At 66.2% G+C, this 56,048-nt stretch carries 52 protein-coding genes (2 of these 52 cut by a window edge); 27 read left to right on the top strand and 25 right to left on the bottom strand.

The annotated features are described in order from the left end of the window. From LWE61_RS04870 to LWE61_RS04895, 6 genes are all read right to left on the bottom strand, one after another. Positions 1-166, bottom strand: partial view of a class I SAM-dependent methyltransferase gene (locus LWE61_RS04870; protein WP_234148904.1) — the 5' portion only. It extends 629 nt beyond the left edge of the window; only the first 166 of its 795 coding nucleotides appear in the window; it begins with the start codon at positions 164-166; the stop codon falls past the left edge of the window. Positions 167-638: 472 nt separating this feature from the next. Next, positions 639-893, bottom strand: coding sequence for an ATP synthase F1 subunit epsilon (locus LWE61_RS04875; RefSeq protein WP_234148905.1), 255 nt, complete (start codon positions 891-893; stop codon positions 639-641). Positions 894-944: 51 nt separating this feature from the next. After that, positions 945-2,390, bottom strand: coding sequence for a F0F1 ATP synthase subunit beta (atpD, locus tag LWE61_RS04880; protein ID WP_234148906.1), 1,446 nt, complete (start codon positions 2,388-2,390; stop codon positions 945-947). Between the two features lie 24 nt (positions 2,391-2,414). Then, complete coding sequence (locus LWE61_RS04885; protein WP_234148907.1) at positions 2,415-3,284, bottom strand: F0F1 ATP synthase subunit gamma; 870 nt, start codon at positions 3,282-3,284, stop codon at positions 2,415-2,417. Between the two features lie 100 nt (positions 3,285-3,384). Then, positions 3,385-4,914 carry a F0F1 ATP synthase subunit alpha gene (gene atpA / locus LWE61_RS04890; protein ID WP_234148908.1) on the bottom strand — a complete coding sequence of 510 codons (1,530 nt, stop codon included), beginning with the start codon at positions 4,912-4,914 and terminating at the stop codon, positions 3,385-3,387. A gap of 32 nt (positions 4,915-4,946) precedes the next feature. Continuing rightward, positions 4,947-5,501 (bottom strand): F0F1 ATP synthase subunit delta, encoded by a 555-nt coding sequence (locus tag LWE61_RS04895; protein ID WP_234148909.1) that lies wholly within the window; start codon positions 5,499-5,501, stop codon positions 4,947-4,949. A gap of 345 nt (positions 5,502-5,846) precedes the next feature. Here LWE61_RS04895 and LWE61_RS20580 point away from each other — a divergent pair, with 345 nt between their 5' ends. After that, positions 5,847-7,559, top strand: coding sequence for a methyl-accepting chemotaxis protein (locus LWE61_RS20580; RefSeq protein WP_267961584.1), 1,713 nt, complete (start codon positions 5,847-5,849; stop codon positions 7,557-7,559). Between the two features lie 56 nt (positions 7,560-7,615). On the opposite strand, the gene LWE61_RS04905 is transcribed toward LWE61_RS20580, so the two are convergent. Further along, on the bottom strand, positions 7,616-7,894 hold the full coding sequence (locus tag LWE61_RS04905) for a hypothetical protein (protein WP_234148910.1): 279 nt from the start codon (positions 7,892-7,894) through the stop codon (positions 7,616-7,618). A gap of 121 nt (positions 7,895-8,015) precedes the next feature. After that, a complete protein-coding gene (locus LWE61_RS04910; RefSeq protein WP_234148911.1) occupies positions 8,016-8,321 on the bottom strand; it encodes a hypothetical protein in 306 nt (101 codons plus the stop codon). A gap of 198 nt (positions 8,322-8,519) precedes the next feature. Here LWE61_RS04910 and LWE61_RS04915 point away from each other — a divergent pair, with 198 nt between their 5' ends. Beyond that, on the top strand, positions 8,520-9,302 hold the full coding sequence (locus LWE61_RS04915; protein ID WP_234148912.1) for a sulfite exporter TauE/SafE family protein: 783 nt from the start codon (positions 8,520-8,522) through the stop codon (positions 9,300-9,302). A gap of 20 nt (positions 9,303-9,322) precedes the next feature. Next, positions 9,323-9,727, top strand: coding sequence for a PH domain-containing protein (locus LWE61_RS04920; RefSeq protein ID WP_407696189.1), 405 nt, complete (start codon positions 9,323-9,325; stop codon positions 9,725-9,727). A gap of 238 nt (positions 9,728-9,965) precedes the next feature. Here LWE61_RS04920 and LWE61_RS04925 read toward each other — a convergent pair whose 3' ends face one another. Further along, positions 9,966-11,129, bottom strand: coding sequence for a penicillin-binding protein activator (locus tag LWE61_RS04925; RefSeq protein ID WP_407696193.1), 1,164 nt, complete (start codon positions 11,127-11,129; stop codon positions 9,966-9,968). A 62-nt stretch (positions 11,130-11,191) separates the two neighbouring features. On the opposite strand from LWE61_RS04925, the gene rsmI reads away from it, so the two are divergent. The 4 genes from rsmI (at position 11,192) to LWE61_RS04945 (ending at position 14,098) form a co-directional block, all read left to right on the top strand. Then, a complete protein-coding gene (gene rsmI / locus LWE61_RS04930; RefSeq protein ID WP_234148915.1) occupies positions 11,192-12,055 on the top strand; it encodes a 16S rRNA (cytidine(1402)-2'-O)-methyltransferase in 864 nt (287 codons plus the stop codon). Further along, positions 12,052-12,420, top strand: a complete 369-nt coding sequence (locus LWE61_RS04935; RefSeq protein ID WP_234148916.1) for a YraN family protein — start codon at positions 12,052-12,054, stop codon at positions 12,418-12,420. Before rsmI ends, LWE61_RS04935 begins: the two co-directional genes overlap by 4 nt. Before the next feature lie 93 nt (positions 12,421-12,513). After that, on the top strand, positions 12,514-13,488 hold the full coding sequence (gene gshB / locus LWE61_RS04940) for a glutathione synthase (RefSeq protein WP_234148917.1): 975 nt from the start codon (positions 12,514-12,516) through the stop codon (positions 13,486-13,488). Positions 13,489-13,492: 4 nt separating this feature from the next. After that, the gene (locus tag LWE61_RS04945; RefSeq protein WP_234148918.1) at positions 13,493-14,098 is read left to right on the top strand and encodes a DedA family protein; all 606 of its coding nucleotides are present in this window, start codon (positions 13,493-13,495) and stop codon (positions 14,096-14,098) included. A gap of 100 nt (positions 14,099-14,198) precedes the next feature. On the opposite strand, the gene LWE61_RS04950 is transcribed toward LWE61_RS04945, so the two are convergent. Next, complete coding sequence (locus LWE61_RS04950; RefSeq protein WP_234148919.1) at positions 14,199-15,092, bottom strand: tyrosine recombinase XerC; 894 nt, start codon at positions 15,090-15,092, stop codon at positions 14,199-14,201. 265 nt (positions 15,093-15,357) lie between these two features. Here LWE61_RS04950 and LWE61_RS04955 point away from each other — a divergent pair, with 265 nt between their 5' ends. Together LWE61_RS04955 and LWE61_RS04960 are read left to right on the top strand one after the other, a co-directional pair. Next, positions 15,358-15,519 carry a hypothetical protein gene (locus LWE61_RS04955; RefSeq protein WP_234148920.1) on the top strand — a complete coding sequence of 54 codons (162 nt, stop codon included), beginning with the start codon at positions 15,358-15,360 and terminating at the stop codon, positions 15,517-15,519. A gap of 87 nt (positions 15,520-15,606) precedes the next feature. Beyond that, positions 15,607-15,897 (top strand): glycine zipper 2TM domain-containing protein, encoded by a 291-nt coding sequence (locus LWE61_RS04960; protein ID WP_234148921.1) that lies wholly within the window; start codon positions 15,607-15,609, stop codon positions 15,895-15,897. A 9-nt stretch (positions 15,898-15,906) separates the two neighbouring features. On the opposite strand, the gene LWE61_RS04965 is transcribed toward LWE61_RS04960, so the two are convergent. Next, a complete protein-coding gene (locus tag LWE61_RS04965) occupies positions 15,907-16,179 on the bottom strand; it encodes a DUF1294 domain-containing protein (protein WP_234148922.1) in 273 nt (90 codons plus the stop codon). A 231-nt stretch (positions 16,180-16,410) separates the two neighbouring features. Here LWE61_RS04965 and LWE61_RS04970 point away from each other — a divergent pair, with 231 nt between their 5' ends. The 5 genes from LWE61_RS04970 to trmB all read left to right on the top strand — a co-directional run bounded on the left by LWE61_RS04970 (position 16,411) and on the right by trmB (position 20,845). After that, positions 16,411-17,610, top strand: coding sequence for an aspartate aminotransferase family protein (locus LWE61_RS04970; RefSeq protein ID WP_234148923.1), 1,200 nt, complete (start codon positions 16,411-16,413; stop codon positions 17,608-17,610). Further along, positions 17,607-18,554: an ornithine carbamoyltransferase gene (argF, locus tag LWE61_RS04975; RefSeq protein WP_326490602.1), complete on the top strand. Its 948-nt coding sequence runs from the start codon at positions 17,607-17,609 to the stop codon at positions 18,552-18,554. The genes LWE61_RS04970 and argF overlap by 4 nt, the downstream gene beginning before the upstream one ends. Beyond that, positions 18,551-19,486: an Hsp33 family molecular chaperone HslO gene (hslO, locus tag LWE61_RS04980; RefSeq protein ID WP_234148924.1), complete on the top strand. Its 936-nt coding sequence runs from the start codon at positions 18,551-18,553 to the stop codon at positions 19,484-19,486. Before argF ends, hslO begins: the two co-directional genes overlap by 4 nt. 154 nt (positions 19,487-19,640) lie before the next feature. Next, on the top strand, positions 19,641-20,069 hold the full coding sequence (locus tag LWE61_RS04985; RefSeq protein ID WP_234148925.1) for a DUF3617 domain-containing protein: 429 nt from the start codon (positions 19,641-19,643) through the stop codon (positions 20,067-20,069). 77 nt (positions 20,070-20,146) lie between these two features. After that, positions 20,147-20,845 carry a tRNA (guanine(46)-N(7))-methyltransferase TrmB gene (gene trmB / locus LWE61_RS04990; protein ID WP_234148926.1) on the top strand — a complete coding sequence of 233 codons (699 nt, stop codon included), beginning with the start codon at positions 20,147-20,149 and terminating at the stop codon, positions 20,843-20,845. 249 nt (positions 20,846-21,094) lie between these two features. Here the strand turns inward: trmB and uvrB are convergent, their stop codons facing one another. After that, entirely contained in the window at positions 21,095-23,290 is a 2,196-nt protein-coding gene (gene uvrB / locus LWE61_RS04995) for an excinuclease ABC subunit UvrB (RefSeq protein ID WP_234149074.1), read from the bottom strand. A gap of 172 nt (positions 23,291-23,462) precedes the next feature. Between uvrB and LWE61_RS05000 the strand changes: the two genes are divergently transcribed. The 3 genes from LWE61_RS05000 to LWE61_RS05010 all read left to right on the top strand — a co-directional run bounded on the left by LWE61_RS05000 (position 23,463) and on the right by LWE61_RS05010 (position 25,416). Then, positions 23,463-24,035: a DUF3617 domain-containing protein gene (locus LWE61_RS05000; RefSeq protein ID WP_234148927.1), complete on the top strand. Its 573-nt coding sequence runs from the start codon at positions 23,463-23,465 to the stop codon at positions 24,033-24,035. Positions 24,036-24,038: 3 nt separating this feature from the next. Next, a complete protein-coding gene (locus LWE61_RS05005) occupies positions 24,039-24,914 on the top strand; it encodes an arylamine N-acetyltransferase family protein (protein WP_234148928.1) in 876 nt (291 codons plus the stop codon). A gap of 151 nt (positions 24,915-25,065) precedes the next feature. After that, positions 25,066-25,416, top strand: coding sequence for an HNH endonuclease (locus tag LWE61_RS05010; protein ID WP_234148929.1), 351 nt, complete (start codon positions 25,066-25,068; stop codon positions 25,414-25,416). Positions 25,417-25,422: 6 nt separating this feature from the next. Here the strand turns inward: LWE61_RS05010 and LWE61_RS05015 are convergent, their stop codons facing one another. Further along, complete coding sequence (locus LWE61_RS05015; protein ID WP_234148930.1) at positions 25,423-26,334, bottom strand: prephenate dehydratase; 912 nt, start codon at positions 26,332-26,334, stop codon at positions 25,423-25,425. A gap of 249 nt (positions 26,335-26,583) precedes the next feature. On the opposite strand from LWE61_RS05015, the gene LWE61_RS05020 reads away from it, so the two are divergent. Together LWE61_RS05020 and LWE61_RS05025 are read left to right on the top strand one after the other, a co-directional pair. Next, on the top strand, positions 26,584-27,237 hold the full coding sequence (locus LWE61_RS05020; protein WP_234148931.1) for a c-type cytochrome: 654 nt from the start codon (positions 26,584-26,586) through the stop codon (positions 27,235-27,237). A 395-nt stretch (positions 27,238-27,632) separates the two neighbouring features. Further along, entirely contained in the window at positions 27,633-29,222 is a 1,590-nt protein-coding gene (locus LWE61_RS05025) for an ABC-F family ATP-binding cassette domain-containing protein (protein WP_234148932.1), read from the top strand. Positions 29,223-29,240: 18 nt separating this feature from the next. Here the strand turns inward: LWE61_RS05025 and LWE61_RS05030 are convergent, their stop codons facing one another. Together LWE61_RS05030 and mutS are read right to left on the bottom strand one after the other, a co-directional pair. Next, positions 29,241-32,003 (bottom strand): [protein-PII] uridylyltransferase, encoded by a 2,763-nt coding sequence (locus LWE61_RS05030; RefSeq protein ID WP_234148933.1) that lies wholly within the window; start codon positions 32,001-32,003, stop codon positions 29,241-29,243. 4 nt (positions 32,004-32,007) lie between these two features. Continuing rightward, positions 32,008-34,680, bottom strand: a complete 2,673-nt coding sequence (mutS, locus tag LWE61_RS05035; RefSeq protein WP_234148934.1) for a DNA mismatch repair protein MutS — start codon at positions 34,678-34,680, stop codon at positions 32,008-32,010. A 202-nt stretch (positions 34,681-34,882) separates the two neighbouring features. Between mutS and LWE61_RS05040 the strand changes: the two genes are divergently transcribed. Beyond that, positions 34,883-37,147 carry an NADP-dependent malic enzyme gene (locus LWE61_RS05040; RefSeq protein ID WP_234148935.1) on the top strand — a complete coding sequence of 755 codons (2,265 nt, stop codon included), beginning with the start codon at positions 34,883-34,885 and terminating at the stop codon, positions 37,145-37,147. Positions 37,148-37,278: 131 nt separating this feature from the next. Here the strand turns inward: LWE61_RS05040 and LWE61_RS05045 are convergent, their stop codons facing one another. The 5 genes from LWE61_RS05045 to LWE61_RS05065 all read right to left on the bottom strand — a co-directional run bounded on the left by LWE61_RS05045 (position 37,279) and on the right by LWE61_RS05065 (position 41,025). Next, on the bottom strand, positions 37,279-37,671 hold the full coding sequence (locus LWE61_RS05045) for a hypothetical protein (RefSeq protein ID WP_234148936.1): 393 nt from the start codon (positions 37,669-37,671) through the stop codon (positions 37,279-37,281). A gap of 225 nt (positions 37,672-37,896) precedes the next feature. Beyond that, the gene (locus LWE61_RS05050; RefSeq protein ID WP_234148937.1) at positions 37,897-38,685 is read right to left on the bottom strand and encodes an SDR family NAD(P)-dependent oxidoreductase; all 789 of its coding nucleotides are present in this window, start codon (positions 38,683-38,685) and stop codon (positions 37,897-37,899) included. Positions 38,686-38,835: 150 nt separating this feature from the next. Continuing rightward, positions 38,836-39,339, bottom strand: coding sequence for a DUF4188 domain-containing protein (locus tag LWE61_RS05055; RefSeq protein ID WP_234148938.1), 504 nt, complete (start codon positions 39,337-39,339; stop codon positions 38,836-38,838). 47 nt (positions 39,340-39,386) lie between these two features. Next, on the bottom strand, positions 39,387-40,292 hold the full coding sequence (locus tag LWE61_RS05060; RefSeq protein WP_234148939.1) for an LOG family protein: 906 nt from the start codon (positions 40,290-40,292) through the stop codon (positions 39,387-39,389). 97 nt (positions 40,293-40,389) lie between these two features. Beyond that, positions 40,390-41,025 carry an extensin family protein gene (locus LWE61_RS05065; RefSeq protein ID WP_234148940.1) on the bottom strand — a complete coding sequence of 212 codons (636 nt, stop codon included), beginning with the start codon at positions 41,023-41,025 and terminating at the stop codon, positions 40,390-40,392. Positions 41,026-41,332: 307 nt separating this feature from the next. Between LWE61_RS05065 and LWE61_RS05070 the strand changes: the two genes are divergently transcribed. From LWE61_RS05070 to LWE61_RS05080, 3 genes are all read left to right on the top strand, one after another. Next, on the top strand, positions 41,333-42,466 hold the full coding sequence (locus tag LWE61_RS05070; RefSeq protein WP_234148941.1) for a phosphoserine transaminase: 1,134 nt from the start codon (positions 41,333-41,335) through the stop codon (positions 42,464-42,466). A 123-nt stretch (positions 42,467-42,589) separates the two neighbouring features. Beyond that, positions 42,590-44,170, top strand: coding sequence for a phosphoglycerate dehydrogenase (gene serA, locus LWE61_RS05075; RefSeq protein ID WP_234148942.1), 1,581 nt, complete (start codon positions 42,590-42,592; stop codon positions 44,168-44,170). A gap of 113 nt (positions 44,171-44,283) precedes the next feature. Then, a complete protein-coding gene (locus tag LWE61_RS05080) occupies positions 44,284-45,420 on the top strand; it encodes an ATP phosphoribosyltransferase regulatory subunit (RefSeq protein ID WP_234148943.1) in 1,137 nt (378 codons plus the stop codon). A gap of 61 nt (positions 45,421-45,481) precedes the next feature. Here LWE61_RS05080 and LWE61_RS05085 read toward each other — a convergent pair whose 3' ends face one another. The 3 genes from LWE61_RS05085 to LWE61_RS05095 form a co-directional block, all read right to left on the bottom strand. Continuing rightward, on the bottom strand, positions 45,482-46,810 hold the full coding sequence (locus LWE61_RS05085; protein WP_234148944.1) for a L,D-transpeptidase scaffold domain-containing protein: 1,329 nt from the start codon (positions 46,808-46,810) through the stop codon (positions 45,482-45,484). A 43-nt stretch (positions 46,811-46,853) separates the two neighbouring features. After that, complete coding sequence (locus LWE61_RS05090) at positions 46,854-47,111, bottom strand: hypothetical protein (protein WP_234148945.1); 258 nt, start codon at positions 47,109-47,111, stop codon at positions 46,854-46,856. A gap of 220 nt (positions 47,112-47,331) precedes the next feature. Continuing rightward, positions 47,332-48,183, bottom strand: a complete 852-nt coding sequence (locus tag LWE61_RS05095) for an isocitrate lyase/PEP mutase family protein (protein ID WP_234148946.1) — start codon at positions 48,181-48,183, stop codon at positions 47,332-47,334. A 131-nt stretch (positions 48,184-48,314) separates the two neighbouring features. Here LWE61_RS05095 and LWE61_RS05100 point away from each other — a divergent pair, with 131 nt between their 5' ends. Both LWE61_RS05100 and hemW read left to right on the top strand, forming a co-directional pair. Further along, positions 48,315-50,150 (top strand): ABCB family ABC transporter ATP-binding protein/permease, encoded by a 1,836-nt coding sequence (locus LWE61_RS05100; protein WP_234149075.1) that lies wholly within the window; start codon positions 48,315-48,317, stop codon positions 50,148-50,150. A gap of 112 nt (positions 50,151-50,262) precedes the next feature. Continuing rightward, a complete protein-coding gene (gene hemW, locus LWE61_RS05105; RefSeq protein ID WP_234148947.1) occupies positions 50,263-51,402 on the top strand; it encodes a radical SAM family heme chaperone HemW in 1,140 nt (379 codons plus the stop codon). A 40-nt stretch (positions 51,403-51,442) separates the two neighbouring features. Here the strand turns inward: hemW and LWE61_RS05110 are convergent, their stop codons facing one another. Both LWE61_RS05110 and LWE61_RS05115 read right to left on the bottom strand, forming a co-directional pair. Continuing rightward, the gene (locus LWE61_RS05110) at positions 51,443-52,513 is read right to left on the bottom strand and encodes a glycosyltransferase (protein ID WP_234148948.1); all 1,071 of its coding nucleotides are present in this window, start codon (positions 52,511-52,513) and stop codon (positions 51,443-51,445) included. A 124-nt stretch (positions 52,514-52,637) separates the two neighbouring features. Beyond that, the gene (locus LWE61_RS05115; protein WP_407696190.1) at positions 52,638-53,369 is read right to left on the bottom strand and encodes a Crp/Fnr family transcriptional regulator; all 732 of its coding nucleotides are present in this window, start codon (positions 53,367-53,369) and stop codon (positions 52,638-52,640) included. A gap of 221 nt (positions 53,370-53,590) precedes the next feature. Between LWE61_RS05115 and murA the strand changes: the two genes are divergently transcribed. Further along, entirely contained in the window at positions 53,591-54,874 is a 1,284-nt protein-coding gene (murA, locus tag LWE61_RS05120) for a UDP-N-acetylglucosamine 1-carboxyvinyltransferase (protein WP_234148949.1), read from the top strand. A gap of 521 nt (positions 54,875-55,395) precedes the next feature. Then, positions 55,396-56,048 carry the 5' portion of an alpha/beta hydrolase gene (locus LWE61_RS05125; RefSeq protein WP_234148950.1) on the top strand. The gene runs 334 nt beyond the window's last position, so 653 of the gene's 987 nt are visible here — the first part of the coding sequence; it begins with the start codon at positions 55,396-55,398; its stop codon lies off the right edge, out of view.

Genomic DNA, 56,048 nt, shown 5'->3' on the forward strand with positions numbered 1-56,048 from the left:
CGGGATGGCGATAGGCGTCGCGCGCGACATTGGCCGGGGTGCGGGTGGGCGCGGCGACGGCGGCGGCGATGGGCGCGGGGATAGGCTTCGGCGTGTCGCCATGGGCGCTGGCCGAGACGAAGAGCGCGACAGCGAGCAGGGGCAGGCGGGACAGGGGGAAGGGCACGGCGGAGGCTCCGTAGCTGCGTCGGGGAGAGGACGCGCATCGTGGCGCAGGCCGGCATGGGTTGCAAGGTGGATGGCGAGTGTATGGTGGGGCGCAAGGGGAGGGGGCGGCAGGCCGGGAGGTCGCAATTTCGTTCGGGTTGAGTTGGTCGAGAGGCTGAAGGGGAAGGGTGGTCTTGCGACAGGTTCAGGACGAACGGGGATGGAAAAGGGGACTGTTCGGCCGTCTTCTCATTGCCTCTCCTTCCGTCATTCCGGCGAGCAGGATGCCGAATCGCGCGCCGCCGGAGTAGAGGACGTCGGGTAGAGTGTCTGGGCCACGCCCCGGAGCAACGACGGTAATCTCCTCTCCCAGCCCGAATCCTATCGCGATGTAACCTCAGTATCGCCGCAAAAGAAAAAGGGCCACGTCGCCTGACGCAGCCCTGTGCTTCCGGGGATGGGACGGGGTGTCCGTCCGCTGTCCCGCTGACTTATTCAGCCTTTTCCGCGAGGACCGTCAGGCCCTTTTCGCTGACCTCGGCAAAGCCGCCCTCGACCAGGATGGTGCGCGGTTCGGCGTTGGCGGTCGCATAGACCTTGAGCGCGCCGTCCTTGACCGTCGACATGAAGGGCGCATGGCCTTCCAGCACGCCGAATTCGCCCTCGGTGCCGGGGACGACGACCATATGGACTTCCTCGGACAGGACGAGCTTTTCAGGGGTCACGAGTTCGAAATGCAGTGCCATTTTTATTTCCTATGCCTCTCCCCCCGCGAAGGAAGGGAGAGGGGAAGAGGATTATGCGGCTTCGGCAGCCAGCTTCTTGGCCTTCTCGACGGCTTCGTCGATGCCGCCGACCATGTAGAAGGCGTTCTCCGGCAGATGGTCATACTCGCCATCCACGACGGCCTTGAACGACTTCACCGTGTCTTCGATCTGCACGAACTTGCCGCTGATGCCGGTGAAGACCTCTGCGACGTGGAACGGCTGCGACAGGAACTTCTGGATCTTGCGCGCGCGGGCGACGGTCAGCTTATCCTCTTCGGACAGCTCGTCCATGCCCAGGATCGCGATGATGTCCTGCAGCGACTTGTACTTCTGGAGGGTTTCCTGAACGCGGCGGGCGGTGGAATAATGCTCCTCGCCCACGATGCGGGGTTCCAGAACGCGGCTGGTGGAGTCGAGCGGATCGACCGCCGGGTAGATGCCCAGCTCCGAAATCGCGCGGTTCAGCGTGGTCGTGGCGTCCAAGTGGGCGAACGACGCGGCAGGCGCCGGATCGGTCAAATCGTCCGCGGGAACATAGATCGCCTGCACCGAGGTGATCGAACCCTTGGTGGTGGAAGTGATGCGCTCCTGAAGGGCGCCCATGTCCGTCGCCAGCGTCGGCTGATAGCCCACGGCGGAAGGAATACGGCCGAGAAGTGCGGACACTTCCGAACCGGCCTGCGTGAAGCGGAAGATGTTGTCGACGAAGAAGAGCACGTCCTGGCCCTCCTGGTCGCGGAAATATTCCGCCATGGTCAGACCCGACAGGGCGACGCGAGCGCGGGCGCCCGGCGGCTCGTTCATCTGGCCAAACACCAGCGCGACCTTGGAGCCTTCCGAGGTCGGGTTGCCGTCGGCGTCCTTGGCGATGACGCCGGCGTCGAGGAATTCGTGATAGAGATCGTTGCCCTCGCGGGTGCGTTCACCCACGCCGGCGAACACGGACACGCCGCCATGGCCCTTGGCGATGTTGTTGATGAGTTCCTGGATGAGCACGGTCTTGCCCACGCCGGCGCCGCCGAACAGGCCGATCTTGCCACCGCGTGCATAGGGGGCGAGAAGGTCGATGACCTTGATACCCGTCACCAGGATCGCGGCGTCGGTCGACTGCTCGGTGAATTCCGGTGCCTTGGCGTGGATCGGGGCCGACAGCTTGGCGTTGACCGGGCCACGCTCATCGATCGGCTCGCCGATGACGTTCAGGATGCGACCGAGCGTCTCGGGACCGACGGGCACGGTGATCTGTGCGCCGGTGTCGACGACTTCCTGACCGCGCGTTAGGCCGTCGGTCGCGTCCATCGCGATGGTGCGGACGGTGTTTTCACCCAGATGCTGGGCGACTTCCAGAACCAGCTTGTTGCCGTTGTTGCTGGTGGTCAACGCGCTGAGAATGGAGGGGAGGCCGTCCTCGAAGATCACGTCGACGACGGCGCCGATGACCTGGGAGATCTTGCCCACATTGTTGGTGGTTGCCATGGTTCGTTTCCTTGCCTTCGGTCTTTAGAGCGCTTCGGCGCCAGCGATGATTTCGACGAGTTCAGTGGTGATCGCGGCCTGACGGCTGCGGTTATACTGGATCGTCAGGTTCTTGATGAGGTCGCCCGCGTTGCGCGTCGCATTGTCCATCGCGGTCATCGAGGCACCCTGCTCCGATGCCTGATTCTCAAGGAGGGCCTTGAAGATCTGGATGGTGATGTTGCGCGGCAGCAGGTCGGCGAGGATGCTTTCCTCGTCCGGTTCATAGTCCACCGTGGCGTCGGAGGTTGCGACGCCGCCTTCCGGAACCTTGACGGGGATGATCTGCTGCTCGGTCGGGATCTGCGCGAGGGCAGAGCGGAACGCCGAATAGAATAGATGCGCGACGTCGAACTGGCCAGCCTCATACAGGTCGGTCAGTTGCTTCGCGATGGCCTGCGCCTCGTCATAGCCGGGCGTGCGGACATGCGTCGTGTCATATTGCGCGACGATCAGGCCGGGGAAGGTGCGGCTGAGAACAGCCTTGCCCTTGCGGCCGATCAGGAAGAACTGCACCGTCTTGCCCTCCGCGATCAGGGCGTTCGCCTTGATGATCGCGGCCTTGACGATGTTGGAGTTGAACGCGCCAGCCAGACCCTTGTCGCCATTGGCGACGACGATCAGGTGGACCTGATCCTTGCCCGTGCCCGCCAGCAGCGGCGAACCGCCGACACCGACCTTGGACGCGAGGCTTGCGACCACGCCTTCCAGACGCTGCGAATAGGGGCGCGCGGCTTCGGCGGCGGCCTGCGCCTTGCGGAGCTTGGCGGCGGCGACCATCTGCTTGGCCTTGGTGATCTTCTGGGTCGATTTGACCGAGGTGATCCGCCCTTTGAGTTCCTTAAGAGATGCCATCTCGGTCCCTTTAACCCGTCATCCTGGCGAAGGTCGGGATCTCATGGGGCCATAGGGGCCACCAAAGATCCCAGCCCTCGCTGGGATGACGATCATCTGCTTATGCGAACGTCTTGCCGAAAGCCTTCAGCGCCTCGACCAGCTTACCCTTGGCCTCGTCGCCGAGATCCTTGGTGTCGCGGATCTTGGTCAGCACGTCGGCATGGTCGTGGCGCAGATAGGCCAGCATCGCAGCTTCATAGCGGGTCACGTCGCTGGTCGGGATACCGTCCAGATAGCCGTTGGTGCCCGCGAAGATCGACGCGGTCTGCTCCTCGAAGGGCAGCGGCGAGAACTGGGCCTGCTTGAGCAGTTCCGTCAGGCGCGCGCCGCGGTTCAGCAGCTTCTGCGTGGAGGCGTCGAGATCCGAACCGAACTGCGCGAAGGCAGCCATTTCGCGATACTGGGCCAGCTCCAGCTTGATCGAACCGGACACCTTCTTCATCGCCTTCGTCTGTGCGGCCGAGCCGACGCGCGACACGGACAGACCGACGTTGATGGCCGGGCGGACGCCCTGATAGAAGAGGTTGGTTTCGAGGAAGATCTGGCCGTCGGTGATCGAGATCACGTTGGTCGGGATGTACGCCGAAACGTCGCCGGCCTGCGTTTCGATGATCGGCAGGGCGGTCAGAGAGCCGCCGCCGTTAGCGTCGGACATCTTGGCCGCGCGCTCCAGGAGACGGCTGTGGAGATAGAAGACGTCGCCCGGATAGGCTTCGCGGCCCGGAGGACGACGCAGCAGCAGGGACATCTGGCGATAGGCGACGGCCTGCTTGGACAGATCGTCATAGACGATCAGGCCGTGCATGCCGTTGTCGCGGAAATATTCGCCCATCGCGGCGCCGGTGTAGGGCGCCAGGAACTGAAGCGGAGCAGGCTCGGAAGCCGTTGCCGCGACGACGATGGTGTACTCCATCGCGCCATTCTCTTCGAGCTGGCGGACGATCTGCGCGACGGTCGAGCGCTTCTGGCCGACGGCGACATAGATGCAGTAAAGCTTCTTGCTCTCGTCCGTGCCGGCGTTCGCAGCCTTCTGGTTGATGAAGGTGTCGATCGCGACGGCGGTTTTGCCGGTCTGGCGATCGCCGATGATCAGCTCGCGCTGGCCACGGCCGACAGGAACCAGCGTGTCGATGGCCTTCAGGCCGGTCTGCACAGGCTCGGAAACCGACTGGCGGGGAATGATGCCGGGGGCTTTGGCTTCGACGCGGGCGCGCAGGTCGGAAACGATCGGACCCTTGCCGTCGATGGGATTGCCCAGGCCGTCCACGACGCGGCCCAGCAGGCCCTTGCCGACGGGAACGTCGACGATCGTGCCGGTGCGCTTGACGACATCGCCTTCCTTGATCTCGGCATCCGAGCCGAAGATCACGACGCCGACGTTATCGGCTTCGAGGTTGAGCGCCATGCCCTGCACGCCATTGGCGAACTCGACCATTTCGCCCGCCTGGACGTTGTCGAGGCCATGGATGCGCGCGATGCCGTCACCGACGTTCAGCACGGTGCCGACTTCGCTGACCTGAGCCTCGGTGCCGAAGCTGGCGATCTGGTCCTTGATGACCTTCGAAATTTCTGCGGCGTTGATTTCCATGTTCAACCTTTCATCGGACCTTTTGAGGGCCTTTAGCCCTTCATCGCCTGGGCGAGCGTGTTGAGACGAGTGCGGATGGAGCTGTCGATCATCTGGCTGCCGATCTTGACGACCAGACCGCCCATGATCGCCGGATCGACGCGGGTTTCGAGCGAAACATCATTGCCCACGCGGGCTTTCAGCTTCGCACCCAATGCCTCGACCTGCTCGGCGGAGAGGGGATAGGCGCTCGTCACTTCCGCGCGGGTTTCACCCTTGTGCGCGGACACGAGCGTTTCATAGCAACGGATCATCCCCGACAATTTGTCGAGGCGCCGGTTGGAGGCGAGAACGCCCAGGAATTTGGTGGTCAGGGCATCGAGACCCAGCGATGCTGCCACGCCCGCCACAGCCTTTTCGGCATCGGCGCGCGCGATCAGCGGGCTGGACACGAGATTGCGGAAGTCGGCGACCTCCGCAAGCGCTGCCTTGACCGTCGAAAGGCTCTGGCCGACCGAATCGATCTGCCCATTGTCGCGTGCCAGCTCGAACAATGCGAGGGCGTAACGCCCTGCCAAGCTAGCCTGAATACCGCCGGAATTCTCCACGCGCCTGATGCCTCCGCGATCATCTTGATGTCATGACGGGACGGGGCAACGCTTAACAGCGCCCCCCGGAACGTGCGGGCCGGTTAGCAGGGGAGTCGCAATGACGCAAGGGAGGGTGGCCAGCGTTTGATGCGATCCGCTCGCATAAGTGGCCCGATAGCGAAACATGGTCCCGGCAATTATGACAGTTGTGTGACGCAATATATTGAAAAAACGGCAGAAATTTGCGGGTTTCGAGCGAAATTAACGGGGTGTTAGGCACGGTCCCCGCAATCGGCGTCCAAACCACAATCTGGGGAAATGATGATGTTTCGGCTCGGTCGGTCGATTCGGCATGATCTGTCGTTGCGCGCACTGTCTATGCACCTGTCCTCGTCGCTGGGCGCGCGGTTGCAGGCGGTGTTGCTGCTGGGTTTCCTGTTCGTCGCGGTGCAGGGGCTGCTGGCGATCGGCGCGCTGTGGACGTTCGACCGGGCGGCGGCGTCGCTGATCGACAGCCGTCTGGTCCCCATGTCGCGCATCCAGTCCATCGCGGATGAATATGGCGCGGGATTCGCCGTAGCTAACAAGGTGCGGGCGGGTACGATGACGCTGGCCAGCGGACGCAGCGAGCTATCCTCTCTGGAACGGGCGCTGGAGCAGGGGTGGCAGGGCATATTGGCCGATCCGCCGCAGGATTTCGACGCCGCGGTGGAGCGGCGCGTGCCCGCCGATGCGGCGCTGGCGGCGCTGGGCCGGGCGATCGCAACGGGCAATCGGGACAGCCTCGACTTCCTGCTGTCCGGCGGATTGTCGGGCGGAATCGACCCGTTGCTGATCGAGTTGCGGGCGCGGGCGGTGGCGCTGCGGGAGCAGGCGGAGGCGGATCGGCGGGGGCTGTGGATGGTCTTGTTGGGCGCGCAACTGGGCCTCGCCGCGCTGCTGCTGGTCGCCATGGCGGTCGGCCTGTGGCTAATGCGCCGGGTGCGCGGCTCGATCATCGAGCCGCTGGTGGCGATTGCGGGCCATGCGTCCGACCTGTCGGAGAATGGCCAGGCTGATGCCGTGCCCTATCAGAATTTCGAGGATGAGGTGGGCGGTATCGCCAGGGCGATAGCTGGTGCGCGGGCGCGGGCGCAGGACCATGCCCGGCTGCTGGAAGAACGGCAGGCGGCAGAGGAGGAGCGGCGGCGCGTCGAACATGCGGTCGCGGTGGCGGCGCGGCGGCGCGCGGCGACGTTGGACGGCTTTTTCGCGGAGTTCGGCGATGCGCTGGCCGCGATGGTGGAGGAACTGGCCTCCGCCGCGCAGCAGATGGGCGGCATGGCGGACGGCATGAACGCGGCGGCGGAACGGGCCGAGGCGCGGGCGGTGACGGTCGGGCATGGCTTTGAATCGACCGGCGCCAATATTTCGCGGATCGAGGAGGCGAGCGGCGTGATGCTGGACATCGGCGTCGCGGTCGGCGCGCGGACCGCCAGTTCGCTGGAGCATGGTGGCAAGGTGCATGACGAAAGCCGGCAGAATCGCGCCCATGCCCTGCAACTGCGGACGATGGTGGCGGAGATCAGCGGCACGCTGGACCTGATCAGCAGCGTGGCAAAGCAGACGAACCTGCTCGCGCTGAACGCCAGTATCGAGGCGAGCCGTGCAGGGGATGCGGGGCGCGGTTTCGCCGTGGTGGCGGCGGAAGTGAAATCCCTGTCGCATGACGCACAGCGCGCCGCGCACGAGATCGGGCGCAAGCTGGATTTCGTGCGCGGCACGGCGGACCGCGTACTGGCGAGCGCGACGGCGGTGGAGGTGCTGGCGCAGGAAATCGCGCACCAGTCCCGCGCGGCGGCGGAAGCGGTGAAGACGCACAAGGCGGCGAGTGGCCGGATCGTCGAGTCGCTGGAATGCGCGCGCGATCAGGTGGACGATGCGCTGCACGCGATGAAGGCGCTGCACGGCGACGCATCCGACGTGCGCCGGTCATCGCAGGAAGTGCAGGCCACATCCCGGTCCGTGGCGCAGCGCGCGGCCCATCTGCATGCGCGCTTCGAGGCGCTGTCGCGGGACGTGAAGGCGGCGGCCTGAATGGCCTGAATGAAGGACCGGGGAGCGCCGCCTGTGGTGGCCGCCTGCCAGACGATTCAGTCGCGGTCCTCGGTGGGGCCGAGGCCGTCCTCCTCGTCATCCATCTGCGGTTCGCCGGCGAAGGCGTCATTGTCGATGATGCCGCTGCGGACCATGGCGTTCATGCGCTCCACCAGATCGGGTTCGTCGGCGGGGGCGACCTGGGTGCGGTCGGCATTGCCGCCGCGCTCGCTGTCTTCGGACGGGTCGTTGTGGCGGTTGCGGGCGTCTTCGGCGACATCCTGCGCCTGATCGCCGTCGTCCTGCTCGCTGTTGTCGTCATATTCGCGTGCCATGATAGCCTCCTGATCGTCTGGGTCAGGAACGGGCGGGGCAGGGCACGGGTTCCGCCCCTGTCGCTGGCAGCGCCGCCACCGGGGGGCGACGGATCATCGCTCAGTTGGCGCCCGGTCGCGTTCAGTCGGCGTCGATCATGAACAGGGTCGAGTCGCGATATTTCACGTCCATGCGGTCGAACAGGGGGCTGATGACGAAACCATCGTCGCTGACCGTCACGTCGCTGAGGCCCGCGAGGTTGAAGCTGCCGACCTTCTCCTCCCGCGGGGGCACACCATCGCGCGATATGGTGATCGCGTCGATGAAGAAGCTGTCGTTGCGCCGGTACAGCACATGCGGGGCAATCGTGATCGGCGCCCTATTATAGGTGGCTTGCAGGCACTTGCGTAACGCAATCGCCTCGAAAATGGCCTTGTTGTCCAACATGGCCCTTCCCCTAAGCGTATCGGGGCCGGGGACGCAACGCCGTTTTTACGGGACAGAGGCGGAAAAGCGGCCCAATTGTGCTGCGCGCGCGGATTGACTAATGGGCCATTTCCCGGCGGCATGGCGCAATGGCCGACGGGCGCGCGTGCGGGACGCTGGCGACGGGCGCGGTTTGAGCATTGGGGACGGCGGGGCATCATGGACATTCTACACGCTGTTTCCGGCCTGCTGGTGGGCGCACTGGTCGGGCTGACCGGGGTCGGCGGCGGATCGTTGATGGCGCCGATCCTGATCCTGCTGATCGGCGTGGCGCCCGCGACGGCCGTCGGCACCGACCTGTGGTTCGCCGCGATCACCAAGCTGGTCGGCGGCACCGTGCACCACCGTTATGGCGACCCGGACTGGCAGGTGGTGCGGCGGCTGGCCTGTGGCAGCGTGCCCGCCGCCATCGTCACCCTGATCGTCCTGTCGCAGATGCACATGGGGCAGGTGAAGCAGGGTTTCATCATGAGCCTGCTGGGCGGGGCGCTGATCCTGACCGCGCTCGCCACCCTGTCCTGGGGCTGGATACGGCGCAAGGCGGCGGGCATCTCGCAACCGCGCGCGCTGGCCTATCGCCGGGTGCAGCCGGGGCTGACCGTGGCTGCGGGGGCGATATTGGGCGTGCTGGTGTCGATGACATCGGTGGGCGCTGGCGCGCTGGGCGCGACGATGCTGCTGGCGCTGTACCCGCGCCGCATGACGCCCGCGCGGCTGGTGGGAACGGACATCGTCCATGCCGTGCCGCTGACCATGGTCGCGGGGCTGGGCCATTTGTGGCTGGGCAATGTGAACTTCACGCTGCTGGGATCGTTGCTGGTGGGGTCCATACCGGGCATATTGATCGGGTCGTTGCTGGCCACGCGGGTTTCGGGCGGGATCATCCGGCCGTTCCTGGCGGTGGTGCTGGTGGCGAGCGGGTTGAAGATGCTGCTGAGCTGATAGTCACTTCTTGGGGGGAAATGCCCGTGGCGAAGACACCGTCCGATACGCGCTGGGTCTATGACGAGCATCCGGCGATGTTCGCCAACCATCCCTTCCTGTTCAGCCTGCTGGCGGTGACGATCATCGGTTTTGTGGTGATCGGCGTCTGGGCCATCGTGGTGCGGACGGAGCGGCTGGCGGTGGGCGAGCGGGACGTGCTGCTGGAGCGCGGCTTCATCGCCAAGCAACGGGTGCAGGTCAGCCGGGCCAGCGTGCGCGCGGTGCGGGTGACGCAGGGCGTGATGCAGCGGATGCTGGGCGTCGGCGACATAGAGATTTTCACCGGCGGCGATTTCCCGGAGATCGCGATTCGCGGACTGCCCCGTCCGAACGACGTGCGCGCACTGCTGGCCGATGCCGTGGCGGAGAATGAGGCGGTTTAGCTTGTATCGCGTGCGGTTTTTCGCGTGGGCAGGCTGTAGAGCCATTCTCACTGTCGTCCGTGCGTCCGTTACGGATGGGCACAGCCTCGACCGTCCGGTGCTGGTTCCTCCCAGTTGCTTTTGTCGGAACCCTGTGGGGTGAGGGAGGCCAAGCCTGGCCGAATATGGTCACAACAGAACAGATTGTGACGCGAAAAGAGCCTTCCGCGTCACGCCCTGATCCTATTTGCCCCTGACTCTATTTGCCGAAGCCGCGCGGGGCCGCATCGACGATACCGACCGCGCCTGTGCCCACTTCCGACACCTCCAGCGCCCGCTCCGCGACGCCGGTGTCGCCAAAGCGGAACGCGCCGTCGAGACCGGCAAAGCCCTCCCGGTCGTTCAGGCGGCTGGCGGGGAAGGGCGTGCCGACCTTCCAGTCCTGCGCGATGCGCACGGTCAGCAGCACCGCGTCATAACCCAGCGACGCCAGACGATAGGGCGCGGCTTGATAGCGGGCGCGATATTTGGTCGAGAATTGCCGATAAAGGCCGTCGCTGACGCTGGCGAACCAGGCGCCCTTCATCGCGGGGTTACCCAGGATGCTCTGGTCGGTGTTCCACAATTCGGTGCCCAGCAGGCGCGCCTTTGCCCCGCCGCCAGCCCGGACCAGCGGTGCGACCTGCACGGCGACCCGGCCAATGTCCGCGATCAGCAGCGCGTCATAGCTGGACGCGGCGGACAGGCGCTTGACCGCCGCAGCGACCGCGCCCGGCGAGCGGTCGAAGCTCTCCAGCGCGACCACCGTGCCGCCCTTGCCGCGCACGGCGTTGAGGAAGGCGTTGCCCGCCCGCTCGCCATAGACGCCCTTGGGCACCAGCGCCGCGAAATCGGTGACGCCGCGTTCGCGGGCATAGCCGACCACCCGCTCCACCGCCTGCGCCGGGATATAGCCCATCAGGTAGGTGCCGGGCGCGGAGACGCTGGCGTCGTTGGAGAAGCTGAGCATGGGCACGCCCGCCTGCCGGGTCAGCGGTGCGGCGGCGCGCACATCCTCGGCCGTCAGCGGGCCGAGGATCAGGCGGTTGCCCTCCGCCAGCGCCCGGCGGGTCGCGGCGGCGACGCCCCCGGCGGCGGCCGTGTCATAGGTGGTGATGCGCACCTGCTCCGTGCGCGTGTCGAACAGCGCCATGGTGGTCGCGTTGGCGATGGATCGGCCGACGCCCGCATTGGTGCCGCTGAGCGGTACGAGCAGGGCGACGCGGTGGCGCTGCGTATCGGTGGGCAGGGGCGCGATGACGTCCGGCCCGCTGGCCGTGGGCGGCGGCGGGGGCGGTGCGCGATCCGGCTTTGGCACGACGGCGCAGCCCGCGAGCGCCGCCACGGCGGTCAGGCCCGCCAATCGCATCATGGTCTGCCGCATCATGGTCCGCCGCCAAATGGCCGCTTGCGGCTTCCTACCCCTGTCTGTCATTGCTCGGTCCCATGTCCTCTGAAGCATCATCCGACGCATCGTCGCGGCTTGCGCCCGGCCTATACATTGTTGCGGGTCCGATCGGCAACTTATCCGACCTGACGCCGAGAGCCGCCGAAATCCTGCGGTTGGCGGACGTGGTGGCGGTAGAGGATACGCGGGTTTCCGCGAAGCTCCTGCGCCACGCCGGGTCCGATCGGCCCATGATTCCCTACCATGACCATAGCGACGAGCGGGTGCGAAGCCGTCTGGTGGACCGCATGGCGGGGGAAGCCGTGGCGCTGCTCTGCGACGCCGGAACCCCGCTGATTTCCGACCCCGGATACAAGCTGGTGCGAGATGCCCGTGCGGCGGGCCGAGCCGTGACGACCGCGCCCGGCCCCTGCGCGATGATCGCGGCGTTGACCCTGTCGGGCCTGCCCACCGACCGTTTCCTGTTCATGGGTTTCCTGCCGAACAAGGAAAAGGCGCGCGGCGACGCGCTGGCGGAGGTCATGGGGTTGCGCGCGACGTTGGTCTTCTATGAAAGCGGGCCGCGCACGGGCAAGTCGCTGGCCGCCATGGCCGGGGTGCTGGGCGACCGGGAGGCGGCGGTCGCGCGCGAGATCAGCAAGACGTTCGAGGAAGTGGCGACCGGCACCCTGCTCGAACTGGCGGAGCGGTACGCCGACAATGCCCCGCGCGGCGAGATCGTCATCGTTGTGGGACCGCCCTCCGACGAACCCGTCGCTGCGGCGGAGGAGGATGTGGACGCCGCCCTGCTCGACGCCATGGCGCGGTTGCCGGCGTCCAAGGCGGCGGGGGAAGTGGCGAAGCGGTTCGGGCTGGAGCGGCGCGCGCTCTATGACCGGGCGATGGAACTGAAAGAGGGATGAAGGCGCCCGCACCCCGGCGCGTGAAGGCGGAAAAGCGGGGACGGCAGGCGGAGCGGCTGTGCGGCTGGTGGTTGCGGCTGAAAGGCTGGTCGATCCTCGACCGGCGGGTGCGGACCCCGGCGGGGGAGATCGACCTGATCGCGCGGCGCGGCTCCATGGTCGCCTTTGTCGAGGTGAAGGCGCGCGGGAATGATGCGGACCTCGACCTTGCCATCGACGAGCGGCGGCTGGCGCGGGTCGCGCGGGCGGCGGAAAGTGTCGCGCATCTCTATTGCGCGCCGGGCGACGACATGCGGATCGACGTGATGCTCCTTGCGCCGGGGCGTCCGCCGCGCCATCTGGCGAATGTCTGGCATGGTGGCTGATTACCGCTCTGCCCGGACATAGCGGGCGGGAACGGACCACCGTATCGACCATGGCATCCCATGCCCCGGCCGGGCAAATGGAAGAGAAATATTATGAGCCTGAAAGTCGCGATGCAGATGGACCCGATGGAGGGGATCAACATCGGGGGCGATTCGACCTTCCACATCATGCTGTCGGCGCAGGCGCGAGGGCATAGCCTCTATCATTATCGCCCGGACGACCTGACATGGACCGGCGAGCGCCTGATCGCGCAGGCGCGTCCGGTGACGGTGCAGAAGGTCGCTGGCGATCATTTCACCTTTGGCGATCCGGTGCGGCTCGACCTGGGCCGGGACATCGACGTGGTGTGGATGCGGCAGGATCCGCCCTTCGACCTCAGCTACACCACCGCCACCCATCTGCTGGAACGGATCGAGGGGGAGACGCTGGTCGTCAACAATCCCGGTTCCGTGCGCAACGCGCCCGAAAAGCTGTTCGTGCTGGATTATGCGCGGTTCATGCCGCCGACCATGATTACCCGCAGCCTTGCCGAAACGCGCGCCTTCCTGGCGCAGCATGGCGAGATTGTGGTGAAGCCGCTCTATGGCAATGGCGGCGTCGCGGTGTTCCATATCGGCAGCGATGGCAAAAATCTGGCGAGCCTCGTGGAAATGTTCTCCGAGCGGTGGGTTGAACCCTTCATGGTGCAGGCCTTCATCCGCGACGTGGCGTCAGGTGACAAGCGTATCGTGCTGGTCGACGGCGAGGTCGCGGGCGCCGTCAACCGCATCCCCGGCAGCGGCGAAATCCGCTCCAACCTGGCGGTCGGCGGCAAGGCGGCGAAGACCGAACTGACGCCGCAGGAGCAGGAAATCTGCGCCATCCTCGGCCCGGAATTGAAGGCGCGGGGCCTGTTGTTCGTCGGCATCGACGTGATCGGCGGCAAATGGCTGACGGAGATCAACGTGACCTCCCCCACCGGCATCGTCGCCATCGACGCCTTCAACGGCAGCGATACCGGCGCGCTGATCTGGGACGCCATCGACGCGCGCCTCTCCGCACGCGCGGAGGCAGCGTCCGCGACGTGACGGCATGACGGAGTGGATCGTCACCCTGATCGACGCCGGGGGCTATTGGGGCATCGCCCTGCTGATGGTGATCGAGAATGTCTTTCCGCCGATCCCGTCGGAACTCATCATGGGTATCGGCGGGATTCGCGTCGGGCAGGGGCGGATGGACATGCTGCCCCTGCTGATCTTTGCCACGATCGGCAGCACGCTGGGCAATTATGTCTGGTATCTGATCGGCCGGGCGCTGGGCTTTCACCGCCTGCGCCCGCTGGTGGACCGCTGGGGCCGGGTGCTGACGCTGGAATGGCGTGACGTGCGGAAGATCAACCTGCTGTTCCGCAAATATGGGCCGGGCATCGTGTTCGTGTTCCGTTTCATGCCGGCGTTCCGGACTATGGTTTCGCTACCCGCGGGGCTGTTCCGCATGGGGCATGTGCGCTTCCTGATCTGGACGGCGGCGGGCGCGCTGATCTGGAACATCATATTGGCGGGCGGCGGTTGGTGGCTGGGCAGCCGGATCACGCGGATCGACGATTATCTCGGCCCGGTCAGCACGGCCGTCGTGGTGCTGGCGGTGGTCGCCTATGTCTGGCGCTTCCTGACGTGGAAGCCCTATTCGGCGGATTAGACGCGTTTTCCAGGCAGGTGGAATCACCTGCTGACTCGGAGAACGCGCCAAACCAAAAACTGAGAGTAGCCGGTCCGATGCAATCGGATCGGAAACGGCTCTAGGCCCGCGGGTGGGCGTTGCGATAGACGTCGAGCAGATGGGCGGCGTCCACCTGCGTATAGATTTGCGTCGAGGACAGGCTGGCATGGCCCAGCAATTCCTGAAGCGAGCGCAGGTCTGCGCCCCGGCCCAGCAGGTGCGTCGCGAAACTGTGGCGCAGCGCATGGGGGGTGGTGCGGTCCGACAGGCCCAGCCGGACCCGCGCTCCGCGCACCGATTTGCGCACGATACCGGCATCGAGAGGCCCGCCGCGCGCGCCCCGGAACAGCGGTTCGTCTTTGGCGGTGCCATAGGGGCATAGTCGTGCATAGTCGGCGATCGCCTGCGCGACCTGGGGCAGGAGGGGGACCAGCCGGGTCTTCCCCCGTTTGCCGGTGACGCGCAGCACGTCCGCCGGGGGCAGGATCGCGCCGGTCAGCGACAGCGCCTCCCCAATGCGCAGGCCCGCGCCATAGAGCAACAGCAGGATCGCCCAGTCGCGCGCCGCGATCCACGGCTCGCGCGCCTCGTCCGCCACATCCTCCGCCAGTGCAATCGCATCGTCCGGGCTGATCGGTCGGGGGATGCCGGGCTTGACGCGGGGGCCGCGCAGGGTGGGGATGCTGCCATCCTCCCCGCCCTGAAAGCGCAGGAAGGCCCGCACTGCCGACAGTTCGCGCGCGGTGGAGGCATTGCCGATCCCCTCCGCCCGGCGGGAGGCGACATAGGCGCGCAGGTCCGACGGGGTGAGCGCGGCCAGCGCGGCCTGATCCGCAACGCCGCCCGTGTCCGCCATCCAGTTGAGCAGCCGCTGCGCCGTCGCCATATAGGCGCGCACCGTATGCACGGAACGCCGCCGGTCGAGGGCGAGATGGTCGTGCCATCCAGCGATGAGGGGGGAGGGAAGGGACATGCAGAGGACAGTCTAGAGCCTTTTCCCAGTGCGTGAAAACGCTCCTGTGTTTCGATGCCGCATTTTCCGGGTCGTCGACCGTAAAAGAGGCAACGGGGAGATGCCCTGACCCGCGCAAAAGCCGAGGTCATCCATCTTTGGGACAGGTGGGACACATCGGCCAGGTGCGACCAAAGTCGCAATTGTTCCTGATGATATTTTAAGTCATTCGGAGGAGTATGGGAAGCAAGGAAAGGCGGCACAGCCTTCCACAGGAGATGATGCGATGATCGCACGCAATTCTGCGGCCGCTCAGGCGTGGCAGGGTGTTGAAGACGACCAGATCGGACCGCAGGTGCTGAGCGCCCTGCCTGTGGCTCTGGCGATCGGCGGGCTGGTGCTGGCCAGTGTTCTTGCGATGATCGGCATGGCCATCCTGCGCATGTGACCATCGACACAGCGGCGCAACAAATGGCGATCCCCTGCGTATAGTCTTTCGATAGGAGCCGCATCCGGCGGCACGGGAAGACGAGCCATGAAAAGAGCATATGGACAGGCGGCCTTGATGGCCCTCGCGGCGGTCGGCATGACCATCTCCGTACCGGCGGACGCCAAGAAAAAGCATCACAGCACCAAGGTTGCCAAGAAGAACGACCATGGCAATTGCCTGCGCTTCAACAAGACCACCGGCACGGCGGCCGGTGCGGTGGCGGGCGGCGTGCTGGGCAATGTCGTTCTGGGCGGCACCGGCGGCACCATTGCGGGCGCGGCGGCGGGCGGTCTGGCGGGGCATGAACTGTCCACCAATCGCCGCAAACGCTGCTGATCCTTCAGCCTACAGCAGGAACCAGCCGATCATCGCTCCCGCCTGAAGGCAGGCGATGACCTGCAACCTGATCGAGAAGGGCTGCTTGCGCGTCTTGTGGCGGAACAGGTTTCGGGCCAGAAACGCGCCGGGGCTGCCTCCGATCAATACCAGCGCGAGAAGATGGCTTTCCGCGATCCTGCGATCCCCCCGGACGGCGCGTCGCTTGTCCTGCCAGAAGCGCAGCATGGTATAGGCGTTGAGCGCGAGGAAGAGGGGCAGGACGATCAGGATGGTTGGCATCGACGCCCTTATCGGGAGGGAGGGTTAATCCTTTCTTTCCGGGGGTTGGGCCAGGGGTCGGGGCATATGACGGACCGGGCGCCATCTTCGCCCCGCATTGATCCCCCGCATTGATCCGCTGTGCCAAAATGCGTATAGCGCACATTCCCACCGGAACGGGCGGCCCTGATGGCCGCCTTTTTCCGTTTGTGGGCATGACTATCCATGGCTGATCGAAAGGAAGCCGCCCCCATGTCCGACAAGCCCATTACCCCCCTGATGCCCGTCTACCCCCGGTGCGACGTGCGTCCGGTGCGAGGCGAGGGCTGCTACCTGATCGGGGAGCGTGGCGAACGCTATCTGGACTTTGCGAGCGGCATTGCGGTCAACGCGCTGGGCCATGGCCATCCGGTTCTGGTCAAGGCGATCGCGGAGCAGGCGGCGACGCTGATGCACGTCTCCAACCTCTATGGCAGCCCGCAGGGTGAAGCCTATGCCCAACGGCTGGTCGATGCGACCTTTGCCGATACGGTGTTCTTCACCAACAGCGGTGCGGAGGCGGTGGAGTGCGCGATCAAGACCGCCCGTCGCTATCATTATGCCAATGGCAACCCGGAGCGGGGCACGCTCATCACCTTCAACAACGCCTTCCATGGCCGGACGCTGGGCACTATCTCCGCGACCAACCAGCCGAAGATGCGCGATGGGTTCGAGCCGCTGCTGCCCGGTTTCCGCTACGCGCCATTCAACGACCTCGACGCGGCGCTGAGCCAGGTCGATCTGAACACCGCCGGCTTCCTGCTGGAGCCGGTGCAGGGCGAAGGCGGCCTGCTGCCCGCGACACCGGAGTTCCTGAAGGGGCTGCGCGCGTTTGCGGACAAGCATGGCCTGCTTCTGGTGCTGGACGAGGTGCAGTCCGGCTTTGCTCGGACGGGCAAGATGTACGCCTATGAGCATTATGGCATCACGCCCGATATCATGGCGACCGCCAAGGGTATCGGCGGTGGCTTCCCCATGGGCGCCTGCCTCGCCACCGCGGAAGCGGCCAAGGGCATGGTGTTCGGCACCCATGGCTCCACCTATGGCGGCAACCCGCTCGCCATGGCGGTGGGCAGCGCGGTACTGGACGTGGTGCAGGGCGAGGGCTTCCTCGACCATGTTAACGCGATGGGCGATCGGATCCGCGCCAGCCTGGAGCAACTGATCCCCAACCATGATGAACTGTTCGATTCGGTGCGCGGTCTGGGCCTGATGATCGGCCTGCGCCTGAAGGTGGAGCCGCGCGACTTCGTGGCGCATCTGCGCGATAATCACGGCCTGCTGACCGTGTCGGGCGGCGACAATATCGTGCGTATCCTGCCGCCGCTGGTGGTCGAGGAAAGCCATATCGCGGAGTTTATCGAGAAGCTTTCGGCAGGGGCGGCGAGCTATAAGCTCCCGGTTCCGGCGTGAGTGGCGCGGCCAAAGGGGCGCGGCACTTCCTGAACCTGTCCGACGCGGGCGGGGATGCGCTGGCCGCGATGATCGGCGACGCCATCGACCGTAAGGGTGCGCGGCAGGGCCTGCCCAAGGGGGCGGTGGATCGCGACGCGCCGCTGGCGGGCCGCACGCTGGCGATGATCTTCGAGAAGAACTCGACCCGCACCCGCGTGTCCTTCGACATGGCGATCCGGCAACTGGGCGGCACTTCGCTGATCCTCGACGGCGGCACCAGCCAGTTGGGCCGGGGCGAGACGGTGGCGGACACCGCCCGCGTGCTGTCCCGCATGTGCGACGCCATCATGATCCGCACCGACGACCATGCCAAGATCGAGGAGATGGCGCGCCACGCGACCGTTCCCGTCATCAACGGCCTGACCGACCTGTCGCACCCGTGCCAGATCGTCGCGGACCTGCTGACCGTCATCGAGCATGGGCTGGCCCTGCCGGGCAGCCAGTGGGCGTGGCTGGGCGACGGCAATAATGTGCTGCACTCGATCATCGAGGCGGCGGGCCTGATGAAGTTCGATGTCCGCATCGGCTGCCCGGAAGGCTATGATCCCGACCCGGCCTTCATCGCGGAGGCCGAAAAGGCGGGCGCGCGCATCACCCTCAGCCGCGATGCGGCGACGGCGGCCAGCGGAGCGGATGTTGTCGTGACCGACACCTGGATCAGCATGGGCCAGTCCCATGCCGAGGAGAAGCTGGCGGCGATGATGCCCTATCAGGTGACGGAGGCGCTGATGGCGCTGGCAAAGCCGGACGCGAAATTCCTCCACTGCCTCCCCGCCCACCGCGAGGAGGAGGTGGTGAGCGCTGTCATCGACGGGCCGCAGTCGCTGATCTGGGACGAAGCGGAAAACCGCCTGCACGCCCAGAAATCCGTCCTGCTCTGGGCCTTCGGTCTGCTGGGATGACGGACGGCGGCCCCCATCTGGCCCCTTCCGGGCCGGGGAGCGACCTCGACACCGCGCTGGGCTTCCTGATTCCGGGGCGCTCGCTGCGTGGCCGTCTGGTGCGGCTCGACGCCGTGCTGAACGAAGTGCTGGCGGCCCATGCCTATCCGCCCGTGGTGGAGCGGCTGGTGGCGGAGGCGCTGGTGCTGGTCGGCCTGCTGGGCACGATGCTCAAGGATGATGCCGGGCAACTGACCTTGCAGGCGCAGACCGACCATGGGCCGGTCAGCCTGCTGGTTGCCGACTATCGCGGCGGCGCGGTGCGTGGCTATGCGCAGTTCGACGCGGAGAAACTGGCGGAACTGGGCGACCGCCCGACCCTGTTCGGCCTGTTCGGCAAAGGCTTCCTGGGCCTGACCTTCGACATGGAGACGACGGGCGAACGCTATCAGGGCATCGTGCCGTTGGAGGGGGATTCGCTGGCGCAAGCGGCGGAGCTTTATTTCGCCCAGTCGGAACAGATTCCGAGCATCGTGCAGATCGCCGTGCGGCATGACCCGGGCGAAGGCTGCATCGCGGCGGGTCTCGTCCTGCAACATATGCCGGAAGGCGAAGTGGGTCGCGAGCGGCTGCACGTCCGCCACGACCATCCCGATTGGGAACATGCCATGATCATGGCGGGCACGCTCAAGGATGTCGAACTCACCGACCGTGCGTTGCCGCTGCGCGACCTCGTCTGGCGGCTGTTCCATGAGGAAGGCGAAATCCGGGTGACGGAGGACAGGGGCCTCGCCAAGGGTTGCCGCTGCAACCTTGCCCATTTCGCCAATGTCCTGTCGCGTTTTCCGGTCGAAGAACAGGGCGAGATGGCGGATGAGCAAGGCGACATCATCGTCGACTGCGTTTTCTGTTCGAAGAAATTCGCCATTCCCCTGGCGGACCTTGCGTCCTGATATTCCCCGATAGTGGGATGGATATGCGGCAAGCCGAGATTATTCTGGGTTAATGCGATGGCGATCCTTTTCTCGCCATGATTGAACTCTATATTCGATAAAGAACCGGCAATGGGCCGGACAAGCGGTGGGGCGGGCATAGCTGATGCGCTGGATGAGCGCCTTGATGATCTTGCCGGTGATGCTGGCGGCGGCGGCGGGGCATACGCTTTCCGTGCCTGTGCTGCCTGCTGCTCCACCGCCGCCCGTCGCACTGGCCGGGCTGGAGCCGGGCCTGTGGGATCTGCGCTCGCGCGAACCCGGCGAAGCGCCGCAGCGTGTGTGCGTGCGCGATGGCATGACTTTGGTGCAACTGCGCCATCCGGGGCAGGTCTGCCGCCGCTTCGTGGTGGAGGATGCGCCGGACAGGGCGTCCGTCACCTATAGCTGTCCCGGCACCGGCCATGGGCGCACCGTCGTCCGGGTCGAGACGCCGCGGCTGGTGCAGATCGATTCGCAGGGTATCGCGGATGGCGCGCCCTTCGCGCTGGACCTGGAGGGCCGCCGCGTGGGCGCCTGTGCGCCGGTTACGGCCCGGAAGTAACGGCGCCTTCCCGCAAATCGCATGTTGTGAACGAATGGGGCTTCAACCCGCGCGCGAATGGCATTAGGCGGCGCGGCATGACGGCGTATAAATCAGGCGATCCCACCACGCTCAACCGGCTGTATGGCCGCCAGTCCGGGCACAAGCTGCGCCATGGGCAGCAGGAGCTTATCGACACGCTCCTGCCCGCGATCAGCGTGCCGGAAGAGGGGGAGATCACCGCCGAGCGACTGTTCGGCATGGACAAGCCCCTGCATTTCGAGATCGGTTTTGGCGGGGGCGAGCATATGGCCTATCGCGCCGACATGCTGCCCGACCATGGCTTCATCGGGTGCGAGCCGTTCCTGAACGGCGTCGTCACCGCGCTGGGCCATGTGCGCGACCAGAATCTCCCCAACATCCGCGTCCATATGGGCAATGCGCTGGAGGTGCTGTCCCGTATCCCCGACGGCGCGCTGAGCTTTGCCTATTTGCTGCACCCCGACCCATGGCCCAAGGCGCGCCATGCCAAGCGGCGGATGATGAACAAGGGACCGATCGACATGATCTCCGCCAAGCTGAAGCCGGGCGGCGAATTTCGCTTCGGCACCGACCACCCTGTCTATCTCCGCTGGGCGCTGATGCAGATGCGCGACCGGGCGGATTTCGAATGGCTGGCGGGGGAAGCGAAGGATTTTCTCACGCGCCCCGGCGGCTGGCCGGAGACGCGGTATGAGGCGAAGGCCCGGCGCATCGGGCATGAGGTCTGGTATTTTCGGTATCGGAAGGTGGGGTAGCGGATTCAAAAAGGTAGCCACTGTTCGATTGCTGTGATCAGGTGAACGACAGCGGTAACTGGCTTCAAGATTATGCTGAGGCGACGTGCCCATCTACGGATGGGGCCTTGATGGCTGCATTTGCATTCGTGGAAGTGGGTGGCTTTTTTCATGGTCTGTTTCCTTCATTGGAGACAGCCATGAGTTAGGCTCAGGATGGTTGCCACTGCCAACGGATGCGTTTGTGAGACGGCATCTCACAAATTGAACTTACCGCCCCGCCTTCCGCTGCGTCTTCCCATACCGCATCTTCCGTGTCCCCGGCTTCCCCTCCGTCGCACGGCCCAGATAGCGCCCGGCCTTCTCCGTCACCCGCTGGTCGGCGGGGAGGCCCAGTTCCTCCGCTTCCAGCTTGCGGATTTCGTCGCGAATCCGCCCGGCTTCCTCAAACTCCAGGTCTGCTGCCGCCGCGCGCATCTTCTTCTCCAGATCCTCGATATAGCCGCGCAGGTTGTGTCCGACGAGATGCGGGGCATCCTCGATGCCCGTATCGATCGTGACCTGATCCTTGTTCGACACATGGGCGATGATGTCGCCGATGTTGCGCTTGATGGTCATCGGGGTGATGCCATGCTCGAGGTTATAGGCCTCCTGCTTCTCGCGGCGGCGTGACGTCTCGTTCAGGGCGCGCTCCATGCTGCCCGTCACCCGGTCGGCATAGAGGATCACGCGGCCATCCACGTTGCGCGCGGCGCGGCCGATGGTCTGGATCAGCGAGGTTTCGGAGCGCAGGAACCCCTCCTTGTCCGCATCCAATATGGCGACCAGCCCACATTCGGGGATGTCGAGGCCCTCGCGCAGCAGGTTGATGCCGATCAGCACGTCATAGACGCCGAGTCGCAGGTCGCGGATCAGCTCGATACGCTCCAGAGTCTCCACGTCCGAGTGCATGTAGCGGACCTTCAGCCCCGCCTCATGCATATATTCGGTGAGGTCTTCGGCCATCCGCTTGGTCAGCGTGGTGACAAGGGTGCGGTATCCCGCCGCCGCCGTCTGCCGTGCTTCATGGATCAGGTCGTCGACCTGATCCTCCACCGGCTTGATCTCCACCGGCGGGTCGATCAGGCCGGTCGGGCGGATGACCTGTTCGGCAAAGACGCCGCCGGTCTGCTCCATCTCCCATGTGCCGGGGGTGGCGGAGACGCTGACCGTCTGCGGCCGCATCGCGTCCCATTCGTTGAAGCGCAGCGGGCGGTTGTCGATGCACGATGGCAGGCGAAAGCCATATTCGGCCAGCGTGATCTTGCGGCGGTGATCGCCCTTGGCCATCGCGCCGATCTGCGGCACGGTCTGGTGGCTTTCGTCCACGAACAGCAGGGCGTTTTCCGGCAGATATTCGAACAGGGTCGGCGGCGGTTCGCCGGGCAGGCGGCCGGTCAGGAAGCGGCTGTAATTCTCGATGCCGTTGCACGCGCCGGTGGCATGGATCATCTCCAGGTCGAAATGGGTGCGCTGCTCCAGCCGCTGCGCCTCCAGCAGCTTGCCCTCCGCGATCAGTTCCTTCAGCCGCTCCTCCAGCTCATGCTTGATCGCCTCCGCCGCCTGCTTCAACGTCGGGCCGGGGGTGACATAGTGGGAATTGGCGAAAACGCGGACCTGGTTCAGTTTCGCCCCGGTCTTGCCGGTCAGCGGGTCGAACTCCGCAATCTCCTCAATATCGTCGCCAAAGAAGCTGACCCGCCAGGCCATATCCTCATAGTGGGACGGGAAAATCTCCAGATTGTCGCCGCGCACGCGGAAGGTGCCGCGCGTGAAGGCGGCGTCGTTGCGCTTGTACTGGAGCGCGACCAGCTTGCGGATGATCTCCCGCTGGTCGACCGTATCGCCCTTCTTCAGGTCGAAGATCATGGCGGAATAGGTTTCGACCGAGCCGATGCCGTACAGGCAGGAAACGGAGGCGACGATGATGACATCGTCCCGCTCCAGCAGCGCACGGGTGGCCGAATGGCGCATCCGGTCGATGCTTTCGTTTACGCTCGACTCCTTCTCGATATAGGTGTCGGAGCGGGGAACATAGGCTTCCGGCTGGTAATAATCATAATAGCTGACGAAATATTCGACCGCATTGTCGGGAAAGAATGACTTGAACTCGCCATAAAGTTGCGCGGCGAGAATCTTGTTGGGGGCCAGGATCAGGGCCGGGCGCTGCACCGCCTCGATCACCTTGGCCATGGTGAAGGTCTTGCCGGACCCGGTGACGCCCAGCAGCACCTGATCCTGCTCGCCCGCCACCACCTGCTCGACCAGTTCCGCGATGGCGGTCGGCTGGTCGCCGGACGGGCTATAGTCGCTGACCAGCGTGAACGGCTTGCCACCCTCCACCTTGTCCGGTCGTGCGGGGCGGTGGGGGATGAAGTTCTGGCCGGTCTCCGGCTCGGAGAGATTGGTGCGGATCTGGATAGCCATGGCGGCAATATGGGTGAAGCGGCCGGACGCGGCAACCGGGGCCGGGAACAAAAGTGGATCGGTGATGCGGAGGCGGCGCGGCAGTGGCGGGCGGCGGGCGGGCGATCCCTCCATTGCCTCGCCTACATCCCCCGGCCTATGCTGGAGGCTCTGGAACAGGGAGGAGGGGCGCATGCACGGCATCATCTCGCGGGTCGCAAGGGTGGGCGTCCTCGCCGCCGCTTTGGCCGGATGCGATTCGAAGACCGTCACCGCCGACAATGCCTCCAAGGCGGAGATTGCGGCCAAGGTGAAGCAGTCCGGCATCGTGGAGGAGAATTTCATCACACCGGGCCGGTGGCGGATGGTGATGACGATCACCGACATGACCATCCCCGGCATGCCGCCTGAAATGGCGAAGAAGCTGAAGGGCAATCTCGGCCAGTCGCGCAACTTCGAGCATTGCGTGACGGCACAGGAGGCGAAGAAGCCGAGCGAGGATTTCTTCTCCGGGGACAAGGCCGCCGCCTGCCGCTACGACCATTTCACCATGGGCGGCGGCAAGGTCAGCATGGTGATGCAATGCGCGCATGAGACGGGCAGGCAGACGGTCAGGATGGATGGCCGCTATGCGCCCGACCAGTATGACATGACCATGGTCTCGACCACGCAGGGCAAGCCGGGTTCCCCCATCGGCGGCATGAGTTTCAACGCGCGGCTGGCGGCGAAGCGGCTGGGCGTCTGCACGGGCAAGGAGCAAAGCTGAATCATGGGTGTGACGATACAGGATGCCGACGCCGTGCGGGCCTATCTGGCGCGAATCGGCGTTCAGCATGTGCCTGCGACGGATGTGGACGGGCTGGTGACGTTGCACCGGGCGCACCGGTTGACGATTCCGTTCGAGAATCTCGATATTCCGCTGGGCCGGGGCATCGACATCGCGCCCGATGCGATCGTGGCCAAGCTGGTCGGGCGGCGGCGCGGCGGCTATTGTTTCGAACAGAATGGCCTGTTCCTCGACCGGCTGTGCGATCTGGGATTCGTGGCCCGGCCGTTGCTGGCGCGGGTGTGGCTGGCGGTGCCGCCCGGTGAGGTGCCGCCGCGCACCCATATGCTGGTGCTGGTGACGCTGGACGGGCGGGACTGGATCGCGGACGTCGGCTTTGGCGGCAGCCTCACGCCGCCCCTGCCGCTGGAGGATGGGGTGGAGGCGACGACGCCGGATGGGGCGCGCCATCGCCTGCGACGTGGCGCGGTGCCGGGCGACCCCGACGGGCAATGGCTGCTGGAGCGGCAAGGCCCGGCGGGCGCGACGGATGGTCGTTCACCGGGCAGTGGCTGGCAACCCCAATATGGCTTTGCGGAGCGGGTCGTGACCGGGAGCGACATCGCCCAGTGCAACCATTGGACCGCCACCCGGCCCGGCACGCGCTTCACCAGTTTCTGTGTCGCCAGCCGCGTGCTGCCGGACGGTTTCGCGGGCCTGATGGACCGGGCGCTGAACATCTATCGCGCGGGCGGACCGGAAACGCGGCTGATCGACGGGTCGGAGGAGTATCGCGCGGTGCTGGCCGAGCTGTTCGGCATCGACCTGACGGTGGAGGAGGTCCTCGCGCTGCCTATCTTTGCGCGCGCGTCGGTCTAGGGCCGATCGACATTCAGAGGATGACGAGCCGAAAATGGTGGTCTTTCGAGACCCTTGAAGCGAGGCGCGTGACTCGCTTCAACGGAGCGAACTTAACGTCCGTGAGCATTGGAAGCTCAGAAAAGCGCCACTTGCACGCCGTCGGGGTTGAATGTCCATCGGCCCTGGCGAAGGGGCGGCCATCCGCAGGCGTGCCGCAGCAGGTCCGGCCGTGGCGATAGATGCCGACGCCGCGCCGTGCTGGTTATGCCGGCGACCGTTGGGCCGGCGGGTGGAATGGCATCATCCCGTGCCGAAAAGCCGGGGCGGGCGGGAGCGGGTGGCGGTGCATCCGATCTGCCATCGCACGTTGCATGCGACCTTTGCCAATGCGGTGCTGGCGCGGTCGGGCGCGGACCGGGATGGGCTGGCCGCCGATCCCGCCATCGCGCGTTTCCTGGACTGGATAGCCGACAAGCCGTCGGACTTTCACGCGGTCACGCATCGGCGCAAACCCCGCTGAGCACCGTCATTCCTCGCCGGTGCGCGCCCGTGCCTGCCGATAGGAGCCGAGCTTGCGGACCCATTTGGTGTGGAAGATCAGTTCGGACAGCGCGCGGTCCACGGCGGGGTCGCCGGGCATCCCCTCTATGTCCATGTAGAATTCGGTGGCGGAGAAGGAGCCGCCGCGCTGATAGCTTTCCAGCTTCGTCATGTTGATGCCGTTGGTCGCGAAGCCGCCCAGCGCCTTGTACAGGGCGGCGGGCACATTCTTCACCTCGAACAGGAAGCTGGTCATGGTCGGGCCGGATCGGTCGCCGGAGAGGGGCGGCGTCACCGGCTCCCGCGACAGCACGACGAAGCGCGTCATATTGTCGTGGCTGTCCTCGATATTCTCCTGCCGCAGGACGAGGCCGTACAGCTCGGCGGCGAGGGCTGGGGCGATGGCGGCCGCGCCCGGCTCGCCCGTTTCGGCGACCAGCGCGGCGGCGCCCGCCGTATCGGCATAGTTGACCGGCGTGATGCCATGCTGGCGCAGGTAATGGCGGCACTGGCCCAGCGCCTGCGGATGGCTGGCCGCGGAGGTGATGGGCGTGTCCGCATCCACCGTCATCAGGCAGTGATGGATGAACTGGAAATATTCATCGACGATCCACAGGCCGGATTCGGGCAGCAGGAAATGCATGTCCGCCACGCGGCCATGCAGCGAATTTTCAATGGGGATGATCGCGCGGGCGACGGTGCCGTCGCGCACCGCGTCGATCGCATCCTCGAACGAGAAGCAGGGCAGGGGCAGCGACTGCGGATCGTAGCGCACTGCCGCTAGATGGGAATTTGCGCCCGGCGCGCCCTGAAAGGCAAGGCCGCGGGCCGGATCGGCAATGGCGGCTTCGGTCATCTCCGTGACGAGACGGCGGGCGGGGAGGGGGAAATTGTCCATGGCTTGGCCCTGCGATTAGGCGAGGCGGCGGCCCGGTGCAAGCATGGCTTGCGGGGGACTTGCGGTCCGGCGCGGGCATGGCTCGCAGGGCACTGGCAGCAAGGTGCAGGCATGGCTTGCAGGGTACTTGCAGTAAGGGTGCAAGCATGGCTTGCACAGGCAATCTCCAGCCATTAAGGGGGTCGCGCAATCGGTCGGGGCCTCAAAAGAGGCGCGGCCATGCTTCTGGGGTTGGAGAAAGACAAGCGCATGGGCGACCGTTTCAATACCGCGGCTGGCTGGGCCCTCTTTGCTGGCATCATTGCGCTTGGGGGCGGGATCGTCAGCAGCAAGCTGTTCCATGGCGAACGGCCGGAAGAAATGGGCTATGCCATCGAAGGCGTGGAGGCCGAAGGCGCTGGCGCTGCGGATGCCGGTCCGCCGCTTCCCGTCCTGCTGGCCAAGGCCGATGTCGCGGCCGGTGAGAAGGTGTTCGGCAAATGCGCCGCATGCCACACCATCACGTCGGGCGGTGCCAATGGCATTGGTCCCAACCTGTACGGGACGATCGGTGAGCCGGTCGGTCAGGGCAAGGGCGGCTTCGCCTTCTCCGACGCGCTCAAGAAGGTTGGCGGCAGCTGGACCTTCGACCAGATGGACAAGTGGCTGAAGAGCCCGCGCGAATTCGCGCCCGGCACCAAGATGACCTTTGCGGGTCTGGGCAATCCGGTCGATCGTGCGAACATCATCGCTTACATCAACGCGCAGGGTTCCAACCTGCCCTTCCCGGCAGCCGACGCGGCTCCCGCCGCTGCTGAGGGTGGCAATGCCGCCGGCAACGGCGCAGAGGGTGGCAATGCAGCGGCAGCGGCTGGCAACACGGCCGCCCCCGCCAACGCAGCGGCGCCCGCCGAAAAGAAGTAAGGGGTCGGGCGGGGCGCTTCGCTGTCCCGCCACACCGGATCGAACGCCCGGCAAAGGGCGTATCGGACAATCGGCGGCGGCGCAGAACCGCCGCCTTTTTGTTGTCTGATGGAGGGCGCGCTGGCCGGCCGGATTGGGGGCGAAGGGCGCCTTTCGCTCCTCTCCCGCGATTGGGGATGGCGGCACCCAGTCAGTTTCGACCGCCATCGGCAGCGCCTGCCTATCCTGCGCGGCAGGGCGGTCGGGCAAGCCAAAGGGCGTGCGCCCTTGCGGTGGGCGCGCCGCGACCCTAAATCCATCGCTCGGCAATGGGAGTATCCAGACCATGAACAATCGGACGAACAGCGCGAATCGCTTTGCCCCGTCTGTTTGTCTGCCCGCTCGTCTGGATGCCCATGCCCGCCTTTCTCACACTGGATTCCCTGTCCGCCGCAACACCTGACCGGCGTTCGCTTTTCGACCATCTGACCCTGTCGGTCGGCGCGGAGCGCGTCGGGCTGGTCGGGCGCAATGGTGCGGGTAAGTCCACGCTGCTGCATATCGTGGCAGGCGCGGCGCCACCGCTCGCGGGCACCATCACCCATTCCGGCAGCATCGGCATGTTGGCGCAGGACTGGCCGGAAACGCTGGTGATTGGCGATGCGCTGGGCGTTGCCGATGCCTTGGCCATCCTCGACCGGATCGTGGCGGGCGAAGGCGGTGAGGCGGATTTCGCCACCGCCGACTGGACGCTGGAGGAGCGCATCACGGGCGCGCTGGCGCAGGTCGGCCTGCCGCCGCTCGCCTTCGACCGCGCCATGGGGTCGCTGAGCGGGGGCGAGCGCATGCGAATCGGCATCGCCCGGCTGTTGATCGAGGCACCGGACCTTCTGCTCCTCGACGAACCGACCAACAATCTGGATGCGGACGGGCGCGCCGCGATCATGGCGCTGGTCCGTGACTGGCGCGGTGGCCTGCTGGTCGCCAGCCATGACCGGGCGCTGCTCGACAGCATGGACCGAATCGTCGAACTGACCCCGATTGGCGTGCGTGTCTTTGGTGGCAACTGGTCGGCTTTTGCAGAGGCGCGGGAGGCGGAACGGGCGCTCGCCCGGTCGGAGCGGGACCGCACCGACGCGGATCTGCGTACCGCAAACCGCGCCATGCAGCATCAGCGGGAGGTGAAGGCCCGGCGCGACAAGGCGGGAAGGGTCTTTGCCGCCAGCGGATCGGCGCCCGAAATCCTACTCGGCGCACAGGCGCAACGGGCGGAAAACAGCGCGGGGCGTGGGCAGAAAATTTCCGAACGACTGGTCGCGGATGCCACCGCAAAGGCTGCGGATGCGCGTGCGAAAGTCGAAGTCCTCACGCCCCTGACCATCGCCCTGCCATCCAGCGGCGTGCCGTCCCATGCTGATCTGCTGGCGCTGGACGTCGTGACCGTCAGTGCGGGCGATCGCGTGCTGGGGCCATGGACGTTCAGCCTGCGCGGGCCGGACCGTGTGGCGATTGCCGGACCCAATGGCGCGGGCAAGACCAGCCTGCTGCGGATCGCGACCGGCGCGCTCACCCCTCGCACCGGGACCGTGCGCCGTGTGGAGGGGCGGATCGCGCTGCTCGACCAGCATGTCGGCCTGCTGGAACCGGACGCCAGCATCCTGGCCAATTTCCGTCGCCTCAATCCGTCACTGGACGAACAGGCGGCCCACGCGGCCTGCGCGCGCTTTGCCTTTCGCAACCGGGATGCCCTGCAAGAGGTGGGCAGCCTGTCAGGCGGCGAACGGCTCCGCGCGGGCCTGGCCTGTGTGCTGGCGGGGGAGCGGCCACCCTGGTTGCTGCTGCTCGACGAGCCGACCAACCATCTGGACATGGATTCGGTCGCGATACTGGAGCAGGCGCTGCGTGATTATGATGGCGGCCTGATGGTGGTGAGCCATGACGAGGGCTTCCTCGCCGCCATCGGTATCGAGCGGCGGTTCAGGGTGTCGGAGACTGGCAGAGTTTAGGAGGACGGCGGCGTGGCGTCACGCCATCTTCGCCGTCTCCAGCATCGCCTCCGCGTCGCTCGTCAGGCTCTCCAGCAGTCGCCGTTCCAGCGTGGTCAGCCGCTGCTTGCTCTCGATCTTTCCGCCCAGCAGGTCGGTGACGTAGAAGGTGTCCACCGCCCGCTCGCCATAGGTGGCGACATGGGCGCTGTGCACCGTCACCTTCGACTGGAACAGCGCGAAGGCGAGGTTGAGGAGCAGGGCGGGACGGTCGCGCGCCGTCACCTCGATCACGGTGAAGCGATTCGATGCGCCATTGTCGATCAGCACGTTGGGCGCGACCGTGAACGCCTCCGCCCGCGTCCGCGCCATGGGACGGGCGTGCAGCTTGGTCATCAGCTTGTGCCGGTCGGACAGGGCGTCGCTGATCGCCTGCCGGATGCGGGCGAGCTGGTCGGGATGGTCGAACCGGCCGCCCAGCGGGGCCTGCACCAGGAAATTGTCGAGCGCGGAGCCATCGCGCATCGTGTGGATGCGCGCGTCCATGATGCTGCCGCCGGCAAGGTGGATCGCCCCCGCGATCCGGTAGAAAAGGCCGGGGTGGTCCGCCGCGCTGACGGTGACGAGGGTCGCGTCCCGCTCCGCATCCGGCTGCGCGCTGATCGACAGCGACTCGTTGTCGGCGTTGATGAGGTGCCGGGCGTTCACCTCCAAAATGTCGTCCGGCTCCGCGATCCAGTAGCTTTCCGGGAAGCGACCGACGAGCGTGTCGAAGACGCCCTGATCCATCTGGAGTCGCGCCTGCAACGTCTGGCGCTTCTGCGCGATGCGCTCCTTGCGGCCGCGCTGCTTGTGGCCGGGGCGGACCAGTTCCTCGGTCTGCTCATAGAGTTCGGTGAGGAGCTGGCGCTTCCACCCGTTCCACACGCCCGGACCCACGGCGCGAATATCGACCACGGTCAGCACGACCAGTAGACGGAGACGTTCGAGCGTCTGCACCTCCGCGGCGAAATCGAGGATGGTCTTGTAGTCGGAAAGGTCGCGCTTGAACGCGGTGGCGGACATGAGCAGGTGATAGCGCACCAGCCATGCCACCGTCTCTGTCTCGCCCGGCGTCATGCCGAGGCGCGGGCAAATCTTCTCCGCCACTTCCGCGCCCAGCACACTATGGTCGCCGCCGCGCCCCTTGGCGATGTCGTGCAGCAGGACGGAGACATAGAGCACCCGGCGCGACACGATCTTGCCGATCAGGGTCGCGGCCAGCGGATGATCCTGCGCCAGTTCGCCATGCTCGATCCGCGACAGCAGGCCGATGGCGCGGATGGTATGCTCGTCGACCGTATAATGATGGTACATGTCGAACTGCATCTGCGCGACGACACGGCCGAACTCCTGAATAAAACGGCCGAAGATGCCCGATTCGTTCATCGCGCGCAGCACCCGTTCCGGGTCGCGCGGGCTGGACAATATGTCGAGGAACAGGCTGTTCGCCTGCGGATCGGTGCGGATTTTGCGGTCGATCAGCAGGCCGTCACGGTTCAGCGCGCGCATGGCGTTGGGGTGGAGGTCCAGCCCATGCTTGTCCGCCAGGCTGAAAATTTCGATCAGGCGCACCGGGTCCGCCTGGAAATAATCGTCGGTCGGGATGCTGATCCGCCCCCGGTCGAGGATGAAGCCGGACAGCTTGCGAGGACGGCGGAAGAGGGAGGGGAGATACCGTTTGCCCTTGCGCCCCATCGTCTCGTCCAGATGGGCCAGGAACATGCCGGTCAGGTCGCCGACCTTCTTGGCGTTGAGGAAGTAGAAGCGCATGAACCGCTCCACCGCCGAGCGCCCGGCCCGCGCGGTGAAGTTCATGCGCGCCGCGACCTCCACCTGAAGGTCGAAGGTCAGCCGGTCCTCCGCCCGTCCGGCGAGGATGTGCATATGGCACCGCACCGCCCACAGGAATGTCTCGGCCTTCTCGAACTGCCGCAATTCCTGCGCGGTCAGCAGGCCCACGTCGACCAGTTCCGCGACGGAGCCGACCTTGTTCACATATTTGCCGATCCAGAAGAGGGTGTGCAGGTCGCGCAGGCCGCCCTTGCCCTCCTTCACATTGGGTTCGACGACATAGCGGCTGTCGCCCAGCCGGGCGTGGCGCACGTCGCGTTCCTCCAGCTTTTCCTGCACGAAGGCGCGGGCGGTGTCCGCCACCACATCGGCGTGGAAACGGCGCATGCACTCGTCGAAGACGGCGCGGTCGCCCCAGACATAGCGCCCTTCGAGCAGGGCGGTGCGGATGGTCAGGTCGCCCTTGGCCATGCGGATCGTCTCGTCGATGGAGCGGCTGGAGTGGCCGATCTTGAGACCCAGATCCCATAGCGCGTAGAGCATGGATTCGATGACCTGCTCCGTCCAGCCGGTCGGCTTGTATGGGGTCAGGAAGCCGATATCGACGTCGCTGAAAGGCGCCATCTCACCCCGGCCATAGCCGCCGACCGCGATCAGCGCGATCCGCTCCGACGCGGTGGGGTTGTTGATGGGATAGAGATAGGTGGTGGTGGCGTCATACAGGACGCGCAGGACTTGATCGACCAGAAAGGCCTGCGCCGTCACCGCGTCGCGCCCGCTGGTCGGATGGGTCTCCAGCCGGCGGCGCACTTCCTTCGCCCCCTCGGCCATTGCCTCCTTCAGGACGGTGACGATGACGGGGCGCAGTTTCTTGACGTCCCCCTCCAGCCGCTCCGCCTCCCCGGCGATGCGGTCGGACAGGATGCGACGGTCGATGATGGCGCGCTGATTGGCGATGGCGTTGGGCATAGGCCTATCTAGATAGCACAGCGTCATTAACCAACCGCGTAAGACGATAAAGCGCATCAAGCGCCTCACGCGGGGTCAGGGCATCGGGATCGATGGCGGCCAGCGCCTCGCGCAGCGGATCGGCGGGCGGGGGTTCGGGCGGGGCGGAGGCGGCGAACAGGGGCAGATCGTCCAGCCCCGCCGCAATGCCGCCGGTCTTCGCCTTGCCCGCCTCCAGTTTCGACAGCACCGCCTTGGCGCGGCCCACCACGGGCGAGGGCAGGCCCGCCAGCCGCGCGACGGCAAGGCCATAGCTGCGATCCGCGGGGCCGGACGCAACCTCGTGCAACAGCACCAGTTCGCCCTTCCATTCCCGTGCCCGGACATTGTGCAGGGAGAGGGCGGGCAGCGTCTCGGCCAGCCGGGTCAGCTCATGATAATGGGTGGCGAACAGGCAGCGGCAACGGTTGCTCTCATGCACCGCCTCCACCACCGCCCAGGCGATGGCGAGGCCGTCATAGGTGGAGGTGCCCCTCCCGACCTCGTCCAGGATGACGAAGCTGTTCTCCGTCGCCTGGCTGAGGATGGCGGCGGTCTCCACCATCTCGACCATGAAGGTGGAGCGGCCCTTTGCCAGATTGTCCGACGCGCCGACCCGGCTGAACAGCCTGTCTACGGGGCTGAGCGTCGCGCGGGCGGCGGGAACATAGCCGCCCGCTTGCGCCAGGATGACGATGATCGCATTCTGCCGCAGGAAGGTCGATTTACCGCCCATGTTCGGGCCGGTGACGAGCCACAGCCGGTCGTCAGCGCCCATGGTGCAGTCATTGGCCACGAACGGCGTGCCGGACGGGGCCAGCGCGGCCTCCACCACCGGATGGCGTCCCGCGTCAATCTCCAGCACGCGGCCCGGCACGAAGTCGGGGCGGCACCAGTTGCCCTCCACGGCTCGCTCCGCCAGCGCGGCGGCGACATCCAGCCGGGCGATGGCGGCGGCGGCATGGGCGATGGCGTCCCGCCGTGCCGTCACCGCATCGGTCAGCTCCTCCAGATGCGCGGCCTCGGCGGCGAGGGCATGGCCGCCCGCCTGCGCGATGCGGTTGGCTTCCTCGTGCAGGTCCGGCTCGTTGAACCGCACCACGCCCGCCAGCGTCTGGCGATGGGTAAAGCCGCTGTCGGCGGCCATCAGCGCGTCGCCATATTTGGCGGGCACTTCGACATGGTAGCCCAGCACGCCATTATGCTTGATCTTGAGGGCGGCGATGCCGGTCTGGTCGCGATAGCGCGCCTCCAGCGCCGCGACCGCGCGCCGTCCATCACTCGCCATGCGGCGCAGGTCGTCCAGTGCGGCGTCATAGCCCTCCGCGATGAAGCCGCCGTTCGACGCCTCCGTCGGCGGGGTGGCGACCAGCGCGCGGCTCAGCCTGTCCACCAGCGCGCCATGCCCTTCCAGCGCGGGAAGCAGCGCGCCGAGCAGGGCAGGGGGCGAATCGATCTCCCGCAACGTCTCGCGCAGCAGGCGCGCCTCGTTCAGGCCGTCACGCACCTGCCCCAGATCGCGCGGACTGCCTCGCCCGATGCACAGCCGCCCCAGCGCCCGGCCAATGTCCGGCATGGCGCGCAGGGTGGCGCGCATGGCCGCGCGCGCATGGCCGTCCCCCACCAGCCAGCCGACCAGATCGAGTCGTGCGCCGATCGCCTCCGTGCCCAGCAGCGGCGCCGCCAGATCTTCCGCCAGCAGGCGCGCGCCCGCCGCGGTCACCGTCCGGTCCACCGTCGCCAGCAGCGAACCCGCGCGCACGCCGCCCTGCGTCTGGCATATCTCCAGGCTCTCACGGGTCGCGGGGTCGATGGCCAGATGCGCCTCCGCCGTCGTTCGCACCGGCGGCTGGAGGAAGGGGATGCTGCCCCGGCCGACATGGTCGAGATAGGCGATCAGGCCGCCCAGCGCGGACAGTTCCGCCTTGCCCGCCCCTGACCCGGTCAGCCCGAAGCCATCGAGCGTCGAGACGCCGAAATGCGTCTTGATCCGGTCCTCGGCCCGGCTGCTCGAAAAATCGTCATGGTCGAAGACGATGGCGCCCGGCACCCGCTCCGCCGTGACGGCGCGCGCGACGATTTCCGTCGCGTCGATCCGGGCGACCTCTGCGTCCAGCCCGCCGTTGGTGCAGGCGGCGACGGACAGGCGGCCCGTCGAAATATCCACCGCCGCGACGGCCAGCATTCCGCTCGCCTCGCCGACCGCCGCCAATATATTGGCGCGCCGCGAATCGAGCAGGCTTTCCTCGGTCAGCGTTCCCGCCGTCACGAACCGCACGATGGCGCGGTTGACCAGCGTCTTGCCGCCCCGCTCTTTGGCCAGCGCCTTGGCCTCCGCCGGACTTTCCGTCTGTTCGGCGATGGCGACGCGGTGCCCGGCGCGGATCAGCCGCGCCAGATAGGCCTCCGACGAATGGACCGGCACGCCGCACATCGGGATGGGCACGCCGTCATGCTCCCCGCGCGACGTCAGCGCGATGTCGAGCGTCTGCGCCGCCGCCTTCGCATCGTCGAAGAACAGCTCGAAAAAGTCGCCCATGCGGTAGAAGAGCAGGCAATCGCCCGCCTCCGCCTTCAGCGTCAGATATTGGCCCATCATCGGCGTGACCGGGGATGACACGGACGATAGGGAGGGGCTGCCCTCTGTCTTGCTCACCATGGCGCAATCCCTAGCGAGGCAGGCGGCCCGCGCCAAGCGGCATCGGCCCCGCGTTTTCTCCGGCCCGCAGCGCCGAAAACTTCATCCGTCGACCATTTCGGCCCTGATCCGCTCTTGTCGCGCCATCGCCATTGCCGCTAGGGCACTCGCAAGCATTTGGCCCGCGACGGGCCGGTCCGTCGGTATCGAAGAGAGGCAAGGCATGACCGAGAAGGCAAGCGTCCAGTTTTCCGAACGGGAAGCACTGTTTTTCCATTCGACGGGACGTCCCGGCAAGATCGAGATCATCGCGTCCAAGCCGATGGCGACGCAGCGCGACCTGTCCCTCGCCTATTCGCCCGGCGTGGCCGTGCCCGTGCTGGCCATCGCGGCGGACCCCGCGACCGCCTATGACTATACGGCCAAGGGCAATCTGGTCGCGGTCATCACCAACGGCACCGCGATCCTGGGCCTCGGCAATCTCGGCGCGCTGGCGTCCAAGCCGGTGATGGAGGGCAAGGCCGTCCTGTTCAAGCGGTTCGCCGATGTGGATTCCATCGACATCGAGTTGAAGACGGAAGATGTCGAACGTTTCATCGACGCGGTGGAACTGATGGAGCCGACCTTCGGCGGCATCAACCTTGAGGATATCAAGGCGCCGGAGTGTTTCATCATCGAGCAGACGCTGAAGGAGCGGATGAACATCCCCGTCTTTCATGACGACCAGCATGGCACCGCGATCATCGCGGCGGCGGGCGTCATCAACGCGGCGCTCATCACGGGCCGCGACCTGAAGGACATGAAGGTCGTCGTGAATGGCGCGGGCGCTGCCTCCATCGCCTGCACCGAGCTGGTCAAGGCGCTGGGCGTCGCGCCCGACAATGTCATCATGTGCGATTCCAAGGGCGTCATCTACCAGGGCCGTACCGAGGGTATGAACCAGTGGAAGTCGGCGCACGCCGCCAAGACCGACGCACGCACGCTGGCCGACGCCATGCAGGGCGCAGACGTGTTCCTGGGCCTGTCGGTCAAGGGTGCGGTGACGGCGGAGATGGCCAAGTCCATGGCCCCCAACCCGATCATCTTCGCCATGGCCAACCCGGACCCGGAAATCCTGCCGCCGGAGGCAAAGGCCGTGCGCCCTGACGCCATCGTCGCGACGGGCCGGTCGGATTATCCGAACCAGGTCAACAATGTGCTGGGCTTCCCCTTCATCTTCCGCGGCGCTCTGGACGTCCGCGCGACGACGATCAACGAAGCGATGAAGGTCGCCTGCGCCCACGCCATCGCCGAACTGGCGCGCGAGCAGGTGCCGGAGGAAGTGGCGCTGGCCTATGGCAAGGCGCACAGCTTCGGTCCCGATTATATCATCCCCGCGCCCTTCGATCCGCGCCTGATGGAGGTCGTCTCCTCCGCCGTGGCGCAGGCCGCGATGGACAGCGGCGTCGCGCAGAAGCCGATCGAGGACATGGACGCCTATCGCCAGTCGCTCAAGGTGCGGCTCAACCCGGCGACCTCCGTCCTCGCGCTGGCCTATGAAGGGGCCAAGGCCAACCCGAAGCGCGTCGTCTTTGCCGAGGCGGAGGAGGAAGTGGTGCTGCGCGCCGCCATCCAGTTCCGCGACGGCGGCTGCGGCGTGCCCGTGCTGGTCGGCCGGGACGATGTCTATGACAAGCTGCGCGCGCTGGGCGTCGCGGACGTGGAAAGCTATGAGGTCCACAACAGCGTCAACTCGCCGCTGGTGCCGCGCATGGTCGACATGCTGTATGAGCGTCTCCAGCGCCGGGGCTATCTGCGCCGCGATTGCGAGCGGATGGTCAACCGCGACCGCAACGTCTTCGGCGCGCTGCTGATCGAACTGGGCGAGGCGGACGCGATGATTACCGGCGTCACCCGCACCTATGCGCAGACGATGCGCGAAGTGCGCCGGGTCATCGGGCAGGATGAGGATCGGACCGCGTTCGGCGTCCACATCGTCGTCAGCCAGAACCACACCGTCTTCATCGCCGACACCACGGTCAACGAGCGGCCGACCGCGCGGGAACTGGCCGACATCGCCATCGGCACGGCGGCGGTGGCCAAGCGCATGGGCTATGAACCGCGCGTCGCTTTCATGTCCTATTCGACGTTCGGCAACCCCAGCGGTAATTTCCTCAGCAACATCCGCGAGGCCGTGTCGATCCTCGACGCGCGCGACGACATCGACTTCGAATATGAAGGCGAGATGCCGCCAGACGCGGCGCTGAACCCGGTGGTGGCGAAAAACTATCCGTTCAGCCGCCTGTCCGGTCCCGCCAATGTGCTGGTCATGCCCGGCCTGCAATCGGCGAACCTGTCGGCCAAACTGCTGCGCGAACTGAAGGCCGGGTCGGTCATCGGCCCGATGCTGGTCGGCATGGATCGCCCGATCCAGGTCGCCACCATGTCCGCCAACGCGTCGGAACTGGTCACGCTGGCGGTGCTGGCGGCGAGCGGCATCACCGCCTGAGATCGAGCGTCCATCACCGGGCGCCGCAAAGGTGCCCGGTGATTATGCCCTCAAATGGGCGCCATTCCGGCGCAGCCCGGGATCTGCCGCGATTGCCAAGGGCGGGTCAGCCACCCGCGCCGTCCCCGGCTTTAACTGGCAGGCTTGGTATAGGGCACGAACTTGCCCAGCCCGACACTACCGCTGGGCATGCGCGAACTGGAATCGACCAGCCGCACGATGTCGATGCTGCACAGTTGCGACGAGTGCGTGTCCGTCACCAATATATCGCCATTGTTGAGGAAGTTCGCGCCCGAATCCGGCGTGTTGACATAGAGCGTCCGGCCGACACGATAGAGGATCGCCTTCCGGTCGATGATCTCTGACGACTGAATGTCGCGCAGGTTGATGCAATCGACGGGCTTGCCCGCGACCCGGCCCTCGATTGCACGGGCCAGCCGCTCCTGCGGTGTCTTGCTGGCCGCCTGTGCGCCACCTGCCGCCAGCAGGCCCGCCGCGACCGCGATCATGAAGGGAATACGCATCCGCCGATCCTTTTCCAATATAGGCAAGACCTTAGCCCGATTCGGACCTGTCGTCATCCTATCGCGCCGAGACTGTATCCCGGCTGAACCGGCGCAGGGTTCCGGCCCCTCCAATTGCCGCATTGAGGGCCTTGTCGGAGCGGATGGCATCCGCTGCCGGTCCGGACAATGCGGCATCAAAAGACACACCGGTCATGGTCCGATTCACGCTGCCCGGACCATGGTCTAGCCGGGTTTCTTCATCCCCTTCGCCATCGCGACGAGAGCCTGTGGGCGGGGCATGGCCAGTATCTGCTCGAACATCGCCTTGTAATGGGCGTGGGGGATATAGGTCGGGCCGTTGCGCAGATTGTCCAGCGTCAGGCGCGCGACTTCCTCCGGCGCCTGCTGGTTGGTCATGGCGGCGGGGTCCAGCCCCTGCTTCGCGGCGGCCTCGCTCTCCGTCGCGCCGGGGCACAGGGTCAGCACGTCGATCCCCTCTGGTGTCAACTCGCCCCACAGGGCCTCGCCCAGCGCATTCACGAACGCCTTGGTCGCCGAATAGACCGCCGAATAGGGGCATCCGATCAGCCCTTCCACCGAACTGGTCAGGATGATGCCGCCTCTGCCGCGCGCCTTCAGCCGCGGGGCAAAGCCATGGGCGAGCAGCATAGTGGCCTGTGCGTTGACCGCCAGCATCTGCGTCATCACCGCCGGATCGTCCGCCTCGAACGGTCCCTTCGAGCCAAAGCCTGCATTGCTGACCAGCAGGCCCACGTCGACGCTGGCCGTCGCGTTCAGGATGCGCGCCGTCGCCGTCGGATCGGCCAGGTCGACCTCCAGCGGCATGACGCTGATCCGATGCTTGTCCTCCAGCCGCTCGGCCAGCACTTCCAGCCGGTCGATGCGCCGCGCGACGAGGATCAGGTTGACCCCGCGCGCCGCCAGTTCCTCCGCAAAAGCGCGCCCAATGCCGGAGGACGCGCCCGTGACGAGGGCGGTGGGACCATAAAGGTCGCGAAACTCCTGGCTCATGATCGGCGCTCTCCCTGCGGTTCCTCCCTCGACCTGTCGCGAGGAGCGCCTGTCCTGTCCATCGCCAAAATGCCGTCCTGCTGTCGCTATGGCCGGATCGCTATGACACGGCCCGGCGGGAATGGCCGGGGCCAGTGCGCTGCCAACCGCTCAGGCCGCGCCCAGCCTCTCCCGTGCCGCATTGCGCCGGCCTGTCGCCTTGCGCAGTCCCGCCGCCTTGCCCAGCCCGAACGGCGGCATGGCGACATAGATGCTCTCATGCGCGCCCGGCTCCACCACATAGGTCTCGTGGAAGATGCCCACCGCATCATTGCCCTTCGACGCCCGGTTGAACGCGCGCCACGCGGGCAGATGCTCGCCCTCGCTGGCATGGGCATAGGCGTGCAGCGCCTCGAAATCGCGCCAATATTGCAGGGTTATCAATGTTCGGAACGGCGCCAGCATCAGTTCATGGCCAATCATGCCAAGGTCCGGCCGCTGCCCCAGTTCCTTCAACATCCCCGGCATCGCCCGCGCCACCGGCAGCCATTTGTCGGGCCGGGTCAGGCGGTTGATCCGCATCCCGATGACAAAGACGGTGATGGGGCCATCATGCGCATCGCACAGACGGCCGGGGCGGATGCGGCCGGAAGCCGAGGGCGGGAGGTCTGCCATGCACAGACCATCGCCTAAAAGGTTTCCATCTGCAACCTATATGGCGATCATCCGCAGGTCGGCAGGGGGCTGTCGGCGTAAAAGGCGTCCACCGCCGCCCATGCTTCCTCCGCCGTCTCGACCCAGGTGATGAGGTCGAGGTCGCGGGGGCTGATGACGCCTTCCTCCGCCAGCGCATCGAAATTCACCACGCGGGTCCAGAATTCCTTCCCGAACAACAGGATGGGCAGGGGCTTCATCTTGCCGGTCTGCACCAGCGTCAGCAGCTCGAAAAACTCGTCGAAGGTGCCGAACCCGCCGGGAAACACCGCCAGCGCGCGCGCGCGCAGCAGGAAGTGCATCTTCCTCAGCGCGAAATAATGGAACTGGAAGGAGAGTTCGGGCGTGACATAGACATTGGGCGCCTGCTCATGCGGCAGCACGATGTTCAGGCCGATGGTGGGCGCCCCCGCCTCCGCCGCGCCGCGATTCGCCGCTTCCATGATGGAGGGGCCGCCGCCCGAACAGACCACGAAGTTGCGGCATCCGGCGTCATCCACCGGGACGCTCGCCGCAATAGCGGCCAGCTTGCGCGCCTCGTCATAATATTTCGCCTTGGCGGCCAGGCTCTCGGCGATCTTGCGGTCGGCGGGGGTGATGGCGGCGTCCACGAAATCGTCCGCCTGCTCCGGCCGGGGGATCCGTGCCGAGCCATAGAAGACGAAGGTCGAGCGGATGCGCGCCTCGTCCAGCAACAGTTCGGGTTTCAGCAGTTCCAGCTGGAACCGGATGGGGCGCAAATCCTCGCGCAGCAGGAAGTCGGTATCTTGAAACGCCAGCCGATAGGCGGTGCTCTGCGTTTGCGGCGTCTCGGCGGCGCGCTCCGCATCGCGGGCCTCCTGCCGGGCGGGACGGAATTTGCGGGCTGCGATGGTTTGCGGCTCTCCCGCCGCCGGTGTCTTCTTCTTTGCCATGTTCACCCGCTCTAGCCCATTTGGGGTCGGGGCGGAAAGGCCTAGAGTTGCCGTGTTTTCCGAGTCAGTCGATGACTCCCTCTGCTTCGAATAAGGCTTAGCGGCAATATCCGCCCTTGCCGCCCATATCGAAATGGAAGTGGTTGTAATGGGCGGCGTTATAGTCCGGGCTGAGGACGGTCTTGAACCGCTTGCACGCGCTTTCGCGGATGCGGCGCAGGAATTGCGCCTCCGGTCCCCCGGCGGTCCAGTGCTTCTCCACGCTGATTCGTCGCCCGTCGGTCAGCACGAAGCCGGAGATGTCGACCGCATTGGCATGGGCATGTTCGGACCGCTTGCCCGCCATGCCGGGATTGCCCACCACATTGCGGCAGGCATAGGTGCCGAACGTTTCCACCGTCGCTACGTCCGCGCCCAGGTACAGGCGGGCGGATGGCACCACGCCATTGCGGACCCAGGCGGTAAAGGGCGTGGCGACCGTGCAGGTCATCGGGCCGAGGTTGGTGGTCGGCACGCCATAGTCCAACAGCTTGATGGTCCCGTTGAGGGCGCAGCCCGACCCCTTCGTCTCGTTGGGCAAGGGCTGGTAGCTGACGGCCAGCGCGGTCAGGTTCGCCGCGCACTGGCGAAAGGCGACGTCGTTGGGGATGGCGGGGGCAGGACGGGGGCGTGGCTTGGCGGAGGCGCGGACCGGCCGCCGCACTTCGCCGCCGCTGACGCAGGCCGCCGTCATGGCCGTCATCGCCACGATGGCGACGATTGATGTGCCACGCTGTCTGGTCTGCCCGCTCCGCATTTCTTAACCAATATGTAAACAAGGTTAAAATAGGGTTAACGCGCCTTCCCATATGCGACGGGACGAGTCGGACGAGAGGCCGGTTGAATCGGGCCGGTGTCGGGTCCGGCGTCGCGCAGGGGCTGGACGCCGCGCCTACCCCGGCCGACCCTTTTCATTTGACATTAAGGTCTCAGCGACTAGGGCCGTCAGCGGGCCACGCGGTCCCAACGCCGCGCGTGCTCTCTGTGAGGAGAAGCATTACATGACTGAGGTTGCCAAGCCGGGCGTTTTGCCCGCTCGTCCCCATTTTTCGTCCGGCCCGTGCGCCAAGCCGCCCGGATATGACCCCGCAAAACTCGCCACCGACGTGCTCGGCCGTTCGCATCGGTCCAAGCTCGGCAAGGCTCGCCTCCAGTACAGCATCGACCTGATGCGGGAGCTGCTGAACCTGCCCGACACGCACCGGATCGGCATCGTCCCCGGTTCCGACACCGGCGCTTTCGAAATGGCCATGTGGACCATGCTCGGCGCCCGTCCCGTCACGACGCTCGCTTGGGAGAGCTTCGGTGAGGGTTGGGTGACGGACGCGGCAAAGCAGCTCAAGCTGGACCCCACCGTCATCAAGGCCGACTATGGCCAGTTGCCCGACCTGACGACCGTCGACTGGTCGAACGATGTGCTGTTCACCTGGAACGGCACCACGTCCGGCGTGCGCGTCCCCAATGGCGACTGGATTCCGGCGGACCGCGAGGGCCTGTCCTTCGCTGACTCGACCAGCGCCGTGTTCGCCTACGACCTGCCGTGGGACAAGATCGACGTCGCCACCTTCTCCTGGCAGAAGGTACTGGGTGGCGAGGGCGGTCATGGCGTGCTGATCCTCGGCCCCCGCGCGGTCGAGCGTCTGGAAACCTACACCCCCGCCTGGCCGCTGCCCAAGGTGTTCCGCCTCGTGTCCAAGGGCAAGCTCGCCGAGGGCGTGTTCAAGGGCGAGACGATCAACACCCCGTCGATGCTGGCCGTCGAGGACGCGATCTTCGCGCTCGAATGGGGCAAGTCCATCGGTGGCGCCGCCGGTTTGCAGGCGCGTTCCGACGCCAATGCCGCCGCGCTGAACAGGATCGTGGAAGCGCGGAGCTGGCTCGGCCATCTCGCCATCGACGAGGCGTCGCGGTCGAAGACCAGCGTCTGCCTGACGGTCGAGGGTGCGGACGAGGCGCTCATCAAGAAGATCGCCTCCCTGCTCGAAGCCGAACATGCGGCCTATGACATCGCCGGATACCGCGATGCCCCCGCTGGCCTGCGCATCTGGTGCGGCGCGACCGTCGATGTCGCGGACATCGAGGCGCTCGGCCCGTGGCTCGACTGGGCCTATGCGTCCGCGAAGGTCGCCGCCTGATTGAATAGGGCGTCACCCCGGACGTGATCCGGGGTTCCGCTTCTGTCTTCCCCCACCGCCGCCTGCTGAAAAAGCGGGGCCCTGGATCATGTCCGGGGTGACGGTGAGTATAAGGATATTCCTATGCCCAAGGTACTTATTTCCGATTCGATGGACCCGCAGGCCGCCCAGATATTCCGGGATCGCGGCGTTGAAGTTGACGTCATCACCGGCAAGACGCCGGACGAACTCAAGGCGATCATCGGCCAGTATGACGGCCTCGCCATCCGCAGCTCGACGAAAGTCACGCAGGAAATCCTCGACGCCGCGACCAATCTTAAGGTCATCGGCCGCGCCGGCATCGGCGTCGATAACGTCGATATTCCGGCCGCTTCGGCCAAGGGCGTCGTCGTCATGAACACGCCGTTCGGCAATTCGATCACCACCGCCGAACATGCCATCGCGCTGATCTTCGCCCTCGCGCGCCAGTTGCCGGAGGCCGACCTCTCCACGCAGGCCGGCAAGTGGGAGAAGAACCGCTTCATGGGTGTCGAGGTCACGGGCAAGACGCTCGGCCTGATCGGTGCCGGCAACATCGGCTCCATCGTTGCCGACCGCGCGCTGGGCCTGCGGATGAAGGTTGCGGCCTTCGACCCCTTCCTGACGCCGGAGCGCGCCGTGGACATGGGCGTGGAGAAGGTGACGCTGGACGAACTGCTCGCCCGCGCCGACTTCATCACGCTGCACACGCCGCTGACCGACCAGACGCGCAACATCCTGAGCCGCGAAAATCTGGCGAAGACCAAGAAGGGTGTGCGCATCGTCAACTGCGCGCGCGGCGGCCTGATCGACGAGGTCGCGCTGAAGGAAGGTCTCGACTCCGGCCATATCGCGGGCGCCGCCCTCGACGTGTTCGTGACGGAGCCTGCCAAGGAATCGCCGCTGTTCGGCACGCCCAACTTCATCTCGACGCCGCACCTCGGCGCGTCGACCAATGAAGCGCAGGTCAATGTCGCGCTTCAGGTGGCCGAGCAGCTTTCGGACTATCTGATGACCGGCGGCGTAACCAACGCGCTGAACATGCCCAGCCTGTCCGCCGAGGACGCGCCGAAGCTCAAGCCTTATATGGCGCTGGCCGAGCGTCTGGGCAGCCTGGCGGGCCAGCTCAACGGCGACAAGATCCAGGGCGTGTCGGTTGAGACGGAAGGCCATGCCGCTGAACTGAACCAGAAGCCCATCGTCGCCGCCGTGCTGGCGGGCCTGATGCGCGTCTATTCGGACACGGTGAACATGGTCAATGCACCGGTTCTGGCCAAGGATCGCGGCCTCGACGTACGCGAAGTGCGCCATGACCGCGAGGGCGATTACCAGACGCTGGTGCGCGTGACGGTCAAGACGGCAGAGGGCGAGCGTTCGGTCGCCGGCACGCTGTTCGGCCATTCGCAGCCGCGCCTCGTCGAACTGAACGGCATCAACATGGAGGCCGATCTGGGCGGCCAGATGCTGTACATCGTCAATCAGGACAAGCCGGGCTTCATCGGCCGCGTCGGCACCACGCTGGGCGCGTCGGACATCAACATCGGCACCTTCCACCTCGGTCGCCGCAATGTCGGTGGCGAGGCGGTGCTGCTGCTGTCGGTCGACGGCACGGTGCAGGAGCCGCTTTTGTGGGAAGTGTGCAAGCTGGACGGCGTGAAGGATGTGAAGCTGCTCAAGTTCGCCTGATCCTTCGCAAGAACTGACGAGCGGCCCGGCCATCCAAGGGGATTGCCGGGCCGTTTGCATGTCACGCAAAAGCGGTTCCCACTTGGCCCCAAAATGCTCTAGAGGGCCTTGCCATGACCAACAAAGTTCCGTCCGGCCTGCTTCCAGAGGGTCTTTCCGATCGCCTGCCTCCTGTTGCGGAGGCATCGGCGCGGCTGACGCGCGATGTCCTCGATACCGTCATCGCCCATGGCTATGGCCGCGTGGCCCCGCCGCTGGCGGAGTTTGAGGAGACGCTGACCCGTCGGCTCCAGTCGGCGGGGGCGGAGGATCTGCTGCGCGTCGTCGATCCCATTTCGCAACGGACGCTGGCCCTGCGGCCGGACATGACCGCGCAGGTCGGCCGCATCGCCGCGACCCGGCTCGCCGCCGCGCCGCGCCCCCTGCGCCTCTGCTATGGCGGCCCGGTCATGCGCCTGCGCGCCGACCAGCTCCACCCGGAGCGCGAGCGGATGCAACTCGGCGCCGAACTCATCGGGTCGGACAGCGTCGCCGCGGCGGTGGAGATCGTCAACATGGCGATAGAGGCGCTGCAACATGCCGGCGTCACCGGCATCACCATCGACTTCACCCTGCCCGATCTGGTCGATGCGCTGGCCGCCGGTCCCATGCCCGTTGCGGCGGGTGAGTGCGACCAGTTGCGTGATCGCCTCGACGCCAAGGATGCGGGCGCGGTCGCCGCGCTGGGCGCGGGGGCTGCGGCCTATCTGCCGCTGATCGCCGTCACCGGTCCTTTCCACGACGCGATGACCAAGCTGGAGGCGATCGACGCAGGCCCGGCGCAGGGCGCGATCGCCAGTCGTATCGCTGGCCTGCGCGCCATTGCAAAGCCGATCGGCTGGGACATCACCCTGACGCTGGACCCGACCGAGCGGCATGGCTTCGAATATCAAAGCTGGTTCGGCTTCTCCATCTTTGCCGAGGGTTTCATCGGCGAGATCGGCCGGGGCGGCAGCTACGCCATCCTGCGCGACGATGGCAGCGCGGAACCGGCGATGGGCTTCTCCCTTTATCCCGACCCACTGATCGATGCGGGCTTCGGTCGCGCCGATCAGCGCCGCCTGTTCCTGCCGCTCGGCCATGACGCGGAACGGGCAAAGGCCCTGCGCGGCCAGGGCTGGGTGACGGTCGCGGCCTTGTCCGGCACGGACGATGGCCGCGTGCTGGGATGCGGGCACTGGCTGAAGGATGGCGCGCCGGTCGGCTACTGAGCGGCGCGGCGAGGGGCTTTGGGACACTCCCACCCGTCATCCCGGATCGACGACTCCCCGCCTATTCATCGCGCCCATACACATCCGGCCGGAACACAGCGCCCTTCGGCGTCTCCGTCGCGGTCAGATAGGTGAGATAGACCGGTACCTGCACCGGCAGCGGGACGAACTGTTCCGGCGCCTTGCCCGCCGCCGTCACCGGTTGGCGCATCAGCCAGCGGCCCAGCGCGGCGGCGTCCTCCAGCCGGATACAGCCGTTCGACAGGTGCCGGTCGTCCTTGTCGAACAGGTCGCGGTTGGGCGTATCGTGGAGATAGATGCCCTCGTCATTGGGGAAGAGGAATTTCACCCGTCCCATGCTGTTCGCCCCGCCCGGCAGTTCGCGCAGGCGGATGACCCGCGCGCCGGACGCCACCGCCTGCCAGTCGATGCTGGCGGGGTCGAGCCGCGCGGGATGCGCGCTCCAGTCGGACAGCGCCTCGATCCGCATCGACGCCAAGGTGCGTCCCGCCAGTATCTTGGGCGCGATATTTTTCTCCGCCAGATAGTCGGGGATGTTCCAATAGGGGTTCAGGATCGCCCATTGCAGCGTGCCCACCATCATCGGCGTCTGTGTCTCGGTCGTGCCGACCACCACCTTCATCGTGCCCAATTGCCTGCCGCCCTGATAATACCAGAGTCGGGCGGAGGAGGCATCGACCACGACATGCATCGTCCATGGTCCCGGCAGCAGCCGCGCCCGGTCGAGGTTCAGGCGGATGCGGTCCAGCGCCTCCTCGCTCTCCCCCGCCTTGTCGGCGCGCGCTAGCAGGCCGCGCAGCCGGACATAATGGGCGCTCATCCAGCCCATGCCCGCCACATAATCCGCAAAATCGCCGGAGAGGGCGGCGGCGTTCAATATCGCTTCCGGTTTCGGCTTCTTCGGCTTCAGGCCCCGGTCGGCATAGACCATCCTGACGCCATTCCCCGCCCGCCGCTGGTCGCGGACATAGCGGGCGAAACGGTCGGACAGCATCAGTTCGGCGCGGGCGACCGCGTCCGGCTCGCCGGATCGGGCCGCGCCCACCACCGCACGCAGCGTGTCGATGTCATAGGATGACGGGCGCAGCCCATCCGCCTCCGCCGTCTTCAAGAAGCCGATGAAGCTGTCCGCCGCCGGTCCGATCCGGCCCCGCTGGACCCAGAGTGGCGCATAGCCCCGGCCCGCATAGAATCGCCTGAGCGACCCACCGGCCTCATCGCGGATCGCCGTCAGGATCGCGGGATCGGGGGCTGGGGATGCGACACGGGCGGGCGCCCTGGCGGCCACTGTCCGGCGCGGCGCGGCCTGCCCCGGTGCGGCGAAGGACAGAGCGGCGATCATGAGGAAGGGGATGCGACAGTGCCGCATCCCCCCTGACTTGCGTCCTGAAAACAGGAATGTCACGCGGCGATCAGCCCCGTTCGCCCCTCCGGCTCGGCGGCGGGGGTGGCGGCGGCAGGGCCGGCTGGGCATTGGGATGATAGATGCCGTCCGATGTGTAATAGCCATCGACGATGCCGTCGCCGTCGCGGTCGGCCGCCGTGCTGCCGGATACCGCACCGGGCGGGGGAGGCGGCGGGGGTGGCGGGGCGATCTCCTCCTCCGGCTTGGAGCAGGCCGCAAGCGCCAGCGGCACCAGCCCCATCAGGGCGATGGATCGAAATTTCATAGAGGGTTCCTCCCTTCGAACAGGCTTTTGCGCGGCAGGAAGAAAGGGACTCCCAGCCAACACATTGTGTGCAACCCGCCCGGTGGGAAGATGGGTGCATGCCCCCCCGGCCCGGATCGACAGCCGGTGCCTGCGCCACGACCGCCCGCGTAACAAAGGTCGGAAAAGCGCGCCATCCGCGCGCCTCCCGGCCTCCATCATGCCTGTCCGATACCGGCCGTCAGCGCGTCTTGCGTCCCGTCTTCTGCGCCCATTCCAGCGTCAGCGCGTCATACAGATCCTGTTCGATCAACTGGTCCTTGCCGGGTAGCACATGGTCCATCTTGACCGTGCCCGTCTCCATCAGTTCCTTCGCGCGCGACAGGTGGAGCTGCGCCGCCCCGGTCCAGCCCCAGCCGGTGCTGAGCGTGAACGCGGTGTCGGGCAGGTTGAAACCCAGCGTGCAGACCGGGATCGGCATTTCGGGCACGATCTGGGCATGGGCCTCCGCCGATGCGATGGGAAAGACGAGGGCGTCGGCGCCCGCCTCGGCATAGGCCTTGCCGCGCTTGATCGCTTCCTCGATATTGCCGGTGCCGCCGCCGCCGCGCGCATCCGGGTACATTTCGTCGCAGCGCGCGATGATGACGAAAGGATGGTCGCCGCGCGCCCGCGTCGCCGCGTCGATGCGGAACTGCATGTCCGCGATGGATATCAGCCCGCTGGAGAATTTGCTGTGCTTGGGGTTCACCTCATCCTCGACATGATAGCCGGCGATCCCTGAGCGGATATATTTGCGGGTGAAGTGAAAGGCGTCGGCCACCGTCTCGCCCAGCGTGTCGGCGTCGGCGATCAGGGGAATGTCCATCGCATCCTGGATGCGCGTCGCCTGATCCAGCTGCTCGATCTGGCTGAACACGCCATTGTCCGGCACCGCATAATGAAAGGCGGAACAGGCATGGCCGCCCAGATAGGCCGCCTGGAACCCCACGCTCTGCACGATCCGTCCGGTCAGCGCGCTATAGGCTTCGGCGGCGACGAAATGCTCGCCCTTGGTGATGAGGTCACGCAATTTCTGTGCGGGGCTGGTCATGGCCTATTCTCTCCATTGTGTCGCTGGCCCCTCCTTGCCTGCCCCGTGCCGGAGTGCAAGGGGGTGGTGTAAAGCATTGCATGGCGCATGCCTCCCTAGGCAAGCCGAGCCTTTGCCCCTACATCGCGCCCATGCCGCCAGACATGCCCTCCACCGCCACGCCCATGCCGCCCCTGTGGACGACGCTGCGCCGCTTCCTGCCCTATCTGTGGCCAAAGGATGCACCGTCGATGCGCCGCCGGGTCGTGGCCGCCGTGCTGCTGATGCTGCTGGGCAAGGTGATCGGTTTCGCCATGCCCTTTGCGTACAAGGCGGGCGTGGACCGCATGGCGCCGGGCATGGAGGCGGGGGTCGCCATCGCCGTGGCGTTGATCGTCGCCTATGCGGGCGCGCGCTTCGGCAACAGCCTGTTCGAGAATCTGCGCAACGTCGCGTTCGAGAGCGTGGGGCAGGAGGCGACGCGCAATCTGGCGGAGCATGTCTTCCGCCACCTCCACCGCCTGTCGCTGCGCTTCCATCTGGACCGCAAAACCGGCGGCGTGACCAAGGTGATCGAGCGGGGCACCAAGAGCATCGACGTGATGCTCTATTTCATGCTGTTCAACATCGCGCCGACCGTCCTCGAACTGACGGCGGTGTGCGTCTATTTCTTCTTCAAATTCGGCCCCGGCATGGTGGTCGGCACGCTGGCGATGGTCGCGCTCTATATCTGGTTCACCCGCGCGGTGACGGAATGGCGCAACGCGTTGCGGCGGGAGATGGTGGACATGGACACCAACGCCGTGTCCCACGCCGTCGACAGCCTGCTGAATTTCGAGACGGTCAAATATTTCAATGCGGAACAGCGCGAGGGCGACCGTTATGGCGCGGCCATCAAAAACTACGCCGCCGCCGCGCTGAAGAGCGAGAACAGCCTTGCCTGGCTCAACATCGGTCAGGCCCTCATCACCAACCTGATGATGGCGGGCGCGATGGCCTATACCGTCTGGGGCTGGAGCAAGGGGCAGTTCTCGGTCGGCGATGTCGTGCTCATCAACACCATGCTCTCCATGCTCTTCCGCCCGCTCGACATGCTGGGCATGGTCTATCGCACGATCCGGCAGGGGCTGATCGACATGGAGGCGATGTTTCGTCTGGTCGACACGCGCGCCGAGATCGTCGACGCCGACAACGCCCCCGCTCTGGTGGTGGAGGGCGGGGAGGTCCGCTTCGAGGATGTCCGCTTCGGCTATGACGCGGAACGCCCGATCCTTAAGGGCGTGACCTTCACGCTGCCCGCCGGGCAGACCTTTGCCATCGTGGGGCCGTCGGGCGCGGGCAAGTCCACCATCGCGCGCCTCCTGTTCCGCTTCTACGATGTGACCGATGGCTGCATCACCATCGACGGGCAGGACATTCGCGCCGTGCAGCAGGACAGCCTGCGCGCCTCCATCGGCATCGTGCCGCAGGACATGGTGCTGTTCAACGACACCATCGGCTATAACATCGCCTATGGCCGCGCCGATGCGACGCAGGAGGATGTGGAGCTGGCCGCGCGCGGGGCCGCTATCGACGGCTTCATCGCCTCCCAGCCCAAGGGTTATGACGCCCGCGTCGGGGAACGCGGCCTGAAACTGTCGGGGGGCGAGAAGCAACGTGTCGCCATCGCCCGCACCCTCGTCAAGAACCCGCCGATCCTGGTGCTGGACGAGGCGACCAGCGCGCTGGACAGCCGGACGGAGGCCGCCATTCAGGACGTCCTCTCCTCCATCGCCAAACGCCGCTCGACCATCATCATCGCCCACCGCCTCTCGACCGTGGTGGACGCCGACCGCATCATCGTGCTGGAGGATGGCCAGATCGCGGAACAGGGCCGCCACGCCGACCTGCTCTCGAAGAACGGCCTCTACGCCGCCATGTGGGCGCGGCAGGCGCAGGAACGGGTCGAGGAAGTGCTGGCCGGGGACGGGGCGCTGGAGGCGCGGTAGGATTTCTGCCACGTCACCCCGGCCCAAGGCAGGGGTGACGTCAGCGGAATGTCACGCCACACCCCCTCCGAAAAATCCCGCCTCCCCGTCGCGAACCGAGTATGGAGCCGCCATGTCCGCCTCCGCTTCCCCTTATGCGCTGTACGTCCACTGGCCCTTCTGCGTCTCCAAATGCCCCTATTGCGACTTTAACAGCCATGTCCGCGACCATGTGGATCAGGCCGCGTGGCGTGACGCCCTCCTCGCCGACATGGCGCATGAGGCCGCGCGGACCGGCGGCGGGCCGCTCTCCTCCATCTTCTTTGGCGGTGGCACGCCTTCGCTGATGCCGCCCGCGACCATCGCGGCGGTGATCGAGGGGGCGGCGCGCCACTGGGACTTCGCGCCCGACATAGAGATCACCATGGAGGCCAACCCCAATAGCGCGGAGGCCGCCCGCTTTGCGGATGTCGCGGCGGCGGGCGTCAACCGTGTCTCGCTGGGCGTCCAGTCGCTGCATGACGAGGCGCTGAAATTTCTGGGCCGCGCCCATGGCGCTGATGAAGGGCTGCGCGCCGTCGAACTGGCGCAGGCCCTGTTCGGTCGGGTCAGCTTCGACCTCATCTATGCATTGCCGGGGCAGAGCGAGGCGGACTGGGACGCGGACCTGACCCGCGCGCTGGCCATGGGCACCGGCCATCTCTCGCTCTACCAGCTCACCATCGAACCCGGCACCCGGTTCGAGACGATGGTGCGCAAGGGCGACTTCATCCCCGCCGACCCGGATCATGGCGCGACCCTCTATGAGCTGACCCGCGACCGCACCGTCGCGGCGGGCATCCCCGCCTATGAGGTCAGCAACCACGCCCGGCCGGGGGAGGAGAGCCGCCACAACCTCATCTATTGGCGCTATGGCGATTATCTCGGCATCGGGCCGGGCGCGCATGGCCGGGTGAACGCCCATGCCACCCGCCGCCACCGCAAGCCGGAAAACTGGATGGCCGCGCTCGCCGCGCAGGGCCATGGGCTGGAGGAGGAAAGCGCCCTCGCCCCCGACGAACGGATGACCGAGGCGCTGATGATGGGCCTGCGTCTGGCGGAGGGGGTGGACCTGTCGGACCTTCAGGCCCGTCTCGGCACCGCAGCGCCCATCAACCGGCGCGCCGCCGAACGGCTGGCCGCGCAGGGCCTGCTGCGTCTGGACGGCGCGCGTCTGGCCGTGACCGGGGAGGGCATGCTGCTGCTCGACGGCATATTGGCGGAACTTCTGTAGCGGGCGAGGGGAGCGCCCCCCACCCCACCAGCCTCGCGCCTTAGCCGCCCTGCATCGCCATCTGGCTGCGCATGACGTCGAGGTTATGCTGTGCGAGGTGGCTGCCCCGGCCCTGCACGCTGCCTTCCAGATCGGGCCGCTCGCCGATGTCGAGGCAGCGTTCCCACGCCGACTGCGCCAGCGGCAACCAATGGCCCAGCGCATTGGCCGGATCGGTCATCGCGCGGTCCAGCACCAGATTGCCCAGCACGAAGAAGAAATCCGGCGAGAATTGCCACGCCTCCATCTGTTGCTCCGCCAGGTCCAGCGCCTCCGTCACCGCGCCGGTCTGGCCCAGGCAGTGGAGATGGCGCACCAGCAACGAGTGCAGCCAGTTCGCCTTCTCCGGCGCACGGGCAAAGGCCTGTCCATACCATTGGCTGGCGGCGGCATAGTTCTGCCGGCTCTCCGCATCCTTGCCGAGCTGGTAGAGGGTGTAGGGGTCTTCCGGGTTGTCCGCCAGTTCGCGCATCAGCAGTGGGCCGTTGCGGTCCCGCTTGCGGTCGGCCTGCGCGTCCAGATAGCCGTCATGGCCGATATGCAGGTCCAGCCGCTCCAGCGGCAGGGGGGAGACGGGCTGCTCATGCACCCGCCCCTGATAGCGCACGCCGCGCGGCAGCAGGCGCGTGATCCAGCCGCGGGTGACCGGGGCCGCGTCGCCGGTCGCCGGGGACTGGGGCAGGTCGAACTGGCTGTGGACGCACGCCGCGCCCAGCCGGGGCGCACCCGCGCACCAGTCGCGCAGAACCTCGCCGCCCGACACGATCCATTCGTCGGCGTCGATCATCAGGTTCCAGTCGGCATCGGACAGGTCGAGCAGATGGTTGCGCGCGACCGAAAAATCGTCGGGCCAGTCGCGGTGATGCACCTCCGCCCCGCATTGCCGCGCCAGCAGGACGGTGTCGTCCACCGATCCGGTGTCCAGCACGATGATCCGGTCCACCCATGGACGCACGCTCTCCAGGCACCGCACGATGCACCGCGCCTCGTCCCGGACGATCAGCGTGGCGGCCAGCGTGGTGGCGGGGCCGGGCCGTGCGGCGGACGTGGGGCGATGCGATCTGGACGACATGGACAGGTTCCCGGACGGACGATGCCGGGATTGTCGGCGCTTTTGGCTAATATCGCGTTAACCATGATGGAAGGCGCGCGGCGCACCGGCCGCCGCCCCGCATCGCATCGCATAAATCCGGGTCTCAGGCCGTGGGCAACCAGTCCATGTCCAGATCGTCATAGCGATTGGTGTAATGGCCGATCTCCTGCAACCGCGCCTCGTCCAGCAGGGTGATCGCCCCGTTGGAGCGGGAGATCAGGCCATCCTGCTCCAGTTGCCGGATCATGCGATTGACATGGACGGAGGTCAGGCCGACCGCGTCGCCAATCTCCTCCTGCGTCAGGCGCAGATCGAAACTGTCGCGGATATTGTCGTCCGCCACGCGCAGCCGGTCGATGATGTCGAGCAGGAACGCCGCCAGCCGCGCCTTGGCCGACGCCCGGCCCAGCGAGGTCAGCCGGTCGGTCAGCGCCACCCGCTCCGTCTGCGAAAGCACGAACATCAAGGCGGCGACGCGGGGATATTCCTCGATCAGCCGGCGCAGCGAGTGCTTGTCGAACGGACAGATGACGCCGTCGGTCAGCGCGGCGAGGGATTCCGGTGCCTTGGCATAGGCAGTACTGGCCGATCCGATGAAGTCACCGGGGAAGTAGAGCCGCAATATCTGCCGCTGTCCGTCGGGCAGGATGACATAACTCATCATCCGTCCGGTCGAGACGACGAACAGTTCCGTGACAAGGTCTTTTTCGCGCTGGATGATCTGTCCTTTGCGCACATGGCGCGGATTTTCTTCCAGTCGGTGGAGCGCCGCTTCCTCGCCGGGCGTCAACGCCATATATTTCTTCAGACGTGCAGCGAAACAACTCTCGGTCACATTCAACCTCTTTTTCAGTTTGCCCTTTACGAAGTCGTTACAAGGGCAAAACGCTCTACATGTCCTATGGCTGCATCACGGGCTTTCGCACTAAACTGGATCAAGGCGGAAGGCCTGCTTTTCCTCTTTTGTTTCAAGTGTTTAATAAGACACTCTTTTTGTGTCGCATTTTGCTCCGCCGCTGGCCTTGCCTTGGGCCGATTTCGCTCTAAAGCACCTTCATGGATCGCATCATAATCGAGGGTGGCAAGCGTCTCAGCGGGCGCCTGCCGATTTCCGGGGCAAAGAACGCGGCTTTGACGCTGCTGCCATGCGCGCTCTTGACCGAGGAGCCGGTGACGTTGCGCAACCTCCCGCGCCTCGCCGACGTGGACAGTTTCGGTCACCTCCTCAACCAGCTTGGCGCGTCGACCACCATCGAAGGCTCGCGGCCGGAGGATTTCGGGCGCGTCATGACGCTCAAGGCCGGCCGCCTGACCTCCACCGTCGCGCCCTATGACATCGTGCGCAAGATGCGGGCGTCCATCGTGGTGCTCGGCCCGTTGCTGGCGCGCGGGGGGGAGGCGACCGTGTCGCTGCCCGGCGGCTGCGCCATCGGCAACCGGCCCATCGACTTCCACCTCAAAGCGTTCGAGACGCTGGGCGCGACCATCGAGATGGCGAACGGCTATATCCGCGCCATCGCGCCCGATGGTGGCCTGAAGGGCGCGCTCATCACCCTGCCGTTCCCGTCCGTGGGCGCGACGGAGAACAGCCTGATGGCCGCGGCCCTCGCAACCGGCGAGACGATCATCGAAAATGCCGCGCGCGAGCCGGAGATCGTGGACCTGTGCGGCCTGCTGGTCGAAATGGGCAGCGAGATTGAGGGGATCGGCTCCGACCGCCTCGTCATTCATGGCAAGCCGCGCCTCTATGGCGCGACCTACAAGGTGATGCCGGACCGGATCGAGGCGGGCAGCTATGCCTGCGCCGCCGCGATCACCGGGGGTGAGCTGGAGCTGGAGGGTGCGAGCGCGGAGGACATGCATGTCATCATCACCGCGCTGCGTGACGCGGGTGTTCTGGTCGAGCCGACCAAGACGGGCATCAAGGTGTCGTCCGATGGCAAGCTGCGCCCGCTGACGCTCTCCACCGCCCCGCACCCGGCCTTCCCGACCGATATGCAGGCGCAGTTCATGGCGATGCTGACGCTGGCCGACGGGGCGAGCGTGCTGACCGAGACGATCTTCGAAAACCGCTACATGCATGTGCCCGAACTGACCCGTATGGGCGCGGACATTGCGGTCAGCGGTCGCACGGCCATCGTGCGCGGCGTGCCGAAACTGTCGGGCGCGCCGGTGATGGCGACGGACCTGCGCGCGTCCATGTCGCTGATCCTTGCGGGTCTGGCGGCGGACGGGGAGACGCAGGTGAACCGCGTCTATCACCTCGACCGCGGCTATGAGCGGCTGGAGGAAAAGCTGGGCGCCGTCGGCGCGCAGATCGAGCGCGTCAGCGACGGCTAGTCCGGCTCGGCGCTGCTGACCGAGCGTGGCAGTAGCGCGACCATCGGCTGTGGTTTCCGAATATGGGTCGGGCCTGCGTCTTGCTGGCAAGGCGGGGCAGGGGCTGACGGCTGCGGCCGGTCCCGGTGGGCAGGCCAGAGCGGGATGACGTTAAATTCACTCACCTCGTCATTGCGAGCGCAGCGAAGCAATCCATGGAGCGCCGCATTGGATCGGTTGGACGTCGCGCGCTTGCGGCCCGCTGCCCTTGCAAGGATGTTCAGGGGAAAGCCGTCACACCCTACGCTCTCTCCCTCAGCGGCAAAATGGCTAGGGCCAATCGATATTCAGCCCTGACGGCCTGCAAGTGGCGCTTTCCCGATCTTCCGGTGCTCACGTACCTAGAGTAGGTTGCGCTCCGGGTCCCGGAAAACCACCATTTTCAGCTCGTCATCTTCTGAATGTCGATTGGCCCTAGGGCTTGGCGCATCTGTGCCGTATCTCCCCCGGACATGCCGTTCGAGCGACAGGGAGAGTTGAGGATGCAGGAGCAGGAGGGGGCGCTGCATGTGCCAGCCCAGATCATAGCCGTACCCCAATCGGTGAGCGCGGCGGCGCAGGCCTTTCTGGCGGGCGCGGCCAGGCGCATTGCTGCCCTGTCCAGCGGCGATGGTGCGGCGACGAATGGTCCCAGCCAGACCGAACAGGCGGCGCAGGCGACCCTGTTCCTGCGCCCCGCCGCCGATCGCTTTTCCGGCACGTTCGAGACGGTGGAACTGCCGTCCGGCGCGCTCCTCTATCGCGCGACGCCGGATGGGCGCGACGGGCGCAAGGCGCATGTCGTCCTGTTCGACATTCATGGCGGCGCTTTCGTCGCGGGCGGCGGGGAGATGTGCCAGTTGCTCGCCCGGATTCGGGCGGCGGATTATGGGGTGGAGGTCTGCGCGGTCGATTACCGGCTCGCGCCGCAGCATGTCTATCCGGCGGCGCTCGATGATTGCGTGGCGGCCTATCAGGCGGTCATCGCCCGCCACGCCGCCGGCGACATCGTGGTCAGCGGCGCATCGGCGGGCGGCAATCTGGCGGCGGCCCTGATGCTGCGGCTATGCGCGGAGGGCTTGCCCCTGCCCGCCGCGCTGATGCTGTTGACGCCGGGGCTGGACATGACCCGATCCGGCGACAGCTATCGCACCAA

Origin of the sequence: Sphingobium sufflavum (assembly GCF_021403115.1) — a bacterium.
In the GTDB taxonomy this organism is placed as follows: domain Bacteria; phylum Pseudomonadota; class Alphaproteobacteria; order Sphingomonadales; family Sphingomonadaceae; genus Sphingobium; species Sphingobium sufflavum.

Bases quoted from the DNA above. Each gene is read 5' to 3' on its own strand.
- LWE61_RS04875 (WP_234148905.1), bottom strand. From the start codon at position 893: ATGGCACTGCATTTCGAACTCGTGACCCCTGAAAAGCTCGTCCTGTCC.
- atpD (WP_234148906.1), bottom strand. From the start codon at position 2,390: ATGGCAACCACCAACAATGTGGGCAAGATCTCCCAGGTCATCGGCGCC.
- LWE61_RS04885 (WP_234148907.1), bottom strand. From the start codon at position 3,284: ATGGCATCTCTTAAGGAACTCAAAGGGCGGATCACCTCGGTCAAATCG.
- atpA (WP_234148908.1), bottom strand. From the start codon at position 4,914: ATGGAAATCAACGCCGCAGAAATTTCGAAGGTCATCAAGGACCAGATC.
- LWE61_RS04905 (WP_234148910.1), bottom strand. From the start codon at position 7,894: ATGGCACGCGAATATGACGACAACAGCGAGCAGGACGACGGCGATCAG.
- LWE61_RS04910 (WP_234148911.1), bottom strand. From the start codon at position 8,321: ATGTTGGACAACAAGGCCATTTTCGAGGCGATTGCGTTACGCAAGTGC.
- LWE61_RS04915 (WP_234148912.1), top strand. From the start codon at position 8,520: ATGGACATTCTACACGCTGTTTCCGGCCTGCTGGTGGGCGCACTGGTC.
- LWE61_RS04920 (WP_407696189.1), top strand. From the start codon at position 9,323: ATGCCCGTGGCGAAGACACCGTCCGATACGCGCTGGGTCTATGACGAG.
- LWE61_RS04925 (WP_407696193.1), bottom strand. From the start codon at position 11,129: ATGCGGCAGACCATGATGCGATTGGCGGGCCTGACCGCCGTGGCGGCG.
- rsmI (WP_234148915.1), top strand. From the start codon at position 11,192: ATGTCCTCTGAAGCATCATCCGACGCATCGTCGCGGCTTGCGCCCGGC.
- LWE61_RS04935 (WP_234148916.1), top strand. From the start codon at position 12,052: ATGAAGGCGCCCGCACCCCGGCGCGTGAAGGCGGAAAAGCGGGGACGG.
- gshB (WP_234148917.1), top strand. From the start codon at position 12,514: ATGAGCCTGAAAGTCGCGATGCAGATGGACCCGATGGAGGGGATCAAC.
- LWE61_RS04945 (WP_234148918.1), top strand. From the start codon at position 13,493: ATGACGGAGTGGATCGTCACCCTGATCGACGCCGGGGGCTATTGGGGC.
- LWE61_RS04950 (WP_234148919.1), bottom strand. From the start codon at position 15,092: ATGTCCCTTCCCTCCCCCCTCATCGCTGGATGGCACGACCATCTCGCC.
- LWE61_RS04955 (WP_234148920.1), top strand. From the start codon at position 15,358: ATGATCGCACGCAATTCTGCGGCCGCTCAGGCGTGGCAGGGTGTTGAA.
- LWE61_RS04960 (WP_234148921.1), top strand. From the start codon at position 15,607: ATGAAAAGAGCATATGGACAGGCGGCCTTGATGGCCCTCGCGGCGGTC.
- LWE61_RS04965 (WP_234148922.1), bottom strand. From the start codon at position 16,179: ATGCCAACCATCCTGATCGTCCTGCCCCTCTTCCTCGCGCTCAACGCC.
- LWE61_RS04970 (WP_234148923.1), top strand. From the start codon at position 16,411: ATGTCCGACAAGCCCATTACCCCCCTGATGCCCGTCTACCCCCGGTGC.
- hslO (WP_234148924.1), top strand. From the start codon at position 18,551: ATGACGGACGGCGGCCCCCATCTGGCCCCTTCCGGGCCGGGGAGCGAC.
- LWE61_RS04985 (WP_234148925.1), top strand. From the start codon at position 19,641: ATGAGCGCCTTGATGATCTTGCCGGTGATGCTGGCGGCGGCGGCGGGG.
- trmB (WP_234148926.1), top strand. From the start codon at position 20,147: ATGACGGCGTATAAATCAGGCGATCCCACCACGCTCAACCGGCTGTAT.
- uvrB (WP_234149074.1), bottom strand. From the start codon at position 23,290: ATGGCTATCCAGATCCGCACCAATCTCTCCGAGCCGGAGACCGGCCAG.
- LWE61_RS05000 (WP_234148927.1), top strand. From the start codon at position 23,463: ATGCACGGCATCATCTCGCGGGTCGCAAGGGTGGGCGTCCTCGCCGCC.
- LWE61_RS05005 (WP_234148928.1), top strand. From the start codon at position 24,039: ATGGGTGTGACGATACAGGATGCCGACGCCGTGCGGGCCTATCTGGCG.
- LWE61_RS05010 (WP_234148929.1), top strand. From the start codon at position 25,066: ATGTCCATCGGCCCTGGCGAAGGGGCGGCCATCCGCAGGCGTGCCGCA.
- LWE61_RS05015 (WP_234148930.1), bottom strand. From the start codon at position 26,334: ATGGACAATTTCCCCCTCCCCGCCCGCCGTCTCGTCACGGAGATGACC.
- LWE61_RS05020 (WP_234148931.1), top strand. From the start codon at position 26,584: ATGGGCGACCGTTTCAATACCGCGGCTGGCTGGGCCCTCTTTGCTGGC.
- LWE61_RS05025 (WP_234148932.1), top strand. From the start codon at position 27,633: ATGCCCGCCTTTCTCACACTGGATTCCCTGTCCGCCGCAACACCTGAC.
- LWE61_RS05030 (WP_234148933.1), bottom strand. From the start codon at position 32,003: ATGCCCAACGCCATCGCCAATCAGCGCGCCATCATCGACCGTCGCATC.
- mutS (WP_234148934.1), bottom strand. From the start codon at position 34,680: ATGGTGAGCAAGACAGAGGGCAGCCCCTCCCTATCGTCCGTGTCATCC.
- LWE61_RS05040 (WP_234148935.1), top strand. From the start codon at position 34,883: ATGACCGAGAAGGCAAGCGTCCAGTTTTCCGAACGGGAAGCACTGTTT.
- LWE61_RS05045 (WP_234148936.1), bottom strand. From the start codon at position 37,671: ATGCGTATTCCCTTCATGATCGCGGTCGCGGCGGGCCTGCTGGCGGCA.
- LWE61_RS05050 (WP_234148937.1), bottom strand. From the start codon at position 38,685: ATGAGCCAGGAGTTTCGCGACCTTTATGGTCCCACCGCCCTCGTCACG.
- LWE61_RS05055 (WP_234148938.1), bottom strand. From the start codon at position 39,339: ATGGCAGACCTCCCGCCCTCGGCTTCCGGCCGCATCCGCCCCGGCCGT.
- LWE61_RS05060 (WP_234148939.1), bottom strand. From the start codon at position 40,292: ATGGCAAAGAAGAAGACACCGGCGGCGGGAGAGCCGCAAACCATCGCA.
- LWE61_RS05065 (WP_234148940.1), bottom strand. From the start codon at position 41,025: ATGACGGCGGCCTGCGTCAGCGGCGGCGAAGTGCGGCGGCCGGTCCGC.
- LWE61_RS05070 (WP_234148941.1), top strand. From the start codon at position 41,333: ATGACTGAGGTTGCCAAGCCGGGCGTTTTGCCCGCTCGTCCCCATTTT.
- serA (WP_234148942.1), top strand. From the start codon at position 42,590: ATGCCCAAGGTACTTATTTCCGATTCGATGGACCCGCAGGCCGCCCAG.
- LWE61_RS05080 (WP_234148943.1), top strand. From the start codon at position 44,284: ATGACCAACAAAGTTCCGTCCGGCCTGCTTCCAGAGGGTCTTTCCGAT.
- LWE61_RS05085 (WP_234148944.1), bottom strand. From the start codon at position 46,810: ATGCGGCACTGTCGCATCCCCTTCCTCATGATCGCCGCTCTGTCCTTC.
- LWE61_RS05090 (WP_234148945.1), bottom strand. From the start codon at position 47,111: ATGAAATTTCGATCCATCGCCCTGATGGGGCTGGTGCCGCTGGCGCTT.
- LWE61_RS05095 (WP_234148946.1), bottom strand. From the start codon at position 48,183: ATGACCAGCCCCGCACAGAAATTGCGTGACCTCATCACCAAGGGCGAG.
- LWE61_RS05100 (WP_234149075.1), top strand. From the start codon at position 48,315: ATGCCGCCAGACATGCCCTCCACCGCCACGCCCATGCCGCCCCTGTGG.
- hemW (WP_234148947.1), top strand. From the start codon at position 50,263: ATGTCCGCCTCCGCTTCCCCTTATGCGCTGTACGTCCACTGGCCCTTC.
- LWE61_RS05110 (WP_234148948.1), bottom strand. From the start codon at position 52,513: ATGTCGTCCAGATCGCATCGCCCCACGTCCGCCGCACGGCCCGGCCCC.
- murA (WP_234148949.1), top strand. From the start codon at position 53,591: ATGGATCGCATCATAATCGAGGGTGGCAAGCGTCTCAGCGGGCGCCTG.